We start from the raw sequence: 57,671 nt of genomic DNA, 5'->3' as shown, positions 1-57,671 counted from the left end.
AATAAGAGGTGTATGTAGCGCGCTATGTTCAGGCCTGTCCAGCTTCGGCAGAAAAAATGGTTGCTTTGGTTTCCTTCTGAACAGCACTCACACATTTTTCTAAATCCTTTCTTGGCAATGACGGGTATTTTTCTAAAAAGCGAAAGGTCAGCTTTTGAAACTGCTGCAATGCCAGCTTTAACGTTGCTACACGTTTTTGCCGCAGCTGCGTGTCGGTACGGACGTGTGGCAATTGAACTTTGAATTCTTTCAACATTTTGTCTGCCAGCAGTTGTAATTCGGTAGTGAATTGATCCATTAAGGGATTCTCCTTCGGGTCATCACCATGCTTTTTCAGGTCTGGTCGGGTTTTGGAAAACATTTCATTAACCGGCATTGCAGACAAAGGCGGGCAAATATCATTAAAGCTGTAATTACTTTCCAATACTGTTAGATAAGGGTACTGATCTCCGATTAGCGTTCTTATCCCTTCGTATGCTACCAGGCCAATCGTATCGTTCTGTGGCCTTACAACCAGTAATTGTTTATGCTGCCGTTTACAAAAATTGACAGTGTGCATTGTTCCGGAATGGAGCCCCATTTCAACTGGCATTACAAAATCACTGATAGCGGACTGTAAGCGGTTTCGCTGGACAAATCCTCTTTTACCAAGATTGATGCCTATAGCTAACTCTGAAAGTAAGCCACCACCAGCATCCAGTATCTTGTTGGCGAGCGGCAAATGATCTTTGGGGTAAATATAATCAAGGCTATTGGGCAATATTGCCAGTGTATATATATCATTTTTTAGTGCCGTTTCATGTGCCAGCGAATCGATACCGTAGGCCAGCCCGGAAACAATACCATAGCCCTGCTCACCGAAAACATGTACCGCATGTTCTACTGCCTTAGGCGCATGGGCAGTCACCTGGCGAGTTCCGATGATGGCAACGTTCTTGTCTGTTTTTAACCATCCCCTTAAAAATAACAGCGGCGGAGCCGGCTGAATTGTGGTGATCGACGCCGGATAGTTGCTGCCGCCGTAAGGAATAAAGCTGATATTCCGAAACTTCATCTCTTCATAGCACTCCCTGGTCCTCTGCCACAACTCCTGTAAGTTGACCTTGGGAACAGACCGGCCACTATCCTGACGACGACGCATATAATCTTCAACGAAGCTATCGGGATCGTCATACTGCAGGCCTTCAAATATGTCCTCAATGACATAGCCGGTCAAATACGTCAAAAACAATATGTCCAGTACTTTATCTCTCATGCATCAATTGCTCTAATGTCTTTATAAATTCGAAGTTTCCTTTGGCATTAAACCTGCCTACCATATGTTGCGGAGCGGCGCCCCCTACATAACTAAATTTACCGAAAGGATCACCTTTTATCGTATAGTGATATTTATAATAGTCCCTGCCAAACCTCCCCATCGTAATAAAGATCAGCCGGGCAACACCGGCATTTTCCAGCAGTATACGGGCTGTTTCACAACTGGTACCATAGGTGGTAAAATCGTCCAATATACAAACAGTCCTTCCTTTCAGCTTATTTTTGTAATAGGGATTAATGCTGATAGTATCCAGTTGCTCATCACATCCGGCAGTAATTCGTGCCTGGCCGGTCTTAAAATGTCTTTTCGCAGCAGTCTTGTGCCGTATGAAAATAGGTTCATTGGAGGTTCCTTTATAAGACTGGCGGGCTTTATCCTTAAAATAGTTTAAATCGGCATTTTCATTGGTTCCTGAGCTGGGATAGGTACCCCAGTAATGTACCTGTGTAAATTCTTTCATCATACCATATGTGCTCACGAGAAAATAAGTCATAAATGCCAACCTATAAGTAGCTTCTCCTTCCTTTAGGCAGCGTTTAAATCGATTGTTCAAGATTTCTTCGCTTACTACCTTATTTTTGGTGTTAGCATCTGTCAGGGCATAAATTGTTGTCTGGGGACTCACCCGCAGCTCGTAGTACCAGTCACCCTGAAAATCTACAAACGTATGCAGGAACCGGCCTAATACTGTTGCGTTTTTAATGGGTATGCCATACTTTTTGACATATATACTTTCAGCGGGATTATTAGCCCTTGCGTAGCTGGCCCTGAGCAGGATTAGTTTGGAGTTAGCAGCCTGGTGGACGTCTTTTTCTTTACATCCCAGTACAATAATGTCTCTGGGATCTATGTTCAGTTGGTCTTTTAACAATTCAATGAGCTCCGGGCTTCCCCTAAGTTTCCGTTTTATGGTAATAGGATTAAAGCGCTTCGGAATTTCGGCAGAAATGTTGTTTCCCGATACGACAACGATGCCATTGTCCGGGTCGTTATTGAATTCGTTTAACACCTCTAAAAGACCAGGGAAGAACTTACCTGTTTTTTTATCAAGCAAAGCGTCCGGCGTCGTTAGTAATAATTTCAAGCCCGTTAGATTTTTGGGTATTTAGTTAAGTCTACCTTTAACCCTTACCACAATGCACTCACACAAGTTTAATCTTTGAAGTTACGAAATAGTCACAAATTGTATAAAAGGCATTCGGAGGCCCTGTTCAGAAAGTAGGGAATTTCTTTCACGGCATGTTGGATTAAAAATTGCTGTTAGAAATACGAAGTAGCTGGCAAAATATCATTTATAATAACTAAATTATCAGTTCTGCGCACTAAGGCTACGCACATTGTTCTCTACTTTGTATAAATTGTCTTTATGGAGCAGTTGTTAACAAAAGCACAGATTAACCAGATCGTCGCACAGGCCAATGACAATGCTGAATTACGCATTCCTGGGGTAATGAATTTGGGGTTGGAGACCAGTACGATTCTTAAAATGGGCTTCAACACTGGCGTCATTATCTTCCAGGGCAATGATGATACGGGTTTTATGCATATCAAATCAAGGCATTGCTTCTATAGTGATAAAACATACTGGAATGAAGAGGGCAAGTTAAACACTCCAAGTAAATTTTCGCCGAAAGCCATCCCGATAATGGACTATACTGAAATTGCCGATGCCATGTATTGCGAGTCATTCCATAACTTGGCCGATAACAAATCACCTGACCTGTTTGACCTCTATGTAGGCGTCCCTGCTGTAGCGGCTGCCGAAGGGCGTAAATTTAAAATGGTGCTATACAAGGATACAAAAATCGTCCACACTCTTTACCCCACAAATGCAAAGCATACCTCCCGAAAACCTTCCGGGTTTCATTTTGAAAGGGGAAAAATTCATATGAAAGGACAGCTGCCCAAAAATATTGCTACAGTGACGATTCCTTATTATGGCCCTAACCGGCAATTAAGGTATACAGTCACTATTACCTACGATTTCGATAAAAGACTGGAATTTTTACAGCTTACCATTCACAGAGTTGGCAAAAAGGATTTAAAAACTGAAAGGGGGCCTTTTCCTTACGAAGGGGAGATCCCAACACCATCGCAGTTGTGGGATGCGTATCAACACGCAGCGCTGAAAGAAATAGAACAACTGATAGCCAATACCGAAAAAGATAAGCCTACCTGGGAGATGATCCCTTGATTTAATAAGAACTTATAAGGAAGTTGCCAGATTTGCGGTGTGGAAGCGGGCAGTGAAATACAAATGGAGACGATTCAACAACCCACAGTTATACATTTGCTATGGCACAAATAAACCTGTACTGAAAAAAATAAGGAAACATTACAATGATGCATGCACAAATGCTTATCACGAAATCAACCTGGAAAATATTCTGGAGGGCGCAGAGGAATTAAACTTCAAAGAAAAAGTTTGGCATATGGCAATTAAGGCCATTATCGGAATTATAATTGAAGAGGATTCTGTTGGGTGCGACTGTATCGGTAAATATTTAGTAGCTAAAAACTATTCAGGCAACATGAAACATTATTGATTGGGTCAAGTTTCAAATTATATAACCATGAAATTCTGAAATAAATAAACAGGATTTTTCCCCTATTTATAACAGACAAATATTTGGTAATTTTAAATCAAAAGTTATAATTATGAAAAAGGAGACAACAAATTCATCTCAGACAATTGTAATTACGAGTGATAAACCAGTAGCTCATTTGCTTCCGGCTTCCCTGCTCCCACCCCAACCAGGGATGTCTATTGCGATTATTAATCAAAAACCAGAGGACATTGGGTTTAAGCAGGCAGAATTCCTTAAAAACGAGGGTAGTAATTTATAAAATTTGGGAGTGTAAAGTAAACTGTGTCAAGGTATTCATTCCCCATGCTCTCCCGGCCCATGGGCCGGGAGAGCATGGGGGAAATTTTTTAAAAACCCGCCGGCATCCTCCCCTCGAACATAATACTTAATTGTTGTATGGCAAGGCCCCAGTTTGGTAAAGGCCTTGTCCATTTTTCGGCTATACGTTCGCAGGCCAGATACACTAATTTCAGTAGCGCCATATCGCTTGTAAAGGCACCCTTTGTTTTGGTTACTTTTCTGAGCTGCCGGTGAAAACCCTCTATCGTATTGGTTGTGTAAATTATCCTGCGTATATCGGCTGCATACTTAAAGAAAGTGCTTAGCTTATGCCAGTTGTTTCGCCACGATTTTATTACCATCGGATACTTTTTACCCCACTTCTCTTCAAGTGCATTTAGCTGCTCTTCAGCGAACTCCTTATTCACCGCCTGATAGACCAATTTCACATCTGCAATAACCTCCTTGCAGTCTTTGCTGCCCACATATTTGATCGTATTACGTACCTGGTGAACGATACAACTCTGCACTTCTGTTTTGGGGTAAATGCTACCAATGGCTTCTTCAAAACCACCCAGGTTATCGATGCATGCAATCAGAATATCTTTTACTCCCCTTTGTTGTAGATCTGTTAGCACGCTTAATTGTGTAATCCAATAAAGATAACGAACAAAAAAAGGGGTTATATTAACCCCTCATCACCGTAAGAAAAATAGCTCTCTGTAGTCACAATCAGATGATCCAAGAGCTTAATATTAAGTATCTCGCCACCCTGTTTAATTACATCCGTCATCTTATCGTCTGCCCTACTTGGCTTTAATGCTCCGGAAGGATGATTGTGGCTGATAATTATACTACATGCATGTGCTTTCAGAGCTGCTGCAAAGATGTGTCTGACTTCTACCGTTGTTGCATCAATTCCTCCAGTTGAGTTTGTCATAATACCTAACACATGACCAGCCCTATTAAGAAACACAACCTTCAATTCTTCCCGCATTTCAATTGTATCTTTATTCCAGGTACCACTTAGTAATCTATAAGCATCTTTGGAGGTAGCAATTACAAATCTATCAGCTACTTTAACCTTGGATTTATAAATCAATTCTACTTCCGCAGCTTTCAATTTTGTCGATTCTATCAGTAACTCTTCCATAACTTTAAATTTTAAAATTTTAAAAAATTAATTATGGAGAGCTACCCGGTTTTGCACAGCCATTCACTAGGAGGACGCGGCATTTAAAGAGGGCTTTTGTGCGAGAGCCCCTGTGTTCATTGCCGATCTCCGTAGTGAATGCCGCAGGCAAAACCGAACTTTGCGCAATAATTAGTGAGTAAAATTTCCAACTTTAATTTCCCACTTAGTCAAAATAGGCATCACCATCTTCAGTTGCATTTATTACTCCCATATGGGAAAAGGTGGTAAATAGAGTAATTAAAAGTGTAGAGATTTAACTAAACACAGTTACATGTCTGGCCCAAACAATACGCAGCAACTCGTACTAGTACCGGTTGAAAGCCTGGAAGAAATATTTAACAGGTTATCCAGAATCGAAATATTGTTAAAAGAAAAAACTCCTGGACATACAGGGAAAGTGACCACAAATGCGGCGGCCTACATAACGGCTCAATCCTTTATGGATGCCGTAGGAATCAAAAGAACTAAGTTCTCAAAGCTTATAAAAGAAAATAAGATTAAAACAATTAAAAAAAGCCGTCACATCCATGTATTAGCTTCTGAAGTGCAACGATATTTTACCGATCCCTCAATAGAATAACGTACCACAGTATATTTCTAGGTTTAATAAAAATATGGGGCTTTGGAGGATTTTATCCTGGCAGGCAATGGAAGGTCAGTCGTGCGCAATTGCGACAACTGAACATTTTGCTGGTTTTTAATATTATGTGTTATAAAAAATATTTCTATCCATCAGGGGGTTAGACGGTAGGGAATAATTAATTCCACTGTAGTGCCAGACCCTCCGGTCGTTTGATCATTACTCACGATATTAACACCTGCAGGTTGCCCGGTTTGTTTGGCCAGTATCCGTAAACGATCCGCGATAATCGTAGTTGCATGACTTTTTGTAATCAATCCTTCACTTAACGCATGATGGCTGTAACCTGAGCCATTATCACTTATGAGGCAATGTAATACCGCTCCCCTTTTACTGATAACAATATCGATTATTCCGCGGTCAGATTTACCTTTAAATCCATGAAACAATGTATTTTCCACAAAGGGTTGCAAAATCATGGGAGGAATAAAAACTTCCAGATCATTTAACTGACTATCAATATCAAACTTGTAAGTAATGTTATATTCGCCTTGCATAACCTGAAGCTCCAAATAAGATTGTAAAGCAGCCATCTCGTCATCAAGGCTGATAAATGGATGCCTGGCATTTTGAAAACTAAAGTGTAATAATTTTGAAAGCTCCCTTAAATATCTAACTGCCTTATCTGTTTGAATATCCAGGATATATGCCTGTAAAACACTCAACGTATTTATGATGAAATGTGGCTCTATCTGGGTGCGTAATAATTGCTGACGTAATAAGGTTTCCCGTAATAAATTCCTGGTTTGGCGACGGCGAAACCACATGAATATAATTATTCCAATAAGAATTGATGCACCTATCAATGCGCTGATAATAACATTTTTTAAGTGATTAATTTTCTCATTAGCAGCATTGAGTTGAGCTAAGGATTTGATTTTATCATCCTTCTCCTTTACCTGATATTGGGTTTCTAATTCATGTATATGCTTTAGAAGGGAAGAATCGGTTTGAATCTGCCACTTTACTACTGCAGAATCCATTGCCCGGTAGGCAAGTGAGTATAAACCTAAATTTGATAACCCCTCTCCCTTAATTCGCCATGCTTCAGCCTCAATATCCCACCGCTTATCGTTTGTATTAATAGATAAAGCAGAATCAGCATACTTGATTGCAAGCTCATTTTTACCGGCTAATAGTAAATTTTTTCCTACTGAATTATATAAGACAGGATTGAGGGGGGCATACTGATTAACAATTGCCAGGGCATATATTTGATTTCTAACAGCCTTTTCATATTGCTTTTGATCAATAAGCACAGGTGTTATATTCCATTCCAGGCCAGCTCTTAAATAAGGCGCTACAAAAGTAGTATCCCTTTTCACCAGGTCGTAATAATAATAAGCAGAATCAGGGTTATGCATGTCACTGTAATAACCTACGTAATTACATGCAAACTGTGCTGTATAACTTTCTCTTTCATATTTTAAGCCCGGAATTAATTGCCACCCTGCATCCAGGTATTTCTTTAGTCCTGGATAATCTTTTAGTTTTCCAAATATAGTTGCCAGTGAATAGCAGATTTCTATGGCCTGTGTGGTATCATTTTTCCTTGATAGATAGTACGCTTCTTCCAAATATGGTATAGCTGCTGCAAGCGAGTCTACTCTCATGTACCATTCTCCCAGGTGAGTTTCTGCCGATATGTAAAACTTGCCGGTGGTATCCTTTCTGTATCCAAATTCTAAGGCTCTCATAATAGAATCCTTTGCAGATTTATAGTCACCCGCTAATTCAAGCTGTATTATTCTAAAATCTAACAACATAAATAATACTGTATCGTTGCGGAGTGCATAGATATGAGGGCTTACGCTGTCTAAGGCAGTCTTTAATGTTTTGAAATCTCTTTTATCCATGAGGCCACCCAAACTCAACAAATAAAGTTGTAATGATCGAGCGTTACTTTGTTTAGAAATGTTATTAACGCTATTAGGGTAGCAACTGGTTAATAGCATTACCAGGCATAATGTTAGCAATCGGGGCATAGCACAGATTATTTAATTAGTTCTTAGAATGGTTTTAATAATCTCTTTCCTTCTGGTTGCAACTGGGATCTTTATTCCATTTTTCAAGACTAAATACCCATCTTTATGATATTTATTGAGAAATACCAGGTTGATGATAAAAGATTGGTGAGGTCTGACAAATTGGCTACCTGGTAATATCTCTTCATAAACTTTGATATTTTTTGAGGAAACAACCTTGCTACCATCCATCAGATAAAAGAAGGTGTATACCCCTTGGCTTTGCAGATAAACTATTTCATTTAATTGAAGAACATGATGATATTGGCTAGTATGAATTACTAACGTATTACTGTCAATATTTTGGAAATGCTTATTGGCAACATTCAACTGCGACTGGTCGATCGGAATCGTCTGTTCAATCCTGCGGATTGCATGGCTTAATTCAATGGGGTCCAAAGGTTTTAATAAATAATCAAGCGCCCCGAACTTAATAGCCTGGATCGCGTGATTTTCAAATGCAGTAATAAAAACAACCTTAAAGGTAAATGGCCAGAAATATTGCAGGATATCAAAACCAGTACCATCAGGTAGCTGAACATCCAGCAATAACAGGTCAGGTTGACCAACAGAAATGATGTCTATTCCCTCCTTAACGGTCTCCCCACTACCTATAACTTCAACACCAGGTTCACATTGTAAAAGTTGTTGCGCATTTCTACGTATTAGGGGTTGATCTTCTATAATGACCACCCTGATAGCTGGGAAGGTTGGCGGCATTATTATTTTTATGGTTATACAAAAATGGCTTAGTTCAAACTAATATACTATTTTTTTTTATTCGGCTATACATACCATTTACGATTTTAAAACGTTGCGACACATATAATTGAATAAAAAGCCGGCAAGCGTTATACTTGCCGGTTTATCAGCAAAACTGTTATGCCGGTTGCCTGCCTAAAAGAAAAAAAAGCTCAACTCCTTGTCTGAATGCAGTATTCTTCAATTTATCACCTGACGAATATTGAAGAAGACAATGTTTACTAAGAAATGCCCTGTCCCCATCAAATAACTGTTCGCTAAATACTGTACTGCTTTTTTGCAGCTTCCCATCACCAGACCGGATGCGCTTACTTAAATCTTCGGCTAAATCAACCCAAAAGCCGGCAGGAAATAATATGCTGTCACCGCCAGCAGTCCTTAGTGTATCTCTTTCCTTTTTAATTTTATCGGCAACCTCAGCCGCAAAAGAAATAAAAGCAATTGTTTCCTCCGGAAACAGGTCAAAAAGGAGCTTTGCCTTCTGAATATTATTCATTCCACGTAATCCTCTCATAACAAATTATTTTATAAGCTGGCAACCTTGCCCGGAGAAGTTTCCATCGAAGAATTAGTTTTACCTGGCTTTTGTATATTATGAACCATAAAAGTGGTTCCCTGCAGGGCAGCCGCCTCGTATTTTACCATTTGTTTCTGAAGCCGTCTTATCTCCGCCCGGTTATTTGCAATGGTCTGTGTTGTAAAACCTGGGCTTTCGAACCTGCGGGGGGCCAAAATCCATCCGGCCCTTTGATCATAAAATCCAAGTTTTTCAAGCTGCTCTTTAATATCACCTTTCCCTTTTCGGATGAACTCATTTGCGGTTACCATCATACTATGTAACCGCTCCCTTTCCTGAAGCTTATTTTTTAATTGGCTTAAACACTTCGTTGGACGAAATAGCCTGAGATAGTGATATTTTTGCCGCCCCCGCCAATTACGAAATTTAGAAAACAATTCCTGTTCTTCCATTTTAAGTAAATTGAGGCGGGCACCTGCCCCCGCTGTTACCCGGTTATATATCACAAATTCTCCTTTTGCCTTTAACCAGGCAGCTAAATGTCCCTTGTAAGACTGAATATAATCGTTGAAAACATTTTCCAGAATTAATACATTGGACCTGCTGCCTGCTGAAATATTTATGTCCCGAAGGTCATTTTTCAACTCCGTTGTATACCCATCCAGTGTAATGGTGGCATTGGAAAGGATCACACGGGCTTCGCCATCATGTGCATCAAGAGCGAGTAACATTAAGCTGTCTAAATTCACATTTTTCATACGCAACCATTTTATTTTGAGCGACCTTTCTGTAAATTAAATGGCTTATACCTTGCCAGTCTTGCTTTACCAAAGCCCAACATTAACAGTCTACGGGTAGCTTCATGAAAATCACCATTACATTCAAGTATTGCAAAAACAGCACTTGGTTTGTACGGAGTTTCAGCCGCAAAGACAGTACTTGTTGAAAAAACACTGAAACGGTTCGTTACATGATTAAAATTGCCGCTACTGTAACTTAAAGAATTGCCAGGCCGTTTGACTAGAGTGATATCGCCATAATCCTCTACAATCGTCCAGTTATGCTTCTTCAGTAATTCAAGTATATCCCCTCTTAAATCAAAATCATCCAGCGGGCTATCTACGTATTGAAGGGAAGCTCCTTTTTTCCTCGTTACTGTCTGCATCAAAGTATTAAAGCCTGCTGCCAGGGAATGCAACAGCTCTCTGTCTTTACTACTTATAAAAGGCAGATTATATAAATCATGCTGGAGAAATTTATAGCCAATACTGGGCGGTGCAATGACATACCCTTTATGCGCCCTTGTTTCAATTAAGACCTTCAGGACCTGATCAGGATTACCAGCCAATTCAACAGGAGTCGTATTCCTTCGGGCAAGCGGTTTATTTCGGTCTGCTACCGGACTTTGATAATAAAGATGATAACCGCCGTTCTTTGTGGCAGCTACCACAAGAGAATCAGCAACTACCGGAGAACTGGTCTTTATTTTATCCCAGTACTGCTCAAACAAAGAAGAAATCAGGGCATTCTTACAATCGATGTCTATAACTTCCAGATTACCACTTACCTGCCCACAAATAACTGCGACCCCGCTTGCGCCCGGTAACCTAAACATTTTTTCCACCTGGTATATCCGGGGCGCCCTGGTCTGAAACTCCGTCCATTTTACCAGTGGCTGTTTATAACGATCTACAGCTATTACTGAAAGACCCAGATTAATATAATTGATGGCAGCAGCCAAAGCCGGGGACGTAATACTTGGTTCCATTCACAAACTCCTTTACCTCTGTTATAGCTTTTTGCCTGGTGGTCTTTTTCTAATATCCTTTTTTACGTAATTCAATTTTCTTGTCAGATGATTGGGGATTTTTAGGGAATTGCCCTTTTCCAGGTACAATAAAACCTCCTTCCCGATCTTTGCATGACTGGAGAAAGGTAATATTGCCTTTAGTATATCAACTGTCAACTTATCTTCCTTAATAACTATCGGTACCGGCAAACCTATTGACTTTACCTTTCTTACGTCAAATAAACGGTCTTCAACACTACAAAGTAATTCCAGTACATTCGGGAGCGTAGTTGGTTCATCGTTTATTACGGTGAGTTCCGGTGACCTGTCCCGATTTAAAAACTGACTGACACTACACCATTCTACACGCAAATGATAAGACAGAGGATCCTGCTTTTGCTCTTTAGTCGTACTCATCACTCATCATTTATTCAGTTAATAAACATCCTCAAATACTATTTGCATCAATTTCAGGGAGATAGTCCCTTACTGCGATCATAGAACCACACTGTCTCCCGCCGGATTTTAGGTTTGACTGGGTTAAGTTGAAGTTGCTTTTGATAGGCGAGTAGCAGGTAGCCATCCCTTTGTGGCACACCTGCTAACCGCCTATCAGTCATTTCATGAAATTGTTCCACATCCATTTTCGGATGATTTAGCTGTAGGCAGCCTCCTGACATCAGAGCTGGAGATTGCGATCATTGGCAATTAATTTTTTCTCCGGCAAATATTGCTCATCGCCTAAAATCCTGATACCGGCAAAACTGATGAACATCGGCAGGTTAAGAGAGGCTGAATTATCATAGTAGCGGTTACCAAAGCGCTGCAGATGCAAAAAGGCCTGTTTAAAGGAAGTATAAGCCTGTGCAATGGAAAAGCAATGGTGAAACTTGTTGGACGGATTGTGCCCCTGTATAAGTAGTAAAAATATATCCTGCCTTTCCATACCCTTCTAAATCTCATTTTAACCCTGCTTTATATTGTAACTCATCCTTTAATGCTTTATACCTTTCGTATTTTTTTTGTCAGGCGCTAGCTTTCGAAGTGATTTATTCGACCCCAGCGCCTGAACTTCCTTTTTTTTTACCTCGTCGGTACCAGCCTGGGAAGAATGGGCCTTTGCGTAGTCTGCATCCGTTTCATTTACCCCCCTGGTCTTTTGCTGATCAGGTTTATCAGGTACAAAACTGACGGATGTGCTGCCCTGGCTTGGCTGAATTCCCTTTCTTTTTTCCAGGGCCTCTTTGGTTCTGAATTGGTCGTGGTAGAGAAATTTGCCATCCATACTTCTGAAGGCAAAACTCCTTTTCTCAGGATTGGCACTCATCCTGACCGTGTCGTAGTTCTCACGATTGACTGGCTGGACGATTATTTCTGCACCTTGTTGCATTGCCATAATAGCACCTTTCCTGGTTTCGTAGACATTAAAACCAACAATGGCGTAATCCTGGATTACTTCATAGGGATTAAAACCATATTTATCATTAAACCGCTGAACGACATGATTTCCACTTTCTGTCTTTTGGGAAAAATCAACTTTCAGCCAGGCCCCGTAGCGATTTCCGGACTCATCATAAAAGTGATTCTTATACACTGCCCTCGGATTGTCACCATCTATTAACAGATTGGCGCCTTCTCCCATGGAAATTTTATCATAGTAGGGGAAAAACTGGCTCCTGGAATTTTCTTCTCCTTCCTTTGTTAATGTACCTTTCCAACCGTTATAATATAGAATATCCTTTCCAATACTAAAATCCAGTTCTGCATTTAATTGGTGTTTACCGTCAATAGTCTCGCTACCAGGCAACTTAATCTTGCTCTCGCCCGACTTAACAAACTCATCAATTGCAGTATCAAACCGGTTCCCCCAACCTGCTTCTGCCACCTGGTTTTTTACCTTTTTAATATTTTCAGCACTGATGTCCATACAACTTTGTTTTTATGATCAATTTTAAAAAAATTAACGCACCCCCACTCCCTTTGAGCGTTTAGCAGCGGGTTGCATTACCCGCTTTTGATTAGCTCTCTTACCAGGCTTTTGGGCATAGTTGGCTTTGGCATTTTGCACCTGCGCTGTATCATTCTTTTGGGCCGTGTTGTGCTGTGCCATTGGCGTAAAGTCCTGGTAGAGCTTTGTACCTTGCTGAGCCACTTGGCCCGTCTGGATATTTTTCCCGTTTGCCTGTGCAAGGTTCAGGTTGGCAGGCCTTGCTGCCACCTGAGCACCAACAAACTGCATCCCTATGCCTGCAAGGTTAACAGCACCTTTGACTGCATTCAGCGCTATTTTTGCAGCACCTAGTACGACGTTACCGGCAAACAAAACAACATTACGACCCAACCTGAATGGTGTTATTGGATACCTTTGCCTGGTAAGCGCATCTTTGCGGGCCTGTAATAACTTCAATTCAGCATTCTCCGCAAAGTTTGTGTCCTTACCTTTAAAACTGTCCATAATTTGTTGGAATACTCTTTCTTTCGACTTGATGTAATCTTTGTCATTCAACAAATCTGAACCGTAACGTTTGGTAAAATTCTTTTCAATTCTATCCCAGGCGTTAACCATGTCGCCTACCTGATTTCGAGTCAGGTCACTCCTATTCGCTTTCATAACTTTTAAAGTTTAATTCTTAATTTTTTTCACAAATGCTGCCGCACTACACTTTTAATGAGAAATGTTGCCGGGAAGCGGCAGGCTTTTTAACAGGTGTTTGCCTTTCAATGAAAGAAAAAGATGCCGGTCGCCATTTAGCTCGTAAAGCTCGATCGAGAACTTCTTTTGATCAGCAATAGTAAACTGGCTTAAAGCAAGTACAACATTTACACTTTCATGTGAGTTTATCCTGTCTTCCAGGTTAATGGTTTGATACAGGATAGGTTTTTCCACGTCCATGATGGATGTCCTCCGGCTGGTATGCTTATCCCTTACGTATCCACGTACAAAATGAACCGGGAAGGGAATACCTGAACCATTTTTCACTTTTACTAAAAAAAACAAAATGCCATTGTGTAAGTAACAGTCCTGCAGGATAAGCTGCATACCGCCTACATGTTTACTGCGCCTGATAAACCTTTCAGTCCTTTGATTCACCAATTGACGGGATATATTTTCAATGGCAGCTTCTGTTAACGGACTGTCATTGAAATGAACAGGGGGTGTTTTATTCACGGCCCCTGTCTCACTGAAGTTAATTGTTGAACGAATGGGCACATCACTGTATCTGACTATAAATGGGTAGATGCCACCATCGGCGGTAAAGACATGCAGGGAGGTAGCATTCATGGTATCAACAGCCGCTTTAATCTTCAACACATTATCTACCCCATCCACCTTTTTAGCAAGTAATAAAGATTTGCCGCGGTCAACCGCTTTAATAGCGGCAGGGAAAACAAGCACTGTTGTACTGTTGGTTGATACCTCCAGATTATAATTGCCTATTGTCGCAGGGGTATTAACTGGTTGGCAAAATGCAACCTGGCCGGCAAATAACGATCCTATAATGGCCAACGCCATCCACAAAAATCTCACACTCATAGTTGTTTTTTTAAACTTAAGTAATTAATGACTACTGCTGACTTACAAGTAAGACCGGGTGATCAGCTTTTACTTGCACTTTTACAAGTCTGACCTTTTTACTAAGCAGATTCTTTGCTGTCTCAATACCGGCAGCCGCTGCCTGCGCGCCGACAGAAGGATCAAGAGAGCCCATTGAAAGTGCCTGTAATGCCTGCTGTGAACCCTCTTTAGATGCATCCCTCGTTATACTGCCAGGAATACTTATACCCGGCAATCCATCCGTATCGTACACCTGCAGGGAGACCGGATAAACATTATTGTCAACCAGTATGGATGGAATTTTTATTGAAAGCCTGTCTCCCGATAACTCGCATCTGCCAAACACAAAGGCACCTGCCCTGATTAACTGCCCCTGGATATAAGCATCCTGCAGCAGCCTGATTTTAATCGTCTCGCCACTTACAACCGTTTTGGACTCGTGAATAACTCCCTGTAACGCTGTACTGGCCGGTATATCAGGGGTATTATTCAAATCATAAAACCCGTTAGAGGTATTTTGGGAAAGGCGGGCGGCGACTCCCCCTGTGCCACTCCTGGTATTAAATGATAAATCCGACCCCTGCTCCACCAAATCATCCCCTTCTTTTTTAATAGCATTACTGATGGGAAATATTTGCGACTTGTTTTGCACGGATTCAGTCTTTAATTTTTCCTGAATTCGTTCAGGGTGCTGAATATCAATTATCTTCTCCAGCATTGCATCCAACTTACTGAGCTGAGGATCTGCTGCGGTGACAGGTTGCTGTAAGGAAGCCATCACACTATCTATCTGTCGTTGGGCAACTTCCGGCTGATACAATGCCTCCTGGCCAGGCGGTTTAGGTATGGTTGCCGTATCACCGGCAGCCACCACCTTTTGCAAAACTTCCAGGCGCCGGGCAATTTTCAATTCATTGCCATCCATGTACTCCTTTTTTGCCTGTGCCCGGCTCATACTATCTTTTTGAAGGGTGGCAGCAATAGAATGACCGTCTGCCAGGGCTTCGATCAAACCGGAATCAGGCATATTATACCCCTCAATCTCACTGCGATCCTTCCTGGTCCTTGCATCCTTATCTGCCTGCTCATACATGGCAAGCTTATCCATCGGGCCTTTATCCTCCAACTGAGCACCGGGTAAACTTGTATTTAACCCAGCCAGTATGTTATGCCCGTTATTTTGTTTGCTTTTTCCACCGCCTAATCCATAAAACATCAGACATAGGACCGGTACGGCAAATAGCGGGACCACCATTAAAAACTTTCTTTTTCTTTCAGCTACACTTTCCATACTCTCATATTTTGATTAAAAGTTTCTACGTATAATTCTTTCTGCCTCCTTTACACTATCAATAAAATGAGGTCTTGCCCGAAAAAAACTATCCAGCTGCTTTTTTCCTGCCGGTGTGGTCCCAACGCTATCTATATAGTGATAAAAGCGGGAAAAAGCAGTAGTATCCGGCTGGCTTTGATTACCGGGATCGTGGATTTTTTTTACTCCGGGCCTAGTCATTGGACCAGCAAAAGAATGTTGACCGGCACTGTCCTTGCTGGTTTTTCCCGTTATAGTCCTGTACATAATTAAACCACTTATCCCTCCAAAAACAAGCAGGATGAGGTATAAAAAAAGGCTCTGCTCTTTTTTATTCCACCGGCTCGTTTTCTTATACATCCAGTTAGACCATTTGAATTGAACATTAACAATGGCTTGAGCAATCCATGTTGTTACAGCCTCGTTGGCTTTTGAAGACGACTGTTTTTTAAATCTTTTCATCACTTTACCTTTTTGAAACACTGATATCCCTGTTCTCCAAAGTCAGCCAACGAAGTATTAAAAAACCATGGCTATTATTATCGGATCTGTCTACGTTCCGTAAATAGCCTTCGGTTATTAAAGTCCTGGTAATAATTGCGCTGGTCCTTATAATACGGATAGTTCCGTAGTACCTGAAATAATATGGATACTGATTGAGGTCCAGCTTTACACTATCGCAGTTAATTTCCTGGCTTACATTAGCACTCACGATGCTGGCGAAATAGTTTTTCTCCTTTAAATCAAAATAGGCATCCTTTCCGCTTTCATCGGCCAGGTAAAGCGCGCGCTTCATGTGTGCTTCTATCACTTTTTCATCAGGTGACAGATCAAAAAATAGTTGATGAAAGGATTTTATATGGTCTTTTGCCTCCACGGGTATGTTATCTTTTCGGTTACTGGCAAAAGCCTCTACAGCCTTTTCACCGGCAACAAGGTATATCCGCTGTTGAGCCTTTTCAAGTTCTTTGAAACATGTATATATAGTGTATCCACACAGGCAGGTATATGCTATCACAAGAACTGCGCTGAATAAACGGATATGTTTAAAAGCCGAATCAATGTTTTTTAATTGTTGCAACATCACGCACACATTTTCAATTCACACAAGAGTTTTAAATAATTAAGACTTAGCGTTACCGGATGGCTTATCAGACAGCTTATCAGCAAAATAACCGGAAGCTACGCCATGGCCTTCCATTCCTTTTGTCATCATTAAATTGGCATCACCAAATGCATCAGCGGCCATTCCTAATCCTCTGTCTGCTACCATCATTCCGCCCATTGCAGCACCCATACCTGCACCTGCGGCCATACTGGGAACGCCGGCCACAATACTGGTTACCTTTGAAGTGATTGCGCTACCGCCGCCACTGCTTACAATAATATTACTTAAGGAGGGAACAGTCATATAGGAGATGATACCTATTATCATAAATATCAAATAGCCGGCATCTGCACTGGTGAAGAAGGTTTCACCGTAAGTATTGATCTGTTGGAGATCTAGTTCCAGCATACCTTTTTGAATATTGCCCAACAGCGCTCCAAGGATATTGGCAATTGGGAGCCACAAATAATAATTCACATACCTGGCCAAATAAACGGCCAGTGTATGCGTGAATCCGTCGAAAACAGCTATTCCGAAAACAAACGGGCCGAGCAAGGCCATTATCAACAAATTGAAAGTGCGGATAGTATTTATACAAAGTGCGGCGGCCTCGTAAAGCAATTGGAGGGCAAATGATAAGAAGGCTTTAAAGGTACTTTTTAGATTAAAATAAGCCTTGCTCATAGCAAACTCGATATCATTTCCCACACTTCCAAATAGTCCTTCGTCGTTTACCTCTTTAGGATGGGTGTAAAGCATCCATAAATCCCTGTCTCCCATTCCATCATGAACACCATACATTAAAAAGTCAGGCGTTTTCTTTAATTCCTCATCACGCTTGGCAAGCAGGGCCTCCACATCACTGTTAGTTTTGGTTAGCATTGCTTGTGTAGCGGTAATCGTTGGCCGAAGTACCGAATTTGCCAGGGCGATAATTTCGGGGAACAGTAAGATACATGACCCTAAGACGAAGGGCCTGAAAAGGGGGAAAAAATCAATTGGTTCGGCATTGGCGATGTGTTTCCATACCCGGTAACCAATATAAAATGTAGCTGCAAATCCTGCAATTGCCCTTGCTGCATTTTCGAGGTCTGCACACATGGGGACCATTTTATTGTACAGGCTATTTAATACCGCATGCAGTCCATGTACCTCCTCAAATATTGTCCCCTGTGCCTTCAACAACTGGGGAATAATCAAAAGGGCAAAACTCAGCCCCACTGTCCATTTCTTCATTGTAAACCCTTATAAATATTAACAAATCAATTTCCTATCCCGTGAAGATTCTTAATTGTCTGCACTTCTGTTTTGTCCTTAATGGCAGAAATAGCCAACTGCTTTTGACCTAAATTGAAATTGCGGAGGAAAAGGAGCTTCCGTTGCATATCATCATAAATCCGATCAATACCAGCTAACCGTTCATCATCACTCATACGCAGTTGTTGGGCTGTTAAAATACTGGTCAATTCATCTAATTGCTCTACTGAATCATCAAACAGCTTACTGTAGACTCCTTCCAGGTAACTTAGCTTGTCTGCATCAAAAGCCCCGCTACTCCTAAATAATTTCAGGGCTGATTTATATTCACTCACAATGGCAATCTGATAGGATATAATATCTGCTACACGGGAATACTTCCTTATCTCAGGATTTACCAGATACAAACCGTCCAGAAATACCTCATGGATTGAATAGGTACCGCTGGTGATACTTTTAACTTTGTCATACCCGTTCTTAACGATTTTATACCCATCATACATCAGGGTTAGTATCTTTTTAAACTCTGCCAGCTTTTCAATATCCAGGGCGAGTTGCTGCAGCTCCTGCTCCTGCGCCTGAACATGGCAGGGCCAGATCCCGCCGGCTGCAAGTAGCAGCCAACAGCAGAAAAATATTTTTTTCATACAATAATTACTTTATACCGTACTGGGATTTTATAGTTTGATGTTCAACCTGATCGCGGATAGCCTGGCGCACGTAAGAGGAGGCTTCACTTTGATAAGCCTGGTAAAAAGCCCATTGACGCTTACTTCTTTCCCTTAACCGATCAATAATGGCCATCCGGTGATCATCTGACATCGAATAAGTACTATCTGTTAACACCGCTTTCAGATCATCAATTAACCTGAATGCATCCGCTGACAATTGCGTACAGGCAGTATTAATAGCAGTCTTCTGATTAGCAGAAAGAATAGAATTGCCGGATGCGGCTCTGGAGAGTGAATTTGCATTTTTTATCAGGAGTAACTGGTTAGCCACAATCTGGGCCTGATCACCAAATTCCTTCACTTCTGGACTTACTGCCTTTAAGGAAGTATAATAATCATCATGCAGGTGGAATTCACCATTTTTAATATCATGGATAATATCGGTACCTTCCTTGACAATGTTATATCCTTTTTTAATTTTCAGGATAATATTTTGTAGGGCGGCAATCTGGGTGAGCAAATACTCTATTTGCGTTTGTTTCTGACTGGTATATTCTTTCGCTATAGGAACAGGTGTTTGAGAATATCCATTCATCCCGTTTATTATCAATAGTAATACCCAACAACACAGTTTCATATACACACAATTTTATAAACACGTTTCTTTGACAATTTTAAAAACACTTCCATTCAAAGCAATGCGTTTTGCTATGCATTAGCTGGAAACAATTTTGATAAGCCATACTGCATGCTATATGCTCCATTTACCCAGTCCATAAATCTTCCCGCAACACCTAAACCGTCATCTATGAGGCAAATTATTAACCACTGGTAATATAAATCTATATAGTCCCTGATCCATGAATTAACTAATGCTATTTATCTAAACCATAATAAGCCTTTAATGTACTTAGCTCTATTTCATCCTTTGCCATGTGCAGACTATATACGATATTCCCATTTGTAAATGCCCGCAGGTCGGCAATATTCTTATCAATCCTGGCCGCAGCCTGATCAATAATTTTCAGCCGGGCCGCATCAGGCATTTGTGTGGTAAATGAATTAATAACAAGCAGTATCTCATCAAGGTTTTTGACACTCTGGTCAACCATCCCAGTATATACGTCGCCTATGCTTACCAGTTTTTCAGCAGAAAAATGCTTATCCTTTTTAAAAAGCTGATAACTTTTCTTATACTCCTCCAGCAGATTGGCCTGCTGGGTAATGATAGATTTTATCCGCTTATAATAGGCGATTGCTGCCTTTACCTTTTGCAATTCAGAATAATATGTTTCAAATATTTTCCGCTGTTTTTCACTCCATTCACTTATTTCTTTCAGTTTAAGTTTAGACATGGCATTTTCCAGGTCTTTCTGGGCATCCTGAAGATAAATCGTTACATTCTGCAACCGCTGAACTGCAAGGTCTATGGCTTTGATAATCTTAATAAGGATTTCTCTAATGATCTCCTCGATAACAAATGCATGGCTCCTTTGCGTAGGAACGGTCGTAAAAACCGACATACAAACCAAAAAAATCCAAACACTCCTTTTCACGCTTCTCTGTTTTAAATGGTTTATACATATTTCGTTTCCATTATTAGTTAATCTTTGAATAGATTAACTCCCCCTGTGTAAGTGAATCCCTTTCCGGATTGAAATAATACTTACGTTCATCGTCATTGAGATCCAGCATATTTTTATCCGGGAAAAAGCTTCCTCTGTAAGATTGAACCCCCTGCTGAGCTGTGGTACCAATAGAATTTACACCGAAAATATGCCGGTAAAAATGTTGTACATCAAACTCCAGTTCATTGTTACCAGGAGCTGGTTTGATCACTATAGAATCAATAACTGTCGCAGATTCATTCTTTATTGAATGCAAATAGGAACCGACAATAGAATTTGGCTTCTTTGCCTCAATGATGTCACAGCCAACAACCAGACAGCCCGACAGAAAAATAATTACTGACTTTTTCATGATTTTTTATTTGGAATAAACGTCAGTTTAATTTCGATTGAACCCAACTTATTTTATTCACTCACAATGTGCATAACAAATAATCCTTTAAGGCGAATACGCATTTTATTTATTACCATTCAAATGCTCCAATAATGCCTTAATACCCTTTTTCATATCACCTCCACACCTGGCTGTAAACTCCTGCACCAACACCTTTTCCTTTTCCTCTGTTGTATAAGCATAATATTCTTCCGGAGAAGGTTCAAAACCATATACCTTCATGGAAACACCAGCATGATCAACATATAATTCACGGTATTTACGCTTCGGATCATTTGCTTTGTTTAATGACAAGACCATTGGCTTTCCTTTATCCGGCATCCCCATCACCGTTTGAAGCTGATCAAACTTGTTTTGAAACTTGCGCATATCAAGTAGAATCTTGGTATCCGCATTATTCAAAATGGCCTCTTTTACAATCGGACTGCTGATGACATCGTCCAGCTCCTGGCTAACGACAATGGCTTCGCCAAAAAATTTGCGGACTGTCTTATACAGGTACTTCAGGAATTCCGCCATTCCCGCTTTTGCAATAGCCTTCCACGCTTCCTCAATAGTGATGCATTTTCGGATGCCTTTGAGCTTTCTCATCTTAGATATAAATAATTCTGTAATGATGATTGTGACCAATCCAAAAAGAACGGCGTTATCTTTAATATTGTCAAGTTCGAATATTATTAGCCGTTGGTGAAACAGATCCAGCTTTTCCCTGGCATTCAGGAGGAAGCCATATTCCCCATCACCGTAAAAAGGGCGCAGGACATACAGGAAATTATCGATATCGAAATCCTTTTCCTTTACACCATCCTTGTGAAGCACCTTCCTATAGTCTGTTTGCAGGTAATCATAAAAGGAATCAAAACAGGGAAAAATCGTTTGATCCTTTTCCAACAGGCCAAAGTAACCATGCAACGCATTGGATAAGGCCACATATTCGGAACGCCTGAACCCTTCCTCATCCTTTTTCCACAACGAAATCAATAGTGTCTTGATCGATTCCTTTTTCTCTATATCCAGACTATCTCCCTCATCTATATAAAAAGGATTGAAACACAGTGGCCTGTTCTGATCATAGGTGAAATAATACCCCCCCACTAACTGGCAAAGCCCCTCATAAGAATGACCAACATCGATGATGATGATATGAGCGCCCTGCTCATAATAACTGCGCATGAGATGGTTCATGAACATGCTCTTACCGGATCCACTGGCCCCAAACACCGCCTTTGACCTGTTCGTGCACCAGCCCATTCGCATAGGCTCATCCGTTATATCCACGTGGATTGGCTTACCCATCTGCCGGTCTACCAGCCTGATACCGAACTCACTGACTGAATCCTTGTAGGAGGTTTCCTGGGTAAAAAAGCAGGTAGCCTGTTCAGCAAAGGTGTCAAAGGTTTCATTTGCAGGAAGAGCCGCTGCATTACCGGGTAATCCGGCCCAATATGTTTCGGGCGCTCCTTTCAGTGCCTGCCGGGGAGTTACATCCATCTGGGCTAATCCGGCACTGGCCATATTGCGCAATTCTTTCAGCTTGGTACCATCAGCGGTCCATACCATCAGGTTAAAATGCGCCTTTACCGGTAGTCGTCCCTGACTGATCGCCTCATTCAAAAAATTGTTAGTAGCATCCCGGCTGATAGCATTTTCACGGGAGTAAGCACTTAAGGATTGTAGCCTTCTTCTTTTTGCCTCTAGCTTTTTTAAAGTTTTCTGGGTATCTTCCACCACAACGAACTGGTTATAAATATGATTGCAATTCAGAAGCTGACCAACCGGTGCGGCAAATCCTACTGAGAATTTGGCTTTATCGCTTGAATATTTGTCATAGGTGATGCGGCTTCCGCATACGCCGGGTAAATCGTCAGGCGTACTAAGCGTATATTGCTGGCAGTAATTCTCTCCGATTTTCCATTCAGGTTTAAAGGCAATTTCCCTGATCACCGGTGTCTGATTCTGTGGAAGCAAAAAACAATACCTCTCAATTAATCCGGCAAACTTTGAATCACCCACCAACTCATCGGTTCCCAGTCTCGTTACCTTAATAAAGCTACCTTCTGCCAGTAGTCTGCTAAACTGACTTACCTTATCGGCAAATTCCTGAAATGCCGTTTCATTAAGACCATCCTGGGGTACAATTATCGGACGGATCAGATTTGAAAATACTGCGTTACCCAATGGTTTCCCTGATGCACGTCTTGTGATCATCACAAAACATTCGTGATTAAGAATCTGCCTTTCGTTAAAGAACATATCACTACTTCTGTTGAAAAAACTATCTGCAGATTTATCGAAATCAGCATGGTACTGATCTTCCATGTACCAATCCTGTTTATGCAGAATGGTACCAGGGGGTAATAGTTTTATTGCCCGGATCCATATCTGATGAATGGTTTCATACTCTTCCGAGCTTAAGCTAAATACCTCCGGAAGATCCAGTTTGAAAACTACTGTCAGGTCACCATTCTTCGATATTATGCAATCTCTTTCAACCTTATGAATGGGTAGTAGCCTTTCAATCGGCTCGCCAATTTTCTTATTTCCTTTTAACTGCAATAGCAGTGCTGTCATGACTACCATGACGATTATCAACATTACTATCATCACTCACACTCTTTTTCAATCCGGTAAACACGTTTCTGCTCTTACAAATAATAGCGGAAGGTACCTGCCTGAAGGCCGCCTCAACCATAAGGCCATGCTCTCCATATTTGTGACTGAGTTTGTAGACCCATGAAAAAAGCACAAAACCAGCTACACATACTACACCCGCACAAACATATGCAGGCACCCCCGCTATATAACCTGCCGCAAACAACACCAGCAATCCCACCAACCCTACGGCCAGATAAGTAATATATTGAGCCTTGAATCCTTTGAACTCAATACTTTTACCAATGCCTTTATTAATCTCATATATACTACTACTCATAACCTTAATGTTTAGGTCCGGTGAAATCCGGCAGAGGGCCTGTTACACACCAAAAAATCCTTTCAATACAGTAGCTACGACAACTAAAAAAATACAGCTGCCAAACCACGCCGCGGCCACTTTGCCGGTGTCCTGCTCGCCCTGGTTCCATTTGTTGTATACCTTGATGGCACCGACGATCCCGACGATGGCGCCAATGGCATACATCAGTGTACACCCTATTCCAAAATAACCGGCGACCTCCTTGGTTGCGGCTGTAATACCACCGCTGCCACTGGCCGTTTGAGCAAACACATTGGCTGATACACATAATAATGTTGTGACCAGGGCTGTAAATTGGACTGACAAACTCAGGTTCGCTTCCCTACATTTTCTTACTTCACTACGTCTCATACGAATTATTGAGTTATGATAAAAAGAACTACTTCGCTCATGGGCATGAGTTGGGCCACTGCGCATGACCATGCCTGCCATGCACAACTAAAAATGTGATCTACACCAAAATGAATTATTGAATGGGCAACAACCTATGCCCAGAATGAATTTGCTTCTTCAGTTGAGTAATGGATATTACAGTCCATGGATGCCGCTTTAATAATGAGATTATTGATAGCTGATTTAAAAGCGGGAACATTTAAGGTCGGATAGGCCGCGATCTGTTGCTGGAGTTTAGATGTTAATTCCTCTTTTGTAATATTTTCGCCGGCACCGGCTATTGTATCCTGTAATTCAGAGGCAAGCTTTTCCAGTGCCTGAAATGTTTTATCGCTGGAATTATCTTCCTCCTCTTCCTCATTAAAAACTGCCATTTCTTCTATTTCGGGTACATTGTCACGTAATGAATCTTCCGGGGCATGGGCACTCCAGACCCGCTTGTTCTTATTTTGTTCCAATGCACGCTGAAGCATGGATGGCTTAATATTTAACTGGCCGGTAATAAATAGAATGAAGAAATACAAAAAGAGGGCACCAGAAATAATTCCTAAAAACACCCCCCATGAAATACCTTGTAACATACACGCTAGTTTTTATGCTTGAAATAATTTCCGCTGCTTGCGGTATCTGACACAAATATGTATTTCGAGGTGACTGGTATTTAGGACCTATTGGGAGATGGGAAAAATAAATCACAAACTATTTTCATCATCAGTTTCCAGCCGTCGTATATAGCTATTCCCTAGTGCATCAATAAAAGGTTTTCGGCCCTTCTTTCTCAATCTGTTATCTTCATGGATCTTAAAAATATTGCCAATCTTCACATTAAATACCTTAGAAAAATAATCAGCTAATTTTTTCAAAGGAACCCGTGTGTCGTTAAAGACACCATGTTCCTGTAAGGCGACTATTAATTCTACCAAAGATGCCTTTGAACCTGTCCAGGTAATCAGTCCGGTTTGTACAGAAGCGTCCCCTCCGGTAATATTTTGTTGCGATAATGTCCACAACCGGTGACTGATAAATGCCGATAACAATTCGTAAGATTTTATAAAGGCTAACTGAACACTCATCGGGGCCGAAAATTGGGCATCATGCAACCAATATAAATTATAGGGAGAAACGAATTGGAATTGCTTCTGGGCCTGCCGCTTGAAGTAGTAACTATCAAGGTAAGTGGCATGCATTCTGTAATAGGTATAGAATTCCGCTGTTGACACAAAATATTTTTCAATTTCTGATTGCTCTGCGGCGTAATACTGTATAATAGCAGCGGTTCCACTTACCGGTTCGAGTGAAAGTAATTTAGAAATATGGGTATAGTAAATCAGCCTGCCATCAACTTCAGGCTTTATCTCCTTAAAAAAGGCAATCTCTTCCTGATCGTTTTCAAATGGGGTAGTTTCGATTTGCTGTTTCAGATTAAGTAAAGCAGCCACTATCAGCTCCTTTCCTTTTTGAAGTTCATCAAAGGAATAGTCTTCGTCAGAAAATATACTATCGAGCTTAGCCAACAAGCTCTGTAACACTTGGGTGAATGCGGTCCTCATGATGTCAGCTTTTAGGTGAACAAACCATTTTATCACAAATCACGAACTTTGGTAAATGTCAGAACAGTCCCAGGGGCCTAAACAGGGATCCTGACAGCAATTAATAATGAATTAGTTATAAATATTTTTCTGAAGAAAAATTTATCGGAAGGGGAAAAGCTAACCTGGCAAACAGGAGTACGAATAACAGGGTTGAGGATCTGTTAATAGTTTTCATAGAATTACGTTCAGCTCATTCAACGCCTGGTTGACAGCAACTACTGAAAAAATTAAAACGGCTATTTATACTTATCCCACTTTACTGCCTCCACGATCTTAAACAGCCGCCATATTCGCCCGTTATATAATTCAATTCTCTTCTTTCATAATATTCCAGCTCAAAGCCTATGTTGATCGCCATTACCACTTCGTTTTTCTGATTTCTGTCCCACACTACGCCACCAAAGAACAGGAGCATAGAGCCCGTGGCATTCATCACTATATCTTTACCCTTAGCCAGTTCGGAGATCGGGTTGGGACAGCTTAACTGTTTGTAAATCGTGCCATCTTCATTGTAAATAACCGCATTGCCGGGTGATGGATATTGCGGATGATCATAAGGATATACCACCACCATCATTGTACGATCGGGGGTTACAAATCCGGTAATATTCATACCGGCATCAATCAGGGTATATTCCTTTTCACCCACCAGCCATTTTATGCCCTTTGAGGGTGCTGTGAAATATTTTGTCCGCGTAGGGTGGTTGACTCCTTCGAGCATATCAATACCCCTTGAATAGTCCTTGCTCAGGTCCAGCGCCAGCTCAATGTCATTATCTGTTATGTAGTGAAATCCTGTTATCATTGTTATTGTTTATGATTACCTTCTATTCAAAGCTATACTATTGGGTGTAGTTAACTTGTTGTTGATAATAGTTGCTATTGTGTCGCTATTGGCATTCTTCAGCAAAATAACACTTGTCTCATCTTCTGATCGCAAGCCCGCTATCAGCAGCGATCTTACTGTTTGTTTTAAACGCCCAAACAGGCAGCAAGTAATCCATTGCAAATCACAAAACTGACGTTTTGAAGCGACCATGAAGCTAAAAGAAAATGTTCTATTTTTTAAGAAAAAGATCCGTACTACTATATTCCCGATTTTTTAGAATTACTTGTTCACCATATTTCTTTGGGAGCTTAAATGTTTGAATTTCTTTATCATTCGGGCAATAAGTTTTAACTAGCTCTCCCGACCCAAAAGTCAAATAATTCAAAAAATAAAGGCCATTTTCTGTTGAAAGTGTAATTTCTAAAATAAAGGGGTGCCTCCGGCAAAAAATTGGAAAGACCAATATCAGGAATAACCATATTTACTATATTATTCAAACTAATATAATAATTTCCATTCAATTTGGACGCTATTCCTCCTTTAATAACTCTACCAATTGTAACAGTAAAATTCTGACTGTCTTAATTGAGTGGATAGACGAAAATTTGTGTTTGGTGCGTATGCTCCCCGAACTGACCTCCATGGATTTGGGGGTTGAAAAGGTTTGGCTGGTTATTCTGAAGACCTCCGATTTGGATTCATTAACAATAATACCTGCCTTGATACAGAGTTTTATAAACAGGGTCAGTACAGCCACTGAAACAGATAATTTAATCCGGCCTCCTATTACCGGGTGAACCGGTTTTAACTCCCCTTCAGCCGGTACCGGGTTGATCAAATTATATGCGGCGCGCAAAGAGCTGACAATTTGCTCGGTTACGTTTGGCAATGTAGGTAAAAAACAAAATCCGGGTAATGGCTCCAATTGTTCCATTGTTCTAAAGTACCATTGCAGGGTGGATAGCTTTGCAGCCAGATCCATTTCCGCCATCTTTTCATCCAGTCTGGTAGTACATAACAACACGTACCTTGGCAAATTATAGTTTAGCTGCAGGAGAACAGTATGAATTTCTTCATTGATATCTTTTATCCATTTCTCCGGGACCGGCTCATGTAAAAACGAAAGGCTTTGGACTAATTGCTGGATATAAGTGAGTTGTCTGAAAGTAAAATTCCCGGTATCTGATTGCACGAAATCCTTAATGGGCTGCAGGGCTAATCTAAGTAAAGGATGTTCAATTTTAGGATGCTGGTAGGCAGTCTCCAGTTGGGTTAGAGCAACAGACAGAACATCCCGGTTTTTTAAAAAAGAAAAACAGGAGATTTGCAGGCTTTCCTGAAAAGCACCAGGAACATATCGCCTGATATAGTCAATTACCTTCTCCAGATACCCTGCCACCTTAATATAAAAAGACCTGTAACCATCATTTAGGTTCTCTGTATTATTCTTAACATAATCTCCCACTCGCTCTAATAGCTGTAATACCTTCAGCTGTAAAACGTTTAAGAAAGAAGAAACACTGCCATGCATCTGATCTGAAATGGAGTTACACAACATATCGATCTTTTGCTCAAGGAACAAAAGATCCCTGTTGCTTTCCTGCAAATCCAACAAGTAGTTTTGCGGATGAATAGTTATGTAAACCCACTCCTCAATTATATGTAATGGTTCATGTTCCATTTAATAACCTGGTTATTTAAAAAAGTAACCATCAGGATATTGAAAGGATGTGAACATAAATAATTTACGAAATATTAGCGACAACGCCAATAAGAACTAATAGACGCCTGTATTTAATTAAAATTCGCTGATAGCTATTTAATATTCGAAATTTAATGAATGGATAATAAAATAGCTGAGTTCGTTTGTAACCCCTGGTTATGAAATAATTGCAAATGTCCGGGGACCCATTGCAGCAACTTGTGTATCGATGGCTAAACACCGCCGCCGCCTGCTTCATCTGGCTTTACAAACAGCAGATGGGCTAAATTCGGGTCCTGCCGAATTCTTTCAATTTCAGATTCTATTAATAAGGCAATATCATTTTTGATCTGTATGTAATTATTCTGAATTTCCAGTACCGATATATCTCTTATTTTGGGCAGCGGTTTATAGTTATCTTCTTCGGCTTTTATAGCAGCAGGATCATTGATAATATGACAATGGAAGGTTTTTAACTTAACGGGTGTACTGGGGTTATCTGCAACCATTCCCACAAACTCGCCGCTGCTCAGGGATGAAATTTTAGAAGGCGTTACAGCGTAATCAAGCTGCGTATTGTGGCTTACGCTTGTATCTGTACGGTTGATGGATACACTTTCTCTGGTTTGTACAATTTTGCCGAATCGCTCAGACAATACCTTTGCTGTATCACCAAAAGTCTGCCCGCAAATAATATTACCGGGGAGGTTCACGATTACATCTGCCTGATCCTTGCCATAATCCTTTCTCAGTTGTTCTGTACTCTGGACTGCAATCAGTGTACTTACCAGATTACTTCTGGCAGTAGCCAAAAGAGTATCCAGTGGGGCGTATATCGTGGGGTACTCATCGAAGATCAGCGAACACTTTTGCTGGTTCTTGCGATTGACCAGTTTTAGCATTCGCGTTATATACAGACTTAGTACAGCTCCATATATCTGAATTTTCAAGGGGTTATTCCCCATGGCTACAATCTTGGGTTCTTTGGGATTGTTTACATCCAGGGTGAATTCATCCCCGCTTAAAACATAGTATAGCTGTGGTGAGCTGAGGCGTGCAAGACCAATTTTGGCGCTGGCGATCTGGCCTTCCAACTGCTCGGTTGCCCGGTTGAGGTATGCCGATATAAAAGGGTTTAACAGCGCCTCCGTCGTTGATTCAGTTCCCAGCACCGGGAACAGGTCATCGTAAGGCATAGACATCAATTCGATGGCATGGGGTAAAGTGCAATACCTGCCATCCTGGTACTTCCGCAAAAACCAGATCACAGCGGTCAGGAAGTTTATGGGGGATTCCACAAAGAAATCTCCGGTTTTGCGGACCCAGTCCCGGTTTAGTCCCAGAAGGATCGTCCTGGCAGCTTCTGCTGCATCGGTAATATCCTCCATCATATCCGGATCAAGCGGATTACATCTGTGGCTGCGGCTTAAATCATCAAAATTGATGACATAGAATTTTGGAGGTATCTTATAAGCTGACTTGTATTTTAATAAGGCGTTATAGGCAATCTTGGTAAGATCATCATACTTGAAATCATACAAAAACATTGTATACCCCTTACTGATATTCTGCTGAATCCACGACCGGACAACGAAAAAGGTTTTGCCCGCACCGGCTGATCCGCACAAAAGCGTGCCGCGAAAGCAATTCTGGATGTTGATCCACATGGGACGTACCTTATTCTTCAGCCGGTAGCGTCCGGGCAGATTTACAGAATATTCATTTTCGATTAATTCTTCCTGCTGGGGAAAAGTCTCATTGACTTCATTGAAGATATCTTTGGCAAGCTGTAATTTTATTAAGCGGGAAAGTCTGGCGCCACCTGTAAGTACCAGGATATAACCAAGCGATGTTACAATGATATAACTCGTTGCCAGGGGAGCCACATCTAAATCAAGGTAGAAAAGGAGCGCACTCCCACCATAGAGCAATAAGCCTGAAAGCAGGAATGTGATAATAGCACTGACCTGGATTTTCTCATCTTTCTTGCCTTTGCTTCCAATCAGGGATAGGGCAAGCAACCCAAGTGCTGCAAGTTTTGAATAGTAAGGACGACTAAATAACCCGGAGCTGGCAATATTAAACAAAACCCTTTTTACCAGGTCCGGTACTAACCCCCAAATCAGAAATGCCTTATAGCAAAATATGTAATAGTGTAGTCCAAGCAAGACAACACTCCCCTTCCTGACAAAGTCAATTATTGCCCGGAGTCCCTGTTCATTTTCTCCAGTTTGCATACCACACGATTTTCTTTTTTCACACCAGGAGAATGGCAACCCTTTTAATGTCAGGTTGACCGTTTCTTGTTCTTTTTCTTCTTTGCCTCATTCAGCAGTGCTGCAGGAATGTAGTTATCAACGTCAATGGGTTCAAGCCATTCGGTAACCAGTTTAGACAACAGGAACTGAAGACTTTCAAGGCTTGCGCCCAATCTGATTAAACTATCCCTACTGTTATCAGGTGTACCAGCTGGAAGTCCCGGCCTGCCGGCTGGCCTGTCAGGTAAGCCAACTCCATTTGCATAGAGGTAGGCCGTTACCGGTTTAGTAGCCTGCACATAAGTGTTAGTATCTGTATCCTTACGGCCCAACCAATAGATGAATTCCTGGTTCCCGACCGGTTGCGCAATAATTTGCAGACCGGATCGTACCCAATACTGTGCTACCTGATAAAAGTTCTTTTGGAAGGAGGTATTATCCATCAGGGATTTGACAAAAGTCTGATTGGCTGTAATCTTATGCTGGTCCGTTATATTCGCGTTGTCAAGTTTTGAGATGATGGCTCCTGCTCCATACCCTTTGGCGAGGCTACTACCATTAAACACGCAACAGGTCTTATGATCAAGAAAGGTCATTCCATAAATAAATCCCTGCTCATTACGGCGTAATACCACATCTACCCCCTCGTCCTTCAAACCATCAATAAACCCGTTTATATCCCCGACCTCCGCTACCACTTTATCAATAGTCCGGATTAACCGCCCTTTATAATCATTGCGTTTTCTTATATTTTTCTCATACCGGAGGGCCAGGTTCTTAATAGTTGGCTTTTGATAAAAAAGGCTGGCTTTAATGGGAACACCCTTGGGGATATCATGCTCATCTAATAACTGGTACATCAGACCGTTTTTCTCATAAGTCCTACTGCCAGGTTGCCCTCTGTCAGCGAAAACCCCGAAATTCAACAGAATGGCCCTATACTCTTCCAGGGTTCCAAATCGGTAATTGTTAAGTACCCCGGTAATAATTTCTGCAATGGTCGCTTTTGTCGGTTTTTTGCCATATCTGGCTTTACGCAGATGCACTACCGGCATTTCCTTTTGCTTATTTTCCGTTTGCGCGGTTGAGGTCAGGCCATATTCCTGTTCCAGGGCAAGACAAGCCGGTCTGGACAATTCCTTACCATTATAATGAGTAGCAATACGGTTTCCCGATTCCCGTATACAGGTGGTAACAACATGTATATGGGGATGGCCGGCATCTGTATGTTTATAAACAAGGTATGGCTGCTCTCCATATCCAATCCTTTTCATATAGGATGCTGTTATTTCCTTTAGCTTGTCATCGGGCAGGTCTTCCCCTGGTGGAAAGTTGATAGATATATGAATGGAATTTGTATCCGCAATGGGATTACGCTCCATTATATCTGTAAACCGGAAAAGCTTCTGACGGAAATTCAATTTTTCAGGTCCCAGTCCAAATCCCACGGCATCAATACAGGTGGCAACTCCTTCTTTAACCTTTTTTTCATTATAGTTAAGGAGCCTGCTCATATCTTTTCCGGGAATTATCTTTGCAACCATTTTTCTGCCAGTGCTTCTACTATTGGAATCAGTTGTTGCTGGCGGGCGGCTACCTGTTGCAATAAGTCCGGCATAGCCAGAGCATGTAATAACTTTTGCTGAGGTTGCGGAACGGCATTCACGTGGCGGGTGACCTGATTGATATTATTTCCGATTGCATTCAACTCCCCTCTTATTTTCACCAGCTCTTCCATGACCACCCCCAGACTTTCGTCCCTTGTGTAGATGGTTAACGGTTTATCACAAATAATCATTCTTAACAGACCACTCATATTCTTATAGCGGGATTTGGCCAGCAACTTTTTTAACCGGTCGAAGTGATACTGATTAATACGTGTCTTAACATCATATCTCAATGCATCCTGCTGCGGCACTCTCTTTCTCCCCATATACATTAACTTGTTTTGATAGAAAAAATCCGACTTCGGAGGATTTTTTAAGGCCGACTTCGGAAGGCCGATCATTCCAGGCGGGCATTTTGTGCACGACTGTACATCTTGCTGGTCACAATTATAGGTGACCTGAACAAAGCGCTTGGTTTATCCAATCATTTTTGATATCCAAAAAATTATAACTTATGTCCAGGTGTAGGATTAAACAATTGCCGGAACCGCTGTTTTATTATATGAACAGGTTTTACTTTCTCTTTGGGCAAAAGCTGATTAAACATTCCTTTTAATTTTCTCAGATCCGGGAACTCCTTATCTGATCGTAATTTTAAATTTAAACCCTGGCTTAATTGATAGATGGTAAGCGTAGGTTTAATTATCTGCAGTTTCTGATGAATATCTATTAGCAATACTGCATTCAGGGTGATCGTTTTTCCATCCAGTGGATAGCTCATGATATAGGGAGCTACCACTTCCTCAATTCCCTTATCCTGGTTGCGCTCCAGATTCCTGTATGCTGATTTAACCTGCATGGCCAGTTCATGCTTTAATTCCAATTTTAAGCCCGGAGATAAATTTTGATAATACCCTTTGTCTTCAAACAGGTAGGTGCATTTTTTTACCTGATCCATTAGCTGGCTGGTATCGGATTTCATCAATATTGAAATTTAAACCTGAAACAAATATTTAAGCACAGGTGGTGAAACGGTCATTTAGCCGATTGACCGTCTGGAAGTTTGTTTGGCAGATTCAACCTGATGCTTAGCCGCTTTGGCCCATCGCATATTGAGGTACTTTGCGCTTTTTAAGTTTTCAACAAACCTGTGAACCTGAACAATGGATGGTAGTAGCTCCTGTATCCCGATATTCACATGGATACCACCGGGCAGATCTCTCACTTCCAAAACAGTCTTCTGGAGGTCTATTTGTTGATTTGGGTAGACTTTCAGATTCATGTTTAAACTCACCCGGCAACCTTCATACGGGTAATTAATTTTGATAGCAAGCGGAGCGCCTTCTTTAAAATATTTTCTGGAAAGCTCAGTCAACCTATATCCGGATAATATGCGATCTGATATATTCTGCTCAATATTTCTTTTCTTCAACTGATCCATCTGGATAAAGTAGCCACAAGCATCTAATGCCGCTAAAAACTTACTGATGTTTTTCATTAATGGATAAATCTCATGTTCCATTATCTTTTAAAAATTACAGTGTTAGACAATAAGGCATTATTATAAATAACCGTCAATATTGGTTAGCGGTATTATAGCTGCTGATGTCTTCCTTTGCTTTGCCTGGAAATAATCCGGGGCCTTTTCTCAAGAACGATCCCTTCATAATATAGCCCCACAAGAATGGCATTGAGCATCTTATTGGAATCCTGATTTGGCGCAATTACCTGCCCATCAGGAAGCCTGTTTTGAATAAACTGTATAAAATTGCCTTTATCTTCGGGTAAAAGATGATTACGAAACTGTATATCCTTCTTTAAAGGAGTTAGTTCAATAAGCTGCGGCGGGCTGTTCTTCCTGTAAATATTCGGGGCTTCCTCTACGAATCCGTTTTTTTTCAAAAACTGAGAAAACCCGTTCCCCTTATTCATTCGCTGTGCCTGTTTGTTTAAATATGCCATATCTGCCAGCGTGTAATTCTTATTGGGCTGATTGATTTGTTTCATATGAGTAACTGTTTCGGATTAAAAGAGTAATATTCGTTCAAGAGGTATAGGATCAGCATGGACGTTATGCCTAAATCTGTAATCCCCCGTGTTTAACCTACCAGGGGTTCTTTGGTCCTTTCCTTTTAGAAGAAGGAGCAATATTTCGCTGATTTAAATTATTGGGCACATGCAGTTGTTTACCAACAGCAAAAGTTAACGCAGCATCAATCGTTGGAATTTGTGAGGGAATATCTATTGGTATATGCGCGCCTGGTTTGTCTGCTATCTTTACCGTCATGCTGGATATGCCGAGTTCTTTGGAATCCAGATTTAACTTATATAAAAAATTAAACCCAACTTTCTGTCCGCTCATTACTGCATCTGCCGCAAGATCAAATATTTCAAGATTGGGCATATCATCAATTGCGCTTCTGGGGACAGAAATATTAGTCAATAGTATCTCATGTACCTTTCCCCTCAGTGAATGTTCAAAATCCTTACTGACCGTACCCGACCCGTTATCCAGGTAGCCTTTTTTTATAAGCAGGTCCATATTCTGTTTTATCTCATTATCGATATTTCGCTGCATACCCTATAATATTTTCTGGTGATAAAATCAGATGTAGAATAAAGGGTACATGAACCCGCAAGCAACCTGCATGGTTCTATTGTAATGGCACACGCATTAAAAAGAACGGGATATTCTGGTTTAACACAAATTCTCCCGGTTCCAGGTAGGGCACGATTTGTTTGAGTGCCTGCTCTACCACCAATGTCCCTTCTGCCGATTTAAGTAATTGCCCAATCGGGGAATCCAACGGCATGACACGAATTCTCCCATCGCTCCATCCATAAACAATACTTGTCTCCATGGCTTCTAATAATCTGCTATGCAGGCGTGAAAGCATTTTTTGCTGGATATGCATATGTACCTGGTGCTCAATAAAGTTCATCAATGCCGCATCTGCCGGGCCGCCTGTGGATGCCGAAGTATCATTGTCCAGCGAAAGCGTATAGTGTAAATTGCAAAAAGCAGCTACCACATGAATCATTGGAATTTCCTTTTTATCAATCGGCGTGATTGTTATCCCGCTTCCTTCCCCTGTATCATGCAACCTGGCAATTGGTTTGTCATTCACTACCAGCGTGGCAGAGAAAGAAAGTGATTCGTTACAATCATCGTCATGGATAGTGATATTTAAAACTTCCAGCTTCATAAAAGAATTTCTTACCAATTCCATTTGGAGATAATCAAAAAAAAATTGAGTATTGCTATTATAAGAAACAGCACTTGCTATTAGCGAATTATTTACAACGAAGATAGTTGCGCACAATCCCTGTATTTGGGAGATTCGCGGAGGTGGGATAAAATATATTTGAAGGCTGCCCGAAAGGATAGTTGACAAGCCCGTTAGTATAACCGCCGTAAAAACATCATCTTATATAGGATGTTATTCCCCAATTCCTGGGTCTGTTGTATCGCTAATTTTGCCCTCCGTATTACTTCCAGGCTGGGATGATTGTTTGCTACCACCATCTTTCCCTGTATTAAATAGGTACCGGCACCTTTAAAACGGGCTATGGCTCAGGCTTTTTGAAAAATGGGGAGTATCAAAATAATTCCCGCATAATTATCCTTTCTTTCTCTCTCAGCAATAATCCCTCGCTGCGCTGTATCCAGATGGCAGATCAGATCAAGTCCCAGGTACATATCTTTCCTATAAAGGTGGGTAACCTCGCTGCCGTTGTTCACATATGGTAAATGAATAATTCCACCCTCTTTACTGGCTTTATCTATATAAACACGGGTATCATAAAAACCGCCCCGGTTATTGATCACCGACACCATGTACTCCAGCGGGAAATAACTTTTCAGATATAGGCACTGATAACTTTCCACCGCATATGACGCACTAGGTGCTTTGGAAAAAGAGTACCCTGAGAAACTTTCAATCTGCCGCCATATCTGGTTGGTCACGGTTTCAGGATGGCCCTTTAAGCGGCTGTTATGGAAAAATTTACCCCTTATTGATTGAAGGTGATGGCCTCCCCTCTCTTTACCACTCATCAGCCGCCGGAGGTAACCGGCATCTTCGGGAAAAAAGGCAACCATAATGAATGCCCACCTCTGGCACACCTTCCTGATAGATCATTACCCCAAAAGTTTCCTTAAGCTGTTGTTCCGGAACAGGATGCAGGTAGTCTATTTGAGTTGGGTTGTGATAGCGGTCAATATTGGATTTCATCATACCGCTTTTCCCAACCCCTGGCCGGATAATACTGGAGCCAGCAACCAGCATTATATAATCCTTGCTGCCAAGCTCTTCAATGACCTGTCGAATGGACGGGCTTTCTATATAAAAGCATCCGATCGTGGCACCCCGCTTTAACCGGTCTGCCACCTTAAGATCTTTCTTAAACCGGTCCACATCGTTCACATCCACAGTTACCCAACGGCTTTGATTTATCAGGGAGGCTGTTTCCTGTCATTTGAACTTCTACGCCGGCTGAAACATGAGACGGTCTATTTTTTCCAATCATATCGCTTCTGCCGTGTACGTGTCTATATGGATAGTCACTAACCCTTTGGGTGGCAGAAACAATAAGCTATAGGCGGTGACAGGTTCTTCTGTAATTACTATTCCACCCTGCATGTTCACTCCGGATATTGGGAAAATTGTCTGGTAACCCTTTAAAGACCTGTAGTACACGAGCTGTCAAATTGTTTGTCGGCAGCTGGTGAGGATTGTTGATCAGGGCAACTATATTACTATCAGGCAACCCATATTTTGCCAATATCGCGTATAGTGCTGCGATCCTTAAATGTACTGGTTGTACCTAATATGACAGTATGCCTTACAATACATATTGCTAAGACGTTGTATTAGAGTTTTCAGAAAATAAAATGTTTCGCTATTGCAATCGAAATCTATTGAAGACCTCCATTAAATCCAATCACATAAAATAGATATTATTGAAATTTTAGAACGTGTTGTTGTTCACAGCAACGATCGAAACAAACTGACCGTATATATTATAGAGACAAGGGGCATTTTATCAATTTCAAAAAATATCAGATACTTATCCTATAGGTTGGTATGAAGATTTTTTTGATTTTTAGCACCAGTCAGTTGAACCAGTAGTGACATTATCTTGGGCCTTCACCCATAATTGTTAGATAATACTTAACTTGCAATCGGGAATCCACTCAGAAAGCATCTTCCTGTTCAAACAGTATTTCAAAGGGTACCAATTGCAGGCTTCGCCTCCACCGCGTTTATTGAAATTATACTAATAGTTAAGACTGGTTCATTTATACTGTAGTTACTGCAGGTGTGCTCGCCTGAAAATGTCAATTTTATACCTCATTGTCCGATGATCATGCAAATAAATACCGCTACCTTATCTGAATTCAATAAGGGATATGAAATGGCCTTTAAGGTCGTTTTTGATGACTTTTATAAGCCACTGTTATATTTTGTAACCAAATTAGTCAGCGACCGCCAGGAAGCCGAAGATATCACGCTGGAAACATTTCAGAAATTATTTGCGCGTCATCAGGATTTTACGTCAGGGGCCACTATACGTTCATTTCTATTTACGACTGCCCGTAACCACTGTCTCAATGTAATAAAGGCTACCAGGATTCATCAGCATCATTTACGCAACCAACCCCAGTCAGAAATTGATACTGCGGAAGCAGAGGCTGCTGAGCGACAGCTCGAAGCTCAACTGATCAGCTACTTACACAACGCCATAGAAAAACTCCCGAGCCGATGCAGGGAAGTATTCAGGCTGCTATTTATCGAACAACTAAAACCTGTTGATGTAGCCCAGCGGCTTAATATCAATGTTGATAATGTATACAGCCAGAAAAAGCGGGCGGTAGAATTGCTGCGCACCGCTGTCAATGAACATCCGGAGGTAATGGTACTGGCTGGATATCTGTTCTCGGTATTTCTCTCTGAAATATATTATGTGTTGCTACACAATATGGATTAAACCCTGCAAATATTAAATCTCCAATAATTTTTTTCTCCCATTTTTTCAGATTGATACAAGTGAGTTGTTTAAGCTAATAGAAACAGTTGATGAGAGATGACAAGTTCATTGTTCATGCATCACAAATAACGCTTAAATGGATCAGGATGAAGTATGGGTATTAATCCTCAAACACATACAACAAGACATCACTCCGCAGGAGGCTGAACAATTAGCAGAATGGCTTAAACAGGGGGGCAATCGTCAGCTGTTTGATCGGCTGACGGATCCCAGCAACCTGCATGCCAAGATTGAGGAATACAGGAATTTCCAGGTGTCAGAAGATGTCGCATGGAAGAGGCTTCTTGATGCTGGTCTGCCTATACAAAAGCATCACAAAAAGAGTTTCGATACATGGTTGCCTTATATCGCGGCGGCAGCACTCCTTTTAGGAATAGTGGCGATCAGATTTTCATGGTTTCTGCCACCAGAAAAAAGTGATCTGAAAATAAACAAACAGGATGTACTTCTCAGTGAGCGAAAGGATTTATCACCGGGTGGTGACAAGGCAATACTGACGTTATCTGATGGCAGAAAAGTAACACTCGATAGCTCCAAAGCAGGGCAAAAAGATGTGCAGGCGGGTTCACAGGTTCAATACGGGGCGGGGGAAGTAAGGTATGATGCAGGAGGGAACAATGTCAGCCACTTAATTTATAATACGGTTACTACTCCACGCGGGGGGAAATTCAGGATAGTGTTACCGGATGGAAGTATAGCATGGCTCAATGCCAGTTCCTCGCTACGTTATCCGGTAGCATTTATTGGTAAGGAACGAAAAGTAGAAATGACGGGGGAAATATACTTTGAGGTAGCAACAAATGCCACTTCGGTATTTAAGGTCAGTACAAATAAGACGGAAATTCTGGTACTTGGCACTTCGTTCAATGTCAATACATATAATAATGAACCAACCAATAAAACCACGTTGTTAAGTGGTCGTGTGAAGATTAGAGAAAATATAACCGGAAAGGAGGTACTACTTAAACCAGGACAGGAGGCGGTATTACCTTCCACCGGTTCACCTTTATGGAAAGTCGCAGATGCAGATGTGGATATGACGATTGCCTGGAAAAACGGACGTTTCCAATTCAAAGGAGCAGATATTCAAACGATCATGCGGCAGATCTCACGTTGGTACAATGTGAATGTTGAATACAAAGGAGACATACCGCCAGTGGAGTTCACCGGCAAAATGCATAGAGAGGCAAAGGCGTCTGAGATTCTGGAAGTATTGAAATCAACAGGTATTCATTTCACTATTATAGATAGTAGCAAAATAGTAGTAAGTAATTAAGAGGGAAAGCAATTCTAACACTACACTACATTTAAAGATCACCTGACAAGGCAGGTATACGTTTACGTATTACTGGCAGGATATTTCTGTCTGGTATTCAGTGGGGACAACAGCTTAAAGCCACTGCTTACCAGGGGCGTTATAGCCATGCCACAATCCATTAAAATTCCCCGCTAGTCTGGAGATACCACCAGGCTTTTTAGCACCCGCAACCTGAACAGGTATGCATGACAAAAGGAGTTACTATCCAGGTTAACTTCTATCGATAAACCAATATCATTGACTGTAAGGGAGACAACTAAGGCAGTGATGAAAAGCCGGTAGTGTAGGGCACTACCGGCGATTGGTTTCAAAAAAGCTTGCGTTCACTTTAAATCAACCATCCTAAAGTTATGAAAGTTTTCATTGCTAACAAAGCCATTATACCTATAACAAAGAACCAGCTTCTGGTTGAAGAAATAAGGGCTTGCCACAAAGCTCCTGTCTGGACTGACAACAAACAAAGAATTAGGCGTGAAGGAAATAAACGTCACCGGCAGTTTGGTTCGCAAATATTAAGAGTTATGCGCCTGTCAACTATACTTTTACTGATAACATGCATGCACACATACGCGCTGAGTTTTGGCCAGAAGCTAACCATCAGGGGAAGCAATATGCCGATTGAAAAGGTTATCAAAGAGATTGAACAACAGAGTGACTTCCTTTTCTTTTATTCCAGCGATATTATTAAATCAACCAAGCCTGTAACAGTGGACCTCATCAACATGAGTATTGATGAGGCACTGAATGTATGTTTTAAAGATCAACCCATTACTTACAGGATAATCGGCAAACATATCACGCTGGAACCGCAGGTAAAATCGGTAAAACAACAAAAGGGGTATACACTGACCGGCAAGATCACCAATGAAGCAGGCATCCCATTAGAAAGAGCGACAGTGCAGGTAATAGGCACCAATCAAAAGACATATGCAGATCAAAGTGGGATGTTTACGCTGAAAGATATTTCTGGATCTGAAACGATACAAATATCCATGGTAGGGTACGAAAATGTTACTATCCCCATACAAGGTAGACATAGTTTAGACATTGTGCTAAAATTAAAGACAAATACGCTAAATGAAAAGGTAGTTATTGCATATGGCACAACTACTCAAAGAACCAGTACCGGAAATATTGCAGTAGTGAAAGCGGCTGATATTGAAAAACAACCGGTGACCAATCCATTACTGGCGTTACAAGGACGAGTACCTGGCTTATTCATTACCCAAAGCACCGGATTTGCAAACAGCGGTGTGACAGTGCGTATCCAGGGACAGAACAGCATCGGAAATGGTAATGATCCCTTTTATGTCGTGGATGGGGTACCATTTTCAGCCACATTGTTACCAAGTTTATCTGGGATATTGGGAAGTTCAGGTCTTACTCCTTTTCCTTCAGGTGCAGGGAACCCTTTCAGCTTCATAAACCCTTCCGACATAGAAAGTATTACTGTTTTAAAGGATGCAGATGCCACCGCCATTTACGGTAGCAGGGCAGCTAATGGCGCCATTTTAATTACTACTAAAAAAGGACAAGCCGGACAAACCAAAGTAAACATACAGGTGCAACGCGGGTGGGGTAAAGTAGCAAAGAAAATAAAATTATTAAACACCAAGCAGTATTTGGAAATGCGCCATGAAGCATTTGCCAATGATGGTATAACTCCAGGGGGCACTGATTACGATATTAACGGTACATGGGATACCACCCGGTATACCGATTGGCAAAAGGAATTAATAGGAGGTACAGCACAATACACCGACGTGCATGCATCTATATCAGGAGGAAATTCCAGTACAAAATTCTTGGTAGGTACAGGATACCACAAGGAAACAACTGTATTTCCAGGGGAATTTGCAGATCGAAAAGGATCTGTAAGACTGAATCTCGAACATTCAACTTCGAACCAGAAATTTAAAATTCAATTTTCAGGAAGTTACCTAATAGATGATAACCATATAATGTCAGATGATCAGACTATGAATGCCATGTCCTTAGCTCCAAATGCGCCATCTTTACGAAAAACCGATGGTTCTTTAAACTGGGCTCCAATTTCTAGCGGTGATGCCACATGGCAGAATCCTTTGGCTAACCTTCTACGATCTTACAATAACAATACAAATAATCTGGTAGGTAATTCATTATTAAGCTACCAATTGCTAAAAGGTCTTTACCTCAAGGCAAGTTTGGGATACAACCACTTAGAGAATTCAGAATATTTCATTGTTCCTAAAAATTCCCTATCCCCACAAGAAGGTGCAGAAAATACATCTCAATCTTTATTTTCAAATTCAACATTAAGTACATGGATAACTGAGCCACAAGCCACATACAATTATCAATGGAAGAAATCTAATGTAGACATATTAGCGGGAATGACATTTACACAGAGTACCAATAATAGTTCTTCTTTTATTGGATCTGGCTACACTTCTGATGAATTATTGACCAATTTAAACGCAGCAGCTAGTATTACTCCATACAATCGAGTAAATTCAATATACAAGTACACTGCAGTATATGGACGAATCAACTACAATTTTTCAGAAAAATATTTAATCAACTTAAGTATAAGACGGGATGGAAGTACTCGGTTTGGGAAAAAGAATAAATTTCACAGCTTTGGAGCTATAGGCATTGGCTGGGTATTTTCAAATGAAAGCTGGATAAAAGATATTTTACCAAAATTAAGTTTTGGAAAGCTAAGAGGAAGTTTCGGAATAACAGGTAGCGATCAAATTGGCGACTATCAATTTTTAAGTATATATACAACACCTTTTGGCATCAGTAATCCTTATCAAGGTATTTCAGGTTTATTGCCAAACGGTCTAAGTAATCCTTATTTAAAATGGGAAGAAACGAAAAAGTTCCAAGGAGGCATTGATTTAGGATTTCTTCAAGACAGAATTCTCATAAACCTAACCTACTTCAATAACCGGACCTCAAATCAGCTTTTATTATACAATCTGCCAATAACCACTGGAGTAACCAACATTTCTACGAATTTTCCAGCTATTGTTCAAAATTACGGATATGAATTAAGTCTATTAACAATAAATATAAAAAACAAAAACTTTCAATGGACAAGTTCATTCAACCTCACTATACCTAAAAACAAATTAGTAAGGTTTGATAAATTGGAACTATCAAGTTATGCCGCTGATTTAATTATTGGTCAACCTATCAACATGGAAAGAGCTTATCAATTTGAAGGGGTAAATCCAGAAACAGGTTTATACCAAATATTGAGTTACGAGAATGGAGAGGGAAAACTAACATCCTCACCAGATTACTCATTTGATAGAAAAATCTTCATTAATACTTCTCCCAAGTTGTATGGAGGAATTCAAAATAGTTTTACTTATAAAACAATACAGCTTGATTTGGCAGTCCAATTTGTGAAACAGACAGGAAGGAATATTTACTACGGAATAGGTTTACCAGGCACTTTTTCTGGTATGGACAATAGGGGTAATCAACCTTCTTACGTATTAGACCGCTGGAGGGAAACTGATAAAAACAAGAGCATTCAAAAATATTCTACTAAATATGATACTGAAGTTTATCAGGCTTTTGATGGAGCTTATAATGGCAATTCTTCCTATTCTGACGCTTCCTTTATCCGTATTAAAAATGTATCCCTTTCATGGCAAATACCGTTACCCTCAAAATGGAAAATTAGCTGCCGTGTTATTGCTCTAGGACAAAATTTACTTACGATTACCAAGTATAAAGGATTAGATCCAGAAACAAGAAGTTCCAATACATTGCCCCCCCTGCGTGTGATAACCTGTGGGATACAAGCTACGTTGTAAGAAAATACTCATTCTCCCATCTTAAATATTATTATATGTCATTCACTTATAAGACAACCAATTTACTGCGTTACATGTTTCACAATAAAATTGGTAAAACAAAGATTATAACCATTAGCGCAATATTTACCATAAGTAACATTTGTTGTGAACGTTTTTTGGATACAACTGTTCCTAATACATCTATAAGTTCCGGAAATGTATACAGTAATGATGCCACAGCTGCTGCTGTGTTAACAGGTATTTATACAAAAATCAGTTCAGCCAATGGTTCCTATGGATTATTTCGATTAAATGGACTCTCTGTTTTTGGAGGTTTATTGTCAGATGAACTGACTTTATATGACTTGAATAGCAGCAATTTTATCAATTTCTATCAAAACAAACTAAACGCCCAAAATATAAGCGCAGACTACTGGGGAGGGTTATATAATTTTTTATTCTATGTAAATTCCGCTATAGAAGGGCTAGAAAATGCCCCGTCACTAACACCACCTGTTAGACAGCAATTAATGGGAGAAGCAAAATTCCTACGTGCATTTTTCCATTTTCTACTAGTTAACCTATATGGTAATGCATGCCTATCAACAACTTCCGACTATCAGATAAATACTACCTTATCCAGAACTGAAGCTTCAACTATTTACGAACAAATTGTCAAGGATTTAAAAGATGCAAAAAATCTATTAAGAGTAAATTACGTAGACGGCAGTATATCTGGGACCAGCACAGAAAGAGTACGACCCAATTTATCCACCGCCGAAGCATTACTGGCAAGAGTTTATTTATACATGAATGACTATGCAGATGCTGAACTAGAAGCAACAAATGTGATTCATAACGGTTTATATGATATTGTCCCGCTAAATGATGTTTTTAAAAAAAATAGTTCCGAAACCATTTGGGCACTTCAGCCAGTCGGATCAGGCACTAAGGCAAATACAATAGAAGGTCGCACTTTCATATTATCAGGAAGCGGTCCTAACAGTAGCAGTCGACCAGTTTATTGTAGCCAGTTTTTACTTAATGCTTTTGAGGATGGTGATAAACGAAAAGAAGAATGGTTGGGTAATATCTCTCTATCAAACGATAATACTACAACAACTTATTACTATCCTTATAAGTATAAAATAGGCGCAATCAATACATCAACACAAGAATACCAAGTTATATTTCGGTTATCAGAAATGTATCTGATAAGAGCAGAAGCCAAGGCAAAGCAAGAGAAATTTACTGAGGCACAGGCTGATTTGAATACCATACGTAATCGTGCTAGTCTACCCAACGATAATTCTCCAAACATTGAAATCTTACTAACTAATATTGCGCATGAAAGACAGGTTGAGTTATTTGCCGAATGGGGACATCGCTGGTTTGACTTGAAGAGAACAAAAGCAGTAGACGAAGTTATGGGTATGGTAACACCCATAAAGGGCGGAACCTGGCAAAGTGATTGGCAATTTCTGCCCATTTTAGCCAACCAATTACGTTTTGATCCAAACCTCACTCAAACTCAAGGTTATTAATCCTTTCGATTCGTTGGGATATAATTGAATATCTCTCTTTTTATCATCGGTAAAACCATTGATTCACAAAAAGGCAGTTGTCAATTTTTTTAGTAATCTCAACCATACTTTATTTGGAAAATTGCGCTTGTATGGAGAGTATAAAGTGTAATGGATAAAGATCCTATCATCATGTTTTGTAAGTTTTTTTTTACATAGGATAAAATTTAAACTGACAATTTCTTAGAAAATAAAACAATGCATAGAAGTGGGCTAAAAATTTAAATAGTATACATTATAAAATATTAAACTAATATAATAAATGAAAAATAAACTAGCATTATTATTTATACTATGCTGTCACAGTTTCACACTACTATCTGCTCAGGAAATAAACAAAAAGGGGATTTTGTTTGAGACTGCATTAACATGGCAGGAAATCCAAAGAAAAGCAAAAGCTGAGCATAAATACATTTTCCTTGACTGCTTTGCAACCTGGTGCGGCCCTTGTAAAGCAATGGATAAAAATGTTTATACAGATGAATTGGTGGGTAATAAAACCAATAGTAACTTTATCTCTGTAAAAGTTCAAATGGACTCGACTTTAGGAGATAATGAACAGGTAAGAAAATGGCATGCGGACATAGATAAAATAAGTAAAAATTATAAAATTTCAGCCTACCCAACGTTTCTTTTCTTTTCTCCTAACGGCGAATTATTGCATAAGGAAATCGGATACTTCTCGCCAAGTGCTTTCATACAAATCTTAAATGACGCGATTGACTCATCAAAGCAGAATGTATTACTAGCTGAAAAATACAAAAAGGGAATGGTTAATCATTCCAAAATGGGAATGCTAGCTATTACAACCAATAAAAATGGGAATAAACAATTGGCAGCCCAAATTGCAAAAAACTACAAAGAAAACTATCTGGACCAGATTAATAATGAATTAATCTTAACAGAGGAAAATCTATATTTCTTTCAACGGTTCAGTACTCAAATAGCCTCTACTGATAGAATTATTAAGTTTTGTCTTAACCATCCAGAAAAGTTGGATAGCATAATTAACTTTAAAGGATGGGCAAATCTTATGATTTCATTTGTTATTACAAAAGAAGAAATTACAAGTAAATTATGGAACGCAGGGAAGCCAACTACCCAAAACCCCGATTGGCTAAATATTAGGGAAGCAATAACACAAAAATATCCCATGTTAGATGTAGACCAGCTTATATTAAATGGACAAATAGATTACTACCGCGCTATAAATGATTGGTTTACCTATGGAAATTATAGGACTGAAAAACTCAAAAAAATCCCCCCCAAAGTAGAAGGATTGAATGTCTTTATGGAGTATAATATGCCAGCTTGGGATGCATTTTTAAATTGCCGCGATTCTAACGTATTAAAAGAAGCAGTCAATTGGATTGATCAAGCTATTGCGCTTGAAAATCCTTCTCCGCAATATCTGGATACCAAAGCCAACCTTTTATACAAGCTAGGCCGTGCATCAGATGCCCTTGAGTTAGAAGAAAAGGCAGTTGTAATGGACCCAAAAGAAAAAGATTTATTAGACGCACTTGAAAAAATGAAGGAAGGCATTCCCACGTGGCCCCAATATGAATAATTATAATAGCATAATCATCTTCGTTATATTTTACTTATTATCGACAATAACCTATTAATTATTGAAGTTTAAAGTTTTGGAAAAACATATTATGAAATACATTATTTTTCTTTTTGCTATTATTGGTCTTACGTATAAAACCTCTATGGCTCAAAAACGATCTTTTCAAATAGAAGATCTGAACAACTGGCCAGCTGTAAGCAACGCTATAATTAGTGATAACGGAGAATATGCTGCCTATTTCATAGAAAATCAGCCTACAGGCAAAAAAACATTAGTAATACAATCTAACATTGGTAGTTGGAAACGAAAAATCATTGACGCAAAAGATTTGTGTTTTAGTAAAGATTCCCATTTGGCAATATTTATAAATCAATCCAATAATCTTTGCTTAATGAGATTGGGATTTGTCGACACTTCTAGTATTAGTAATGTAAACGACTTCAAATTATTTACCATAAAGGAACAAGAATATATTCTTTATCAAACAAAAACTCCAGAAAAATGCATGGTAATAATGAATCTAAAGAACTTTAAAAAACAATTAATTGAAAATGTGACGAGCTATGTACAGTCCTTCAATAATAAATCCATTGTGTTATATAAAGAGGGCGTAAAAAATCATATGCTTTTTTGGTTTGATTTACAAACAGGAATAGAGCGTCAAATATGGGAAGGAAATGCTTTAAATAAAATAACAATAGATACAAGCGGATGCCAAGCAGCATTTATTGAAAATCAACCTGCAGGGAATAAAATATGGTATTATAAATATGGAGCGGCTCCAGTTGCTCCCATTGTCACTGATCAAATACCGGAGTTAGGTGATTCACTGACAATTGAACCTGGTTATCCATTTTTCTTTAGTAAGAACGAAGAATATTTATTTTTCCCCATAAAGGAAAAGCCTTTGTCCATAGCTGATAATCATGTTAAGGTAGATATATGGAATTGGCAAGATGCTAAATTACAATCTCAACAACTAACGGAACTTAATAGCAAAAAATACTGGGCAGTAGTAAATCTTTTAAATAAAAAAATTTTACGCTTAAACTGGGAAGACGAAGAAATTAGGTTTGATGACCGGTTGAGTGAATTCGTATTAGTAACTCACAATAATGGGGATTTTACCGAGGCATATTGGAATGAATCAGCTAAAAATCATTATTTTCTAGTAAGTTTAAAAAGCGGTAAACGCAAAGAAATACCTATTATCCCTGAAAAAGTATCGCCAGATAGTCATCTTATTCTCGGAACTGATAGTTTAGGCAGTGATGAATTTAGTTTTGAACTAACAACAGGTAAGGTTTTTAACCTTACTAAACAAATCCCTCTATATTCCGAAGATTTCGACTTTGATAGGCCCCAAAAAATTAAACCTCGTGGCCTCTCAATTGCAGGTTGGTTGCCTACAGAAAATGCAGTCTTAATTTATGATAAATTTGACATTTGGAAAGTAGATCTTCTTAATAAACTAGCACCAGTAAATATCACAAGTGGCTACGGACGGGCAAATCAAGTAATATTAAGATTCACCAATAATGAGGATGGGCAAATTCTTAAAGGTGATGAAAATGTTTTGATACGCGCATTTAATAAGATAAGTAAGGATAATGGGTTTTATTTTCTTTCACTTAAAGGTAATAGAAATCCTCAATTATTAACAATGGGTCCATATATTTACGATTTAACATACCCTTTCCCTGCTTCTTTTTCCGCTGGTGAATCACCAATAAAATCAAGCGATAAGGATATATATTTGATCGCAAGGGAAGATGCTAGAAATAATAAAAACTATTTCACAACCAAAGATTTCAAACATTTCAAACAGCTCTCATATATATATCCAGAGAGAAACTATAACTGGCTAAGTACTAGATTGATATCATTTCCAATGCTTGACAATACAATTTCTCAGGGAATCATATACACTCCTGAAAATTTCGATAGCACAAAAAAGTATCCGGCAATAATTAATTACTATGAACAATTATCGGATAGATTAAACCAATATTTAAAACCAGAGACAATGGATGGGCAATTTAATATTCCTTGGTTTGTTAGCCAGGGATATATAGTCTTTACTCCAGACATCCATTACACAGTTGGAGCTACAGGAGAGAGTGCTAAAAATGCTATAGTTGGAGCTGCTAATTTTTTGTATAAGTATTCTTGGATAGATTCTTCAAAAATTGGTATTCAAGGCCATAGTTTTGGAGGCTATGAAACGAATTACATAGTAACACACTCTAATTGCTTTTCTGCCGCAGTTTCATTAAGCGGCATCTCCGATTGCATAAGTTATTATGGTAGCCTTGATGGAATTAATGGTTTTGGAAAAAGCCATCAATTCCAAATGGAAACGTCGCAAAACCGAATCGGGTTTTCTTTGTGGGAACGCTCTGATTTATTTATAAAAAATTCACCGATTTTTTCTGCAAATGAAGTAACCACACCTTTATTACTTATGAATAATAAAATGGACGGTAGAGTGAATTTTGAACAAGGAGTTGAATTTTTCACGGCCTTAAGAAGACTTAAAAAAGAAGTTTGGATGTTGCAATATGACGATGAGGATCATACGTTATCCAAACCAGAAAATAAAGTGGACTTAACTTTGCGAATAACACAATTCTTTGATTATTATTTAAAATCGAAACCCTGCCCTTCTTGGATAAAAAAAGGCATTCCTGCGAAAAAGAAAGGCACTTACCTAGGATACAATTTTGAGGGTTAAAAACACTAAAAGGAGCGCGGTAAGCACGCCCCTTTTATCACAACAAATGATACGTTAACTATTGATCAAATGTTACAAGAATCGTAGTCGTACAATTTGTTCCAGTAGTTGTGCAGTAAGACGGAACCCCTGGGATGTTTGTAGTTTTTAATTGATATGTATCGGGACATGCCCCTGGCTCATCGGTACAATGAAGTTTCCCAGAGCGTGTTGCCTTCTGCGCCTGAAAAGCAAAAGTACTTCCCACTAAAGTTAACACCACCAATGCCCCTAATACTGTACGGGCCTTTTTTTGATAATTCATCGTAATTCTATTTAATAATTAAAGTTTATTGCCTACTATGGATAACGGGTATTCGGCGGCTCCCGTTTTCCTTCCAGGCCATGTATAATTGGAATACGATTATGTCATAACCTTTCAGGTTTACCTGAACAGTTTAGCTACGACTGCTCAGAATTTGCGCAAAAAATATTGATTATTAAAAAGATCAACTGGATTTGTATAGTAGCTTCAGTAAGTGTTGTGGAAATTTGAGTTTCCAATTCTTTAACACTTATCAATATTTTATACAAATAGGGATATTATTCAGCATTTATGAATATTTCGCAGATGGACATTGTTAATTTGCATCCTCGATTACTCGTATCAAATTCGGACAACTATATCCTGGACCAGAGTTAGTTGTAGTACAGTAAGATAAAAAGCCCCCTAGAGTTGTAGGAGTCAAAGTAGTATGGTTAGGGCAAGGACCAGGTACATTAGTACAATATAGCTTTCCATTTCGGGCTACCTTTTGGGCCTTAAATGCGAAAATACTTCCCAAGAAGGTGAACACTGCCAATATGCCCAGCAAAGTGCGGGCTCTTCTCTGATAAATCATTGTAATAAAATTTATTGACTAAAAATGGTTTAATGCTTTGTTGAATGGCGGTGGATATCTGCCTTAATTATAAATTATGCGTAAAATCTGAATTCCTCTTGCCAATTTTTTATCCATAGGAACTACCTTCAGGTAATATGATCCAAAATTATCTTCCTACAACAGCTATCAACTGGCTACTATAAATTTGCCCGCTGTAAACATGTTTGAGCTTTCCATTTTTCCCATATACTATTGTGTATGGAACGCTTTTGATTTTATAATATTTCGACACAGATAAACCGGTATCAACGCCAGCAATTACATTAGAGAATTTTTTTAACTCGAAGTGCTCGTAAAATTGTTTCATCGCTTTGTATGGCGCTGAGGTAATTGCATAGACCTGAACTCCCACCATCCTATTCATTGTCTGTAGCATATCCTTCATCTGCGCCCGGCAATATGGACAGGTTGGAGAATAATAAAACAGTATCGTTGCGCCGGACCTTCTATTGGCAGTAGTATAATAACTCGAAGTACTGTCATGTGATAATATTCTAAATGTTGGCAATGGTTGACCCTCTAGGCCAGTAACTAAGACATCTTGCCGATGAGAATTACACGCAATGAGTAGAATTATAAATTCAGCTATTATAATTTTTTTCATAACAATGTGTTGTTAGTTATAAAACAATGATTTTCCCTCCGACTTGGTTTGCCTATCTCTATAATGCCACAGTAATGCCGTAGTCGATAATGTTATACAAATGCCATTGAATATCAAATGACCAGTCCAACTTAGCGATTCAAGCAAACCACCACAGCTACATGGCAACTGGTCATCATAATTCAATAGATAAATTACATATCCTGTAAAAAGTAGCATCACACCTAGTGCCATGCCTAATGTAGGAACACGGGAAGAGGGTAATAGTAGCCCCAAACCTATAATTACTTCTGCTACCGGCACCAGCCAGGCTAACACACCGGCTATCGGAGACATTAATGGGGTCAACCCTATTTGTTCTCGGAAAACTGAATATCCGGTTAACTTGTCGATACCTGAATACAGAAACAGAGCAGAAAACAGCAAAGAAACGATTTCTATATATTGATCTTTTTTCATTATTTGTAACTATAGGGGTTAATGGATCAGAATAATATTTTCTTCTGCATTAATTTCTGAAACAGAAATATTCATCGTTCTCATGGACTTTACGATGTATTCAATAATTACTGAAGTACAACTCAGTACGATGATGATATTTAACAATTGAAACCGCAATGCGATCGGTGAAGCAAACACACTGAAAGCTAAATTCATCATCCAATAGGAACCAGCTATAATCACTAGTTTTGTCAACACCTTTTTTTGCTTATATCCTTCGAGTATAAAAAAGCTAATAATACTTAACACGAATAGTATATTGATTGCTCCAGTAAAAACGGGGAAAAAATCCAATACGTGTACTTCCATTGTTTTAAAGCGGCTTTTTATCCGAAGGCTTTTGTATCCGAACCAAGCTTTTGCTATTGGCATTACACTATCTTTCCCCGTGCTATATTGTTCTAAAAATTCTACTGGTGGTGCATAGTATTTCAGGAAGTTGGGCCAAACATACATTTGAATAAATGTGACAGGATATTGGCGAATTAGATAAGAACCATATTCTTTATACAGTGGTCCTACTTTCGCCCATCGTTTCAAAGAACTGGCTAATGGGTCTTTACGAAATTGCTTCAGCATATAAATTTGTAGCGGAGAACGGATATCCCACATATATACTGTACTAGCCTTTAACAATTCCTGTGGGTATTTATCGGTATCCCTTGTCGTATCAAAATAGGTTCTAACTGTTTTGTCCAATTCCTGAAATCGTGGAGGTACTTTTTTCACAGCTGTGCCATCCACATACCGATAAGCATAAAGCGCATTATTAGCTAACTGCCATCCAGAAAACGGAGAGAATTGCCGTATGCCCGTAGTCCGTTGGTATTCTGCAGCAGTATAGAACCCGAAAAGTCCAATTAGTGCCAATGACCACATGATACCTGCCGCCTTTCGTATCAAGGATTGTTGGGATAGCGATATTACACACACACTTATTATTGGATACCACATGGCATTGTAACGAACCATAAAAGCCAGTATGATGACGATACCATGCCAGAACAATAGTTGTTTGGTGGGCTGAAATAAGATCCAGAGCAGTATCGTAAACCAAACCAGGCTAAGCGTGAGAAAAAGGCTATCGCTCGATACATAGTTTGCCAGGTAAAGAAATACCGGATTGCATACCCAAAAACACAAGAGTATTATTTCAACTGCTCTACCTAGCCGCAGGAAATAAAAAACACTGAACAACCAACCTACAAGACTGGCCTGCTGTATCAGATATTGTACTGTAACTAGTGCAGTATCTGATTTGGTAAATACGCTAACCAATCGCAGGAACATTGAATACCCTACTGGATAAGTATTGATAGTTAAATTATGGTAAGCAGTTTCCAGATAAGCATAAGAATCTCCATTGATAAAGCTGGCATAGGGGTACAAATATTTAAAAACAATCCACTGAATCAATACCGCCGCAATAGCAAGCCAACCATATGTTTTGTAACGGGGCTGCTGAAGCCACTCTTTCCAGTAAGGCCGCTCTATTTGGGTTGAATCTGGTGCGGGTTGAGCTGTCTGTTGACCTGCAGTGGCTTTTTCCTCGTGATACTCCTGTTCTGTATTAATTGCCCAAATGTTTGCCTTCGTAACAATTCCATCAATAATATTGTCTACCGCTGTCATGGCTGTCAACATAGAATGATCGGCATTGTTATATTTATGCATGCCATTTCTGCCGACAAGAAATAAATTTTGATGTTGATCTACATACTCTTTGATAGAATTAAATTGATCATAGGTACCAAAGTAAGCTGGGTATGTTTTTTCTATTCGGGCAACGGTACCATCGATCACCGCGCCAGGGGATATCAGGCCCATTGATTCCAATTCACAGGTAGCAACCTGTTTCATTTGTTCATCAGTTAATTGCCACAGTTCATCCCCTTGCTGACAAAAATATTCCATGCCTACCCAACAGGTGTCTGAGTCCTTTACTAGATAGGGGCTCCAGTTATGAAAGAGTTGTATCCTTCCTACTTTCATATCCTTCTCCTGAATATATATCCACGTATCTTGAAGGGTTTCTAGCGGATGGGTGGTATTTGATGTCCCAAAGCCAGTTTTTTTGATAAGCAATCCAACCGTAATGAAATCCCTATATTGTAAACCGGCGGCCACCTCTCTTACTGAACCAGGTACCTCCTCTCCCATTCCGGCAATCAACTCCTGAACAGGCATCGTACTAAAAAAGTAGTCTCCACAGAAAGTATACGATTCACCGGTTTCACTATCCTTCGTTTTAACTGCCTTAACCATTTGGTCAATGCTATTCCCTCCTACGTTTACGGTTGTCGCAATCCCCGCCACATTTTGTCCGAAGTGTATCTCACCTCCCATCACCTGAATCTGACGGGCTACCTCTTCCCACAATTGCCCTGGTCCAAGTGCCGGATACAGAAAATTTTCAATGAGGCTTGTTTCTGTGTCCTTTTGAGATACTTGATCTTTAGAGTGCTTGCGGGTAACCGATTTTATTGCATGTTCAAGGGCTTTGGTTATTGACAGTCCCTTTATACGTTGGGCACCCCATTCCGGTGAAATTTCCCTGCAACTAACGCCCCATACCTTTTCGGTATAATCTTTAAAAAATAGCTGATAAAGTGTCTGCCCGAAACGATTGATAAAAAAGTCTTCGAGCGACTTCTCATGTTTTCGGGGAAAGACCCGCGCATATACATAGGAAAAGAAGATACGCATGGTGGTGCCAAAACCAAGCTTCTGCAGCGTATCAAAAGAAAGTTGCAAAGGATAATTGAAGAATTTTCTCAGAAAGAAGATGCGTGAGAGCCGCCTGCGTAATAACATCACAAAAGGCTCTGTATTGGGGGTAGGCGGGGTAGCAGACTTTTTCTCGGTGCTTTCAAGTTCTGCCTGCAAGCTTTTACTGATGGTCCTGGACTTGCCCTGGTAATGAATACGTGTGGCTGGATCGGAATCTATATCCAATGGCATAAACTGCAACCACCATTTCATAACGCGGTCCGACTTGGAAAAAAAACGGTGGCCGCCGATATCCATCCGGTTACCTTTATACCGGATCGTACGTGATATGCCTCCTATATCATGGGATTTTTCCAGAATGACTGGCTTTATATCAGTGCGTGTGAGTAGTTCGTAAGCTGCCGTCAACCCTGCCGGCCCTGCTCCGATTATAATGGCGGTCTTATTCATAATGCAAACGATTGATAAGGTGAGAAATCATTCAAACAAAGGATACGATTTGGGTATTTTATCTTTATCACCCTCATGAATTTTATAGGACGAGATTAATTTGCGGGCATGGTCACCCCGCCGGCGTTCGGATTCACCGCCGGCGTTTATTTAGGTGACGCACCTTATCCATGAACGAGTTAATGAACGATTGAAGAAAAAGAAAGCTGGCCAACTTACTAAGCGATCAAAGACCCTTTACACAAATTATTTACAACTGTTGTATTGTCGATATAAAGGTACGGCGTAGGATAGGCGGGTTCGTTGTATAATTTATAAAATTTACAGGTATTTTTTAACGAAGGCTTTAATCCAACAAATCATTATGCTGGCCGTTTCGCAATTGAGAAAAAGTGCAGTTAAATACCTTCTTACATACCTTACTCATATGGCTGACATCTGAAAAGCCGAGCTCTACGGCTACGTCGCTGGCACTCATGTCTGTTTTTTTAGCAAGCAGTTCCAAGCGTTTGCCACGCAGATCGTGTATATATTCAGGTATACTTACACCATAAACCTTGTGCATGCAAAGGCCAATATAGTACTCGCTAAGTTTAAATTTTCGGCTGATGCGTTCAACACTCAGTTTTGTATCCAGGTTGTTTTCTATGTACTCAGCTATTTCTGCGGCCATTTGCGCCTGACGAGATTGAATTGTATCTTTTTCAACCGGTAGGTCTGCATAGGTATAGGAAAACAACAATAATTGAAAGGCCAGTTCCAAAAACTTTTCGCGCTCCCTGCCCTCCAGACGGCACTGCAGTATTTCTTTTAACTGTCGCAGCCCTTTATAGGTTGGTTTGTGCGGTATTGAATAGCGCGTATCATTACTGGACACACAATCTATTAATAATTGTACTTGTTTTGATAGCATTGCAAAACTGGTAAGGAATTGAGGGGCAATATCAAAACGCATACAACATGACCTGCCTTCCCTGATTCTAATTTTCTGGGAACCTGTTGCCAGATGATAGAGCAGCATATGCCCCTCTTGAATATTTAAATCAGGAACCTGGGAAAACGCCATTTTCCCTTGTTCGACATAAAACAGGCAAATGGTACCCGGATCCACAACCGAAGAAAACTCCTCCGTTGAGTTGAGAGACAAGCGTGCATAATGAAGGTTAAAGGCATCTACCTTTAATTGCTGTCTAATCATACTCCCGCTTTGAAGTTTTACAACAGCGGCTGATGTGCCTGGAATAAGAAAAGGGTTTTCCTCCAGTAATAAATCACGCGCATTGGGAAATGTATCTACTCTGTAATAAGGTTCTAATAACGTTGCCATATCGATTTGATTTAAAAATTCGCTTGCCATTTTTCAGGCGGTTGTTTTTACAGAAGAGCATCGTAAGTAAATGCTTGTATGCTCTTTAAAAATTTTTATATGGCATTTGCGATTTTTCAATAAAATTCATGCATCTTGCATTCTACAATTCAGAGTATCAAAGCGTCAACAAATAAATTTGTCTCCCACTGACAATTACTTTAGACAAGCAACCTCCTTTGCATAGCTACATCAGTTAATACGTGTAGCTTTTGCCAGGATTTTTTTTCACAAGCTGATCGTATTACCTGTCCTTTTCCATCAGCAGTTTTTAACAATTTCAGTAACGCAAAACGTCATCTCTTCATGACAAGAATTAATCTATTGCTATGCGCATGCATGGCCATCGCTAGTTCATCATTACATGGACAGTCGGGTTATAATCCCATGAGCACACCCATTCAAAGCCGTTGGGCAAAAGAAGTAACTCCTACAAACGCCCTTCCTGAATATCCACGTCCTCAGATGATACGCCCTCAGTGGCAAAACCTGAACGGTCTATGGCAATATGCCATTACTGCCAAAGACAGTGCAATGCCCAACACCTATCAGGGACAGATACTTGTCCCATTCCCAATAGAATCATCACTTAGTGGCGTTCAGAAAGCTGTTTCACCCACACAAAACCTATGGTATAAAACTTCCATCATTATAGATCACCAAGTTCCAGGACAGAGAACGCTGCTACAATTTGGGGCAGTAGACTGGCAGGCCACCGTTTTTGTAAACGGTCAGCAAATCGGTGAGCATACCGGAGGATATCAACACTTCTCTTTTGATATCTCTACCGCTTTACACCCAGGTAATAACGATTTGGTGATAAAGGTTTACGACCCAACTGACCAGGGTCCAAACCCGCATGGTAAACAGGTACTAAACCCCAAGAATATTTGGTATACCGCATCTACAGGTATCTGGCAGACTGTTTGGATAGAAACAGTCCCTACTGCCCATATTGAGGATCTCCGACTTACGCCCGATATTGATAGATCCACACTAACAGCTATGATCAAGGCCCCTTCCGGCTACCAGATTTCACTTGTTGCTTCTTCAGGGGGCAAACAGGTCGCCAAAGCAGAAGGGAAAACCGGCAGCGCTGTTTCACTTAAAATTCCCTCACCACATCTTTGGAGCTTTGCCGATCCATTTTTATATGATTTAGAGGTACGGTTGATAAAAAACGGTAAAATGGTAGATCAGGTAACCAGCTATTTTGGAATGCGTAAAGTATCTATTCAGAAAGATGAGAAGGGATATCCCCGCATTTATTTAAATAATAAGTATACTTTCAATCTTGGTGTGCTGGATCAGGGCTTTTGGCCGGAAGGGCTACTCACCGCTCCCACCGACGATGCGCTTGCTTTCGATATAAAGGCCATAAAATCCATGGGATTTAACACCATCCGCAAACACATCAAGATAGAACCGGACCGCTGGTATTATCATGCCGATAAACTGGGAATGCTTGTGTGGCAGGATATGCCCAATGCAGCCTTTAATCTTACCCCTGAGACAAAAACCATTTTTGAAAAAGAAAGCCGTGATAATGTAGACCAACTCTATAGCCATCCCTGTATTATAACCTGGGTGCTCTTTAACGAGCAATGGGGTTCTTATGACCAGAAGCGCCTCACCGAATGGATGAAAG

The 57,671-nt window shown here is 40.1% G+C and carries 53 protein-coding genes and 1 pseudogene (1 of these 54 only partly in view); 10 read left to right on the top strand and 44 right to left on the bottom strand.

The window, feature by feature from the left end:
- Positions 1–28: 28 nt before the first annotated feature.
- Both BW716_RS06340 and BW716_RS06335 read right to left on the bottom strand, forming a co-directional pair.
- Positions 29–1,255, bottom strand: a complete 1,227-nt coding sequence (locus BW716_RS06340; protein WP_083721691.1) for a DNA-processing protein DprA — start codon at positions 1,253–1,255, stop codon at positions 29–31.
- The gene (locus BW716_RS06335; RefSeq protein WP_143708748.1) at positions 1,245–2,402 is read right to left on the bottom strand and encodes a hypothetical protein; all 1,158 of its coding nucleotides are present in this window, start codon (positions 2,400–2,402) and stop codon (positions 1,245–1,247) included. The genes BW716_RS06340 and BW716_RS06335 overlap by 11 nt, the downstream gene beginning before the upstream one ends.
- Before the next feature lie 282 nt (positions 2,403–2,684).
- On the opposite strand from BW716_RS06335, the gene BW716_RS06330 reads away from it, so the two are divergent.
- Both BW716_RS06330 and BW716_RS06320 read left to right on the top strand, forming a co-directional pair.
- Positions 2,685–3,512: a hypothetical protein gene (locus BW716_RS06330; RefSeq protein ID WP_083721689.1), complete on the top strand. Its 828-nt coding sequence runs from the start codon at positions 2,685–2,687 to the stop codon at positions 3,510–3,512.
- A 464-nt stretch (positions 3,513–3,976) separates the two neighbouring features.
- A complete protein-coding gene (locus tag BW716_RS06320; RefSeq protein WP_083721687.1) occupies positions 3,977–4,165 on the top strand; it encodes a hypothetical protein in 189 nt (62 codons plus the stop codon).
- Positions 4,166–4,253: 88 nt separating this feature from the next.
- Here the strand turns inward: BW716_RS06320 and BW716_RS06315 are convergent.
- A pseudogene (locus tag BW716_RS06315) lies at positions 4,254–4,829 on the bottom strand (transposase); the annotation flags it as partial.
- Between the two features lie 38 nt (positions 4,830–4,867).
- Positions 4,868–5,338: a RadC family protein gene (locus BW716_RS06310; protein WP_083721685.1), complete on the bottom strand. Its 471-nt coding sequence runs from the start codon at positions 5,336–5,338 to the stop codon at positions 4,868–4,870.
- 313 nt (positions 5,339–5,651) lie between these two features.
- On the opposite strand from BW716_RS06310, the gene BW716_RS06305 reads away from it, so the two are divergent.
- Complete coding sequence (locus BW716_RS06305) at positions 5,652–5,960, top strand: hypothetical protein (RefSeq protein ID WP_083721684.1); 309 nt, start codon at positions 5,652–5,654, stop codon at positions 5,958–5,960.
- 152 nt (positions 5,961–6,112) lie between these two features.
- Here BW716_RS06305 and BW716_RS06300 read toward each other — a convergent pair whose 3' ends face one another.
- The 35 genes from BW716_RS06300 to BW716_RS06125 form a co-directional block, all read right to left on the bottom strand.
- Positions 6,113–7,876, bottom strand: coding sequence for a histidine kinase (locus BW716_RS06300; protein ID WP_179091014.1), 1,764 nt, complete (start codon positions 7,874–7,876; stop codon positions 6,113–6,115).
- Between the two features lie 141 nt (positions 7,877–8,017).
- Complete coding sequence (locus BW716_RS06295; protein WP_083721682.1) at positions 8,018–8,764, bottom strand: LytTR family DNA-binding domain-containing protein; 747 nt, start codon at positions 8,762–8,764, stop codon at positions 8,018–8,020.
- A 160-nt stretch (positions 8,765–8,924) separates the two neighbouring features.
- Entirely contained in the window at positions 8,925–9,320 is a 396-nt protein-coding gene (locus BW716_RS06290) for a hypothetical protein (protein WP_143708747.1), read from the bottom strand.
- A gap of 11 nt (positions 9,321–9,331) precedes the next feature.
- Positions 9,332–9,967, bottom strand: a complete 636-nt coding sequence (locus tag BW716_RS06285; protein WP_179091013.1) for a hypothetical protein — start codon at positions 9,965–9,967, stop codon at positions 9,332–9,334.
- Positions 9,968–10,092: 125 nt separating this feature from the next.
- On the bottom strand, positions 10,093–11,091 hold the full coding sequence (locus tag BW716_RS06280; RefSeq protein ID WP_083721679.1) for a bifunctional DNA primase/polymerase: 999 nt from the start codon (positions 11,089–11,091) through the stop codon (positions 10,093–10,095).
- A gap of 21 nt (positions 11,092–11,112) precedes the next feature.
- Positions 11,113–11,529: a hypothetical protein gene (locus BW716_RS06275; protein WP_083721678.1), complete on the bottom strand. Its 417-nt coding sequence runs from the start codon at positions 11,527–11,529 to the stop codon at positions 11,113–11,115.
- Between the two features lie 262 nt (positions 11,530–11,791).
- Entirely contained in the window at positions 11,792–12,058 is a 267-nt protein-coding gene (locus tag BW716_RS06265) for a hypothetical protein (RefSeq protein WP_083721676.1), read from the bottom strand.
- Between the two features lie 48 nt (positions 12,059–12,106).
- Positions 12,107–13,039 (bottom strand): hypothetical protein, encoded by a 933-nt coding sequence (locus BW716_RS06260; RefSeq protein ID WP_083721675.1) that lies wholly within the window; start codon positions 13,037–13,039, stop codon positions 12,107–12,109.
- A gap of 33 nt (positions 13,040–13,072) precedes the next feature.
- Complete coding sequence (locus tag BW716_RS06255; protein ID WP_083721674.1) at positions 13,073–13,723, bottom strand: hypothetical protein; 651 nt, start codon at positions 13,721–13,723, stop codon at positions 13,073–13,075.
- A 54-nt stretch (positions 13,724–13,777) separates the two neighbouring features.
- The gene (locus tag BW716_RS06250; RefSeq protein WP_083721673.1) at positions 13,778–14,647 is read right to left on the bottom strand and encodes a DUF4138 domain-containing protein; all 870 of its coding nucleotides are present in this window, start codon (positions 14,645–14,647) and stop codon (positions 13,778–13,780) included.
- 31 nt (positions 14,648–14,678) lie between these two features.
- A complete protein-coding gene (gene traM, locus BW716_RS06245; RefSeq protein WP_083721672.1) occupies positions 14,679–15,959 on the bottom strand; it encodes a conjugative transposon protein TraM in 1,281 nt (426 codons plus the stop codon).
- 15 nt (positions 15,960–15,974) lie between these two features.
- Positions 15,975–16,442 carry a hypothetical protein gene (locus tag BW716_RS06240; RefSeq protein ID WP_143708746.1) on the bottom strand — a complete coding sequence of 156 codons (468 nt, stop codon included), beginning with the start codon at positions 16,440–16,442 and terminating at the stop codon, positions 15,975–15,977.
- A 4-nt stretch (positions 16,443–16,446) separates the two neighbouring features.
- Complete coding sequence (gene traK, locus BW716_RS06235; RefSeq protein WP_083721670.1) at positions 16,447–17,064, bottom strand: conjugative transposon protein TraK; 618 nt, start codon at positions 17,062–17,064, stop codon at positions 16,447–16,449.
- Between the two features lie 39 nt (positions 17,065–17,103).
- Entirely contained in the window at positions 17,104–18,324 is a 1,221-nt protein-coding gene (traJ, locus tag BW716_RS06230; RefSeq protein WP_083721669.1) for a conjugative transposon protein TraJ, read from the bottom strand.
- Between the two features lie 26 nt (positions 18,325–18,350).
- Positions 18,351–18,992 carry a hypothetical protein gene (locus BW716_RS06225; protein ID WP_083721668.1) on the bottom strand — a complete coding sequence of 214 codons (642 nt, stop codon included), beginning with the start codon at positions 18,990–18,992 and terminating at the stop codon, positions 18,351–18,353.
- 7 nt (positions 18,993–18,999) lie between these two features.
- Positions 19,000–19,653: a hypothetical protein gene (locus BW716_RS06220; protein ID WP_143708745.1), complete on the bottom strand. Its 654-nt coding sequence runs from the start codon at positions 19,651–19,653 to the stop codon at positions 19,000–19,002.
- 238 nt (positions 19,654–19,891) lie between these two features.
- On the bottom strand, positions 19,892–20,539 hold the full coding sequence (locus BW716_RS06215) for a conjugal transfer protein TraI (protein WP_143708744.1): 648 nt from the start codon (positions 20,537–20,539) through the stop codon (positions 19,892–19,894).
- 76 nt (positions 20,540–20,615) lie between these two features.
- Positions 20,616–20,996, bottom strand: coding sequence for a hypothetical protein (locus BW716_RS06210; protein WP_083721665.1), 381 nt, complete (start codon positions 20,994–20,996; stop codon positions 20,616–20,618).
- A 105-nt stretch (positions 20,997–21,101) separates the two neighbouring features.
- Positions 21,102–23,609, bottom strand: coding sequence for a TraG family conjugative transposon ATPase (locus tag BW716_RS06205; RefSeq protein WP_083721664.1), 2,508 nt, complete (start codon positions 23,607–23,609; stop codon positions 21,102–21,104).
- Complete coding sequence (locus BW716_RS06200; protein ID WP_083721663.1) at positions 23,575–23,970, bottom strand: DUF4133 domain-containing protein; 396 nt, start codon at positions 23,968–23,970, stop codon at positions 23,575–23,577. Before BW716_RS06200 ends, BW716_RS06205 begins: the two co-directional genes overlap by 35 nt.
- A 42-nt stretch (positions 23,971–24,012) precedes the next feature.
- Positions 24,013–24,363 carry a DUF4134 domain-containing protein gene (locus BW716_RS06195; RefSeq protein WP_143708743.1) on the bottom strand — a complete coding sequence of 117 codons (351 nt, stop codon included), beginning with the start codon at positions 24,361–24,363 and terminating at the stop codon, positions 24,013–24,015.
- A 134-nt stretch (positions 24,364–24,497) separates the two neighbouring features.
- Complete coding sequence (locus BW716_RS06190) at positions 24,498–24,986, bottom strand: hypothetical protein (RefSeq protein WP_083721662.1); 489 nt, start codon at positions 24,984–24,986, stop codon at positions 24,498–24,500.
- Between the two features lie 111 nt (positions 24,987–25,097).
- The gene (locus tag BW716_RS06185; protein WP_083721661.1) at positions 25,098–25,955 is read right to left on the bottom strand and encodes an RteC domain-containing protein; all 858 of its coding nucleotides are present in this window, start codon (positions 25,953–25,955) and stop codon (positions 25,098–25,100) included.
- A gap of 298 nt (positions 25,956–26,253) precedes the next feature.
- Entirely contained in the window at positions 26,254–26,802 is a 549-nt protein-coding gene (locus tag BW716_RS06180; protein WP_083721660.1) for a hypothetical protein, read from the bottom strand.
- Between the two features lie 553 nt (positions 26,803–27,355).
- Entirely contained in the window at positions 27,356–28,507 is a 1,152-nt protein-coding gene (locus tag BW716_RS06175; protein ID WP_083721659.1) for a hypothetical protein, read from the bottom strand.
- A gap of 254 nt (positions 28,508–28,761) precedes the next feature.
- A complete protein-coding gene (gene mobC, locus BW716_RS06170) occupies positions 28,762–30,765 on the bottom strand; it encodes a conjugal transfer protein MobC (protein WP_083721658.1) in 2,004 nt (667 codons plus the stop codon).
- A 50-nt stretch (positions 30,766–30,815) separates the two neighbouring features.
- Positions 30,816–32,300, bottom strand: coding sequence for a relaxase/mobilization nuclease domain-containing protein (locus BW716_RS06165; RefSeq protein WP_179091012.1), 1,485 nt, complete (start codon positions 32,298–32,300; stop codon positions 30,816–30,818).
- 14 nt (positions 32,301–32,314) lie between these two features.
- Positions 32,315–32,719, bottom strand: a complete 405-nt coding sequence (locus BW716_RS06160) for a plasmid mobilization relaxosome protein MobC (protein ID WP_179091011.1) — start codon at positions 32,717–32,719, stop codon at positions 32,315–32,317.
- 179 nt (positions 32,720–32,898) lie between these two features.
- The gene (locus BW716_RS06155; protein WP_083721655.1) at positions 32,899–33,375 is read right to left on the bottom strand and encodes a hypothetical protein; all 477 of its coding nucleotides are present in this window, start codon (positions 33,373–33,375) and stop codon (positions 32,899–32,901) included.
- Between the two features lie 57 nt (positions 33,376–33,432).
- Positions 33,433–33,915 carry a hypothetical protein gene (locus BW716_RS06150; RefSeq protein WP_083721654.1) on the bottom strand — a complete coding sequence of 161 codons (483 nt, stop codon included), beginning with the start codon at positions 33,913–33,915 and terminating at the stop codon, positions 33,433–33,435.
- Positions 33,916–33,986: 71 nt separating this feature from the next.
- Positions 33,987–34,400, bottom strand: a complete 414-nt coding sequence (locus BW716_RS06145; RefSeq protein ID WP_083721653.1) for a hypothetical protein — start codon at positions 34,398–34,400, stop codon at positions 33,987–33,989.
- Positions 34,401–34,497: 97 nt separating this feature from the next.
- Complete coding sequence (locus BW716_RS06140; RefSeq protein ID WP_083721652.1) at positions 34,498–34,971, bottom strand: hypothetical protein; 474 nt, start codon at positions 34,969–34,971, stop codon at positions 34,498–34,500.
- A gap of 76 nt (positions 34,972–35,047) precedes the next feature.
- The gene (locus tag BW716_RS06135; RefSeq protein ID WP_143708742.1) at positions 35,048–35,599 is read right to left on the bottom strand and encodes a hypothetical protein; all 552 of its coding nucleotides are present in this window, start codon (positions 35,597–35,599) and stop codon (positions 35,048–35,050) included.
- A 368-nt stretch (positions 35,600–35,967) separates the two neighbouring features.
- Positions 35,968–36,450 (bottom strand): hypothetical protein, encoded by a 483-nt coding sequence (locus BW716_RS06130; protein WP_083721650.1) that lies wholly within the window; start codon positions 36,448–36,450, stop codon positions 35,968–35,970.
- Positions 36,440–36,853: a hypothetical protein gene (locus BW716_RS06125; RefSeq protein ID WP_083721649.1), complete on the bottom strand. Its 414-nt coding sequence runs from the start codon at positions 36,851–36,853 to the stop codon at positions 36,440–36,442. Before BW716_RS06125 ends, BW716_RS06130 begins: the two co-directional genes overlap by 11 nt.
- A gap of 904 nt (positions 36,854–37,757) precedes the next feature.
- Here BW716_RS06125 and BW716_RS06120 point away from each other — a divergent pair.
- A complete protein-coding gene (locus BW716_RS06120) occupies positions 37,758–38,384 on the top strand; it encodes an RNA polymerase sigma factor (protein WP_083721648.1) in 627 nt (208 codons plus the stop codon).
- Between the two features lie 136 nt (positions 38,385–38,520).
- The gene (locus tag BW716_RS06115; RefSeq protein ID WP_083721647.1) at positions 38,521–39,720 is read left to right on the top strand and encodes a FecR family protein; all 1,200 of its coding nucleotides are present in this window, start codon (positions 38,521–38,523) and stop codon (positions 39,718–39,720) included.
- 173 nt (positions 39,721–39,893) lie between these two features.
- Here BW716_RS06115 and BW716_RS36055 read toward each other — a convergent pair whose 3' ends face one another.
- Positions 39,894–40,073, bottom strand: coding sequence for a hypothetical protein (locus BW716_RS36055; protein ID WP_143708741.1), 180 nt, complete (start codon positions 40,071–40,073; stop codon positions 39,894–39,896).
- A 39-nt stretch (positions 40,074–40,112) separates the two neighbouring features.
- Here BW716_RS36055 and BW716_RS06110 point away from each other — a divergent pair, with 39 nt between their 5' ends.
- The 4 genes from BW716_RS06110 to BW716_RS06095 all read left to right on the top strand — a co-directional run bounded on the left by BW716_RS06110 (position 40,113) and on the right by BW716_RS06095 (position 49,449).
- On the top strand, positions 40,113–43,577 hold the full coding sequence (locus BW716_RS06110; protein ID WP_083721646.1) for a SusC/RagA family TonB-linked outer membrane protein: 3,465 nt from the start codon (positions 40,113–40,115) through the stop codon (positions 43,575–43,577).
- Positions 43,578–43,612: 35 nt separating this feature from the next.
- Positions 43,613–45,103 (top strand): RagB/SusD family nutrient uptake outer membrane protein, encoded by a 1,491-nt coding sequence (locus BW716_RS06105; protein WP_083721645.1) that lies wholly within the window; start codon positions 43,613–43,615, stop codon positions 45,101–45,103.
- A 301-nt stretch (positions 45,104–45,404) separates the two neighbouring features.
- On the top strand, positions 45,405–46,712 hold the full coding sequence (locus BW716_RS06100) for a thioredoxin fold domain-containing protein (protein ID WP_083721644.1): 1,308 nt from the start codon (positions 45,405–45,407) through the stop codon (positions 46,710–46,712).
- 91 nt (positions 46,713–46,803) lie between these two features.
- On the top strand, positions 46,804–49,449 hold the full coding sequence (locus tag BW716_RS06095) for a S9 family peptidase (RefSeq protein ID WP_143708740.1): 2,646 nt from the start codon (positions 46,804–46,806) through the stop codon (positions 49,447–49,449).
- A 1,029-nt stretch (positions 49,450–50,478) separates the two neighbouring features.
- On the opposite strand, the gene BW716_RS06090 is transcribed toward BW716_RS06095, so the two are convergent.
- From BW716_RS06090 to BW716_RS06075, 4 genes are all read right to left on the bottom strand, one after another.
- Positions 50,479–50,976, bottom strand: a complete 498-nt coding sequence (locus BW716_RS06090) for a thioredoxin fold domain-containing protein (protein ID WP_083721642.1) — start codon at positions 50,974–50,976, stop codon at positions 50,479–50,481.
- A 12-nt stretch (positions 50,977–50,988) separates the two neighbouring features.
- On the bottom strand, positions 50,989–51,435 hold the full coding sequence (locus BW716_RS06085; RefSeq protein WP_083721641.1) for a MauE/DoxX family redox-associated membrane protein: 447 nt from the start codon (positions 51,433–51,435) through the stop codon (positions 50,989–50,991).
- A gap of 18 nt (positions 51,436–51,453) precedes the next feature.
- A complete protein-coding gene (locus BW716_RS06080) occupies positions 51,454–54,657 on the bottom strand; it encodes an NAD(P)/FAD-dependent oxidoreductase (RefSeq protein ID WP_083721640.1) in 3,204 nt (1,067 codons plus the stop codon).
- Between the two features lie 346 nt (positions 54,658–55,003).
- Positions 55,004–56,014 (bottom strand): helix-turn-helix domain-containing protein, encoded by a 1,011-nt coding sequence (locus BW716_RS06075; protein ID WP_083721639.1) that lies wholly within the window; start codon positions 56,012–56,014, stop codon positions 55,004–55,006.
- Between the two features lie 315 nt (positions 56,015–56,329).
- On the opposite strand from BW716_RS06075, the gene BW716_RS06070 reads away from it, so the two are divergent.
- Positions 56,330–57,671: the 5' portion of a glycoside hydrolase family 2 protein gene (locus BW716_RS06070; protein ID WP_083721638.1), read on the top strand. It continues 1,058 nt past the right edge of the window; only the first 1,342 of its 2,400 coding nucleotides appear in the window; it begins with the start codon at positions 56,330–56,332; its stop codon lies off the right edge, out of view.

Origin of the sequence: [Flexibacter] sp. ATCC 35208 (assembly GCF_001975825.1) — a bacterium.
Lineage (GTDB): Bacteria > Bacteroidota > Bacteroidia > Chitinophagales > Chitinophagaceae > Chitinophaga.
Note: the sequence above shows the minus strand (reverse complement) of the source record. Positions and strands in the feature narration are given on the sequence as shown.

What these genes read in the sequence shown, in the direction of transcription:
- BW716_RS06160 (WP_179091011.1), bottom strand. Translation starts at nt 32,719, where the DNA reads ATGGGGAGAAAGAGAGTGCCGCAGCAGGATGCATTGAGATATGATGTT.
- BW716_RS06090 (WP_083721642.1), bottom strand. Translation starts at nt 50,976, where the DNA reads ATGAAAAAAATTATAATAGCTGAATTTATAATTCTACTCATTGCGTGT.
- BW716_RS06330 (WP_083721689.1), top strand. Translation starts at nt 2,685, where the DNA reads ATGGAGCAGTTGTTAACAAAAGCACAGATTAACCAGATCGTCGCACAG.
- BW716_RS06100 (WP_083721644.1), top strand. Translation starts at nt 45,405, where the DNA reads ATGAAAAATAAACTAGCATTATTATTTATACTATGCTGTCACAGTTTC.
- BW716_RS06180 (WP_083721660.1), bottom strand. Translation starts at nt 26,802, where the DNA reads ATGATAACAGGATTTCACTACATAACAGATAATGACATTGAGCTGGCG.
- BW716_RS06255 (WP_083721674.1), bottom strand. Translation starts at nt 13,723, where the DNA reads ATGAAAGCGAATAGGAGTGACCTGACTCGAAATCAGGTAGGCGACATG.
- BW716_RS06305 (WP_083721684.1), top strand. Translation starts at nt 5,652, where the DNA reads ATGTCTGGCCCAAACAATACGCAGCAACTCGTACTAGTACCGGTTGAA.
- BW716_RS06195 (WP_143708743.1), bottom strand. Translation starts at nt 24,363, where the DNA reads ATGAGACGTAGTGAAGTAAGAAAATGTAGGGAAGCGAACCTGAGTTTG.
- BW716_RS06320 (WP_083721687.1), top strand. Translation starts at nt 3,977, where the DNA reads ATGAAAAAGGAGACAACAAATTCATCTCAGACAATTGTAATTACGAGT.
- BW716_RS06190 (WP_083721662.1), bottom strand. Translation starts at nt 24,986, where the DNA reads ATGTTACAAGGTATTTCATGGGGGGTGTTTTTAGGAATTATTTCTGGT.
- BW716_RS06135 (WP_143708742.1), bottom strand. Translation starts at nt 35,599, where the DNA reads ATGAAGCTGGAAGTTTTAAATATCACTATCCATGACGATGATTGTAAC.
- BW716_RS06275 (WP_083721678.1), bottom strand. Translation starts at nt 11,529, where the DNA reads ATGAGTACGACTAAAGAGCAAAAGCAGGATCCTCTGTCTTATCATTTG.
- BW716_RS06265 (WP_083721676.1), bottom strand. Translation starts at nt 12,058, where the DNA reads ATGGAAAGGCAGGATATATTTTTACTACTTATACAGGGGCACAATCCG.
- BW716_RS06215 (WP_143708744.1), bottom strand. Translation starts at nt 20,539, where the DNA reads ATGTCGGTTTTTACGACCGTTCCTACGCAAAGGAGCCATGCATTTGTT.
- BW716_RS06080 (WP_083721640.1), bottom strand. Translation starts at nt 54,657, where the DNA reads ATGAATAAGACCGCCATTATAATCGGAGCAGGGCCGGCAGGGTTGACG.
- BW716_RS06200 (WP_083721663.1), bottom strand. Translation starts at nt 23,970, where the DNA reads ATGAGTAGTAGTATATATGAGATTAATAAAGGCATTGGTAAAAGTATT.
- BW716_RS06165 (WP_179091012.1), bottom strand. Translation starts at nt 32,300, where the DNA reads ATGAGCAGGCTCCTTAACTATAATGAAAAAAAGGTTAAAGAAGGAGTT.
- BW716_RS06295 (WP_083721682.1), bottom strand. Translation starts at nt 8,764, where the DNA reads ATGCCGCCAACCTTCCCAGCTATCAGGGTGGTCATTATAGAAGATCAA.
- BW716_RS06140 (WP_083721652.1), bottom strand. Translation starts at nt 34,971, where the DNA reads ATGCAGCGAAATATCGATAATGAGATAAAACAGAATATGGACCTGCTT.
- mobC (WP_083721658.1), bottom strand. Translation starts at nt 30,765, where the DNA reads ATGCAAACTGGAGAAAATGAACAGGGACTCCGGGCAATAATTGACTTT.
- BW716_RS06260 (WP_083721675.1), bottom strand. Translation starts at nt 13,039, where the DNA reads ATGGACATCAGTGCTGAAAATATTAAAAAGGTAAAAAACCAGGTGGCA.
- traJ (WP_083721669.1), bottom strand. Translation starts at nt 18,324, where the DNA reads ATGAAGAAATGGACAGTGGGGCTGAGTTTTGCCCTTTTGATTATTCCC.
- BW716_RS06240 (WP_143708746.1), bottom strand. Translation starts at nt 16,442, where the DNA reads ATGAAAAGATTTAAAAAACAGTCGTCTTCAAAAGCCAACGAGGCTGTA.
- BW716_RS06290 (WP_143708747.1), bottom strand. Translation starts at nt 9,320, where the DNA reads ATGAGAGGATTACGTGGAATGAATAATATTCAGAAGGCAAAGCTCCTT.
- BW716_RS06145 (WP_083721653.1), bottom strand. Translation starts at nt 34,400, where the DNA reads ATGAAACAAATCAATCAGCCCAATAAGAATTACACGCTGGCAGATATG.
- BW716_RS06175 (WP_083721659.1), bottom strand. Translation starts at nt 28,507, where the DNA reads ATGGAACATGAACCATTACATATAATTGAGGAGTGGGTTTACATAACT.
- BW716_RS06075 (WP_083721639.1), bottom strand. Translation starts at nt 56,014, where the DNA reads ATGGCAAGCGAATTTTTAAATCAAATCGATATGGCAACGTTATTAGAA.
- BW716_RS06310 (WP_083721685.1), bottom strand. Translation starts at nt 5,338, where the DNA reads ATGGAAGAGTTACTGATAGAATCGACAAAATTGAAAGCTGCGGAAGTA.
- BW716_RS06105 (WP_083721645.1), top strand. Translation starts at nt 43,613, where the DNA reads ATGTCATTCACTTATAAGACAACCAATTTACTGCGTTACATGTTTCAC.
- BW716_RS06220 (WP_143708745.1), bottom strand. Translation starts at nt 19,653, where the DNA reads ATGAAACTGTGTTGTTGGGTATTACTATTGATAATAAACGGGATGAAT.
- BW716_RS06115 (WP_083721647.1), top strand. Translation starts at nt 38,521, where the DNA reads ATGGATCAGGATGAAGTATGGGTATTAATCCTCAAACACATACAACAA.
- traM (WP_083721672.1), bottom strand. Translation starts at nt 15,959, where the DNA reads ATGGAAAGTGTAGCTGAAAGAAAAAGAAAGTTTTTAATGGTGGTCCCG.
- BW716_RS06340 (WP_083721691.1), bottom strand. Translation starts at nt 1,255, where the DNA reads ATGAGAGATAAAGTACTGGACATATTGTTTTTGACGTATTTGACCGGC.
- BW716_RS06185 (WP_083721661.1), bottom strand. Translation starts at nt 25,955, where the DNA reads ATGAGGACCGCATTCACCCAAGTGTTACAGAGCTTGTTGGCTAAGCTC.
- BW716_RS06085 (WP_083721641.1), bottom strand. Translation starts at nt 51,435, where the DNA reads ATGAAAAAAGATCAATATATAGAAATCGTTTCTTTGCTGTTTTCTGCT.
- BW716_RS06120 (WP_083721648.1), top strand. Translation starts at nt 37,758, where the DNA reads ATGATCATGCAAATAAATACCGCTACCTTATCTGAATTCAATAAGGGA.
- BW716_RS06130 (WP_083721650.1), bottom strand. Translation starts at nt 36,450, where the DNA reads ATGAGTGGTAAAGAGAGGGGAGGCCATCACCTTCAATCAATAAGGGGT.
- BW716_RS06155 (WP_083721655.1), bottom strand. Translation starts at nt 33,375, where the DNA reads ATGAAATCCGATACCAGCCAGCTAATGGATCAGGTAAAAAAATGCACC.
- BW716_RS06225 (WP_083721668.1), bottom strand. Translation starts at nt 18,992, where the DNA reads ATGAAAAAAATATTTTTCTGCTGTTGGCTGCTACTTGCAGCCGGCGGG.
- BW716_RS06095 (WP_143708740.1), top strand. Translation starts at nt 46,804, where the DNA reads ATGAAATACATTATTTTTCTTTTTGCTATTATTGGTCTTACGTATAAA.
- traK (WP_083721670.1), bottom strand. Translation starts at nt 17,064, where the DNA reads ATGTTGCAACAATTAAAAAACATTGATTCGGCTTTTAAACATATCCGT.
- BW716_RS06110 (WP_083721646.1), top strand. Translation starts at nt 40,113, where the DNA reads ATGAAAGTTTTCATTGCTAACAAAGCCATTATACCTATAACAAAGAAC.
- BW716_RS06150 (WP_083721654.1), bottom strand. Translation starts at nt 33,915, where the DNA reads ATGGAACATGAGATTTATCCATTAATGAAAAACATCAGTAAGTTTTTA.
- BW716_RS06300 (WP_179091014.1), bottom strand. Translation starts at nt 7,876, where the DNA reads ATGGATAAAAGAGATTTCAAAACATTAAAGACTGCCTTAGACAGCGTA.
- BW716_RS06210 (WP_083721665.1), bottom strand. Translation starts at nt 20,996, where the DNA reads ATGAAAAAGTCAGTAATTATTTTTCTGTCGGGCTGTCTGGTTGTTGGC.
- BW716_RS06250 (WP_083721673.1), bottom strand. Translation starts at nt 14,647, where the DNA reads ATGAGTGTGAGATTTTTGTGGATGGCGTTGGCCATTATAGGATCGTTA.
- BW716_RS06280 (WP_083721679.1), bottom strand. Translation starts at nt 11,091, where the DNA reads ATGGAACCAAGTATTACGTCCCCGGCTTTGGCTGCTGCCATCAATTAT.
- BW716_RS06205 (WP_083721664.1), bottom strand. Translation starts at nt 23,609, where the DNA reads ATGACAGCACTGCTATTGCAGTTAAAAGGAAATAAGAAAATTGGCGAG.